Annotated in this window: 48 protein-coding genes, 2 tRNA genes and 2 other annotated features (1 of these 52 running past the window's edge); of the genes, 6 read left to right on the top strand and 44 right to left on the bottom strand. The window is 33.4% G+C overall.

Annotated features, from left to right (window positions below):
- Positions 1-320: 320 nt before the first annotated feature.
- The 15 genes from msrA to pcrA form a co-directional block, all read right to left on the bottom strand.
- The gene (gene msrA, locus GMA06_RS01085) at positions 321-845 is read right to left on the bottom strand and encodes a peptide-methionine (S)-S-oxide reductase MsrA (protein ID WP_163561417.1); all 525 of its coding nucleotides are present in this window, start codon (positions 843-845) and stop codon (positions 321-323) included.
- Positions 846-856: 11 nt separating this feature from the next.
- Positions 857-2,140 (bottom strand): serine--tRNA ligase, encoded by a 1,284-nt coding sequence (gene serS, locus GMA06_RS01080; protein WP_163546590.1) that lies wholly within the window; start codon positions 2,138-2,140, stop codon positions 857-859.
- Between the two features lie 75 nt (positions 2,141-2,215).
- Positions 2,216-2,444 (bottom strand) — a binding site (T-box leader).
- A gap of 60 nt (positions 2,445-2,504) precedes the next feature.
- Entirely contained in the window at positions 2,505-2,759 is a 255-nt protein-coding gene (locus GMA06_RS01075; protein WP_163561416.1) for a post-transcriptional regulator, read from the bottom strand.
- A gap of 2 nt (positions 2,760-2,761) precedes the next feature.
- Positions 2,762-3,088, bottom strand: coding sequence for a preprotein translocase subunit YajC (yajC, locus tag GMA06_RS01070; RefSeq protein WP_163546592.1), 327 nt, complete (start codon positions 3,086-3,088; stop codon positions 2,762-2,764).
- A 12-nt stretch (positions 3,089-3,100) separates the two neighbouring features.
- Positions 3,101-4,246, bottom strand: a complete 1,146-nt coding sequence (tgt, locus tag GMA06_RS01065; protein WP_163546593.1) for a tRNA guanosine(34) transglycosylase Tgt — start codon at positions 4,244-4,246, stop codon at positions 3,101-3,103.
- A gap of 1 nt (position 4,247) precedes the next feature.
- Positions 4,248-5,678: an Asp-tRNA(Asn)/Glu-tRNA(Gln) amidotransferase subunit GatB gene (gene gatB / locus GMA06_RS01060; RefSeq protein ID WP_163561415.1), complete on the bottom strand. Its 1,431-nt coding sequence runs from the start codon at positions 5,676-5,678 to the stop codon at positions 4,248-4,250.
- 12 nt (positions 5,679-5,690) lie between these two features.
- A complete protein-coding gene (gatA, locus tag GMA06_RS01055; protein ID WP_163561414.1) occupies positions 5,691-7,139 on the bottom strand; it encodes an Asp-tRNA(Asn)/Glu-tRNA(Gln) amidotransferase subunit GatA in 1,449 nt (482 codons plus the stop codon).
- Positions 7,139-7,441, bottom strand: coding sequence for an Asp-tRNA(Asn)/Glu-tRNA(Gln) amidotransferase subunit GatC (gatC, locus tag GMA06_RS01050; protein WP_163561413.1), 303 nt, complete (start codon positions 7,439-7,441; stop codon positions 7,139-7,141). Before gatC ends, gatA begins: the two co-directional genes overlap by 1 nt.
- Positions 7,442-7,581: 140 nt before the next feature.
- Entirely contained in the window at positions 7,582-8,259 is a 678-nt protein-coding gene (locus GMA06_RS01045; RefSeq protein ID WP_163561412.1) for a hypothetical protein, read from the bottom strand.
- A 12-nt stretch (positions 8,260-8,271) separates the two neighbouring features.
- Positions 8,272-8,940: a hypothetical protein gene (locus tag GMA06_RS01040; protein ID WP_163561411.1), complete on the bottom strand. Its 669-nt coding sequence runs from the start codon at positions 8,938-8,940 to the stop codon at positions 8,272-8,274.
- Between the two features lies 1 nt (position 8,941).
- Positions 8,942-9,799 carry an ABC transporter ATP-binding protein gene (locus GMA06_RS01035; protein ID WP_163561410.1) on the bottom strand — a complete coding sequence of 286 codons (858 nt, stop codon included), beginning with the start codon at positions 9,797-9,799 and terminating at the stop codon, positions 8,942-8,944.
- The gene (locus GMA06_RS01030) at positions 9,792-10,163 is read right to left on the bottom strand and encodes a GntR family transcriptional regulator (protein WP_163561409.1); all 372 of its coding nucleotides are present in this window, start codon (positions 10,161-10,163) and stop codon (positions 9,792-9,794) included. The genes GMA06_RS01035 and GMA06_RS01030 overlap by 8 nt, the downstream gene beginning before the upstream one ends.
- A gap of 158 nt (positions 10,164-10,321) precedes the next feature.
- Positions 10,322-11,377 (bottom strand): CamS family sex pheromone protein, encoded by a 1,056-nt coding sequence (locus GMA06_RS01025; protein ID WP_163561408.1) that lies wholly within the window; start codon positions 11,375-11,377, stop codon positions 10,322-10,324.
- A 3-nt stretch (positions 11,378-11,380) separates the two neighbouring features.
- Complete coding sequence (gene ligA, locus GMA06_RS01020; RefSeq protein ID WP_163561407.1) at positions 11,381-13,393, bottom strand: NAD-dependent DNA ligase LigA; 2,013 nt, start codon at positions 13,391-13,393, stop codon at positions 11,381-11,383.
- Positions 13,394-13,437: 44 nt separating this feature from the next.
- The gene (gene pcrA / locus GMA06_RS01015) at positions 13,438-15,633 is read right to left on the bottom strand and encodes a DNA helicase PcrA (RefSeq protein WP_163561406.1); all 2,196 of its coding nucleotides are present in this window, start codon (positions 15,631-15,633) and stop codon (positions 13,438-13,440) included.
- A gap of 176 nt (positions 15,634-15,809) precedes the next feature.
- Between pcrA and GMA06_RS01010 the strand changes: the two genes are divergently transcribed.
- Positions 15,810-17,363, top strand: a complete 1,554-nt coding sequence (locus tag GMA06_RS01010) for an ABC-F family ATP-binding cassette domain-containing protein (RefSeq protein WP_163561405.1) — start codon at positions 15,810-15,812, stop codon at positions 17,361-17,363.
- Positions 17,364-17,414: 51 nt separating this feature from the next.
- Here the strand turns inward: GMA06_RS01010 and GMA06_RS01005 are convergent, their stop codons facing one another.
- The 3 genes from GMA06_RS01005 to GMA06_RS00995 are packed head-to-tail and all read right to left on the bottom strand — an operon-like array spanning position 17,415 to position 19,541.
- On the bottom strand, positions 17,415-17,774 hold the full coding sequence (locus tag GMA06_RS01005) for a DUF1304 domain-containing protein (protein WP_163561404.1): 360 nt from the start codon (positions 17,772-17,774) through the stop codon (positions 17,415-17,417).
- A gap of 1 nt (position 17,775) precedes the next feature.
- Positions 17,776-18,207: a MarR family transcriptional regulator gene (locus GMA06_RS01000; protein WP_163561403.1), complete on the bottom strand. Its 432-nt coding sequence runs from the start codon at positions 18,205-18,207 to the stop codon at positions 17,776-17,778.
- A gap of 59 nt (positions 18,208-18,266) precedes the next feature.
- Positions 18,267-19,541 carry a serine hydrolase gene (locus GMA06_RS00995; RefSeq protein ID WP_163561402.1) on the bottom strand — a complete coding sequence of 425 codons (1,275 nt, stop codon included), beginning with the start codon at positions 19,539-19,541 and terminating at the stop codon, positions 18,267-18,269.
- Between the two features lie 96 nt (positions 19,542-19,637).
- Positions 19,638-19,838: a binding site (T-box leader), on the top strand.
- A 44-nt stretch (positions 19,839-19,882) separates the two neighbouring features.
- Here GMA06_RS00995 and tyrS point away from each other — a divergent pair.
- The 3 genes from tyrS to GMA06_RS00980 all read left to right on the top strand — a co-directional run bounded on the left by tyrS (position 19,883) and on the right by GMA06_RS00980 (position 22,584).
- The gene (gene tyrS, locus GMA06_RS00990; RefSeq protein ID WP_163546608.1) at positions 19,883-21,151 is read left to right on the top strand and encodes a tyrosine--tRNA ligase; all 1,269 of its coding nucleotides are present in this window, start codon (positions 19,883-19,885) and stop codon (positions 21,149-21,151) included.
- A gap of 219 nt (positions 21,152-21,370) precedes the next feature.
- Positions 21,371-22,138 carry a threonine/serine exporter family protein gene (locus GMA06_RS00985; RefSeq protein WP_163546609.1) on the top strand — a complete coding sequence of 256 codons (768 nt, stop codon included), beginning with the start codon at positions 21,371-21,373 and terminating at the stop codon, positions 22,136-22,138.
- Positions 22,135-22,584: a threonine/serine exporter family protein gene (locus GMA06_RS00980; protein WP_163561401.1), complete on the top strand. Its 450-nt coding sequence runs from the start codon at positions 22,135-22,137 to the stop codon at positions 22,582-22,584. Before GMA06_RS00985 ends, GMA06_RS00980 begins: the two co-directional genes overlap by 4 nt.
- Positions 22,585-22,665: 81 nt before the next feature.
- Here the strand turns inward: GMA06_RS00980 and GMA06_RS00975 are convergent, their stop codons facing one another.
- The 4 genes from GMA06_RS00975 to GMA06_RS00960 form a co-directional block, all read right to left on the bottom strand.
- Positions 22,666-23,667, bottom strand: coding sequence for a sugar transferase (locus GMA06_RS00975; protein ID WP_163561400.1), 1,002 nt, complete (start codon positions 23,665-23,667; stop codon positions 22,666-22,668).
- A 123-nt stretch (positions 23,668-23,790) separates the two neighbouring features.
- On the bottom strand, positions 23,791-26,319 hold the full coding sequence (locus tag GMA06_RS00970; protein WP_163561399.1) for an accessory Sec-dependent serine-rich glycoprotein adhesin: 2,529 nt from the start codon (positions 26,317-26,319) through the stop codon (positions 23,791-23,793).
- Positions 26,320-26,537: 218 nt separating this feature from the next.
- Positions 26,538-28,109, bottom strand: a complete 1,572-nt coding sequence (locus tag GMA06_RS00965; protein WP_163561398.1) for a peptide chain release factor 3 — start codon at positions 28,107-28,109, stop codon at positions 26,538-26,540.
- Positions 28,110-28,149: 40 nt separating this feature from the next.
- Positions 28,150-28,953 carry a GNAT family N-acetyltransferase gene (locus tag GMA06_RS00960; RefSeq protein ID WP_163561397.1) on the bottom strand — a complete coding sequence of 268 codons (804 nt, stop codon included), beginning with the start codon at positions 28,951-28,953 and terminating at the stop codon, positions 28,150-28,152.
- A gap of 85 nt (positions 28,954-29,038) precedes the next feature.
- Between GMA06_RS00960 and GMA06_RS00955 the strand changes: the two genes are divergently transcribed.
- Positions 29,039-29,335 (top strand): DUF1827 family protein, encoded by a 297-nt coding sequence (locus GMA06_RS00955; protein ID WP_163546110.1) that lies wholly within the window; start codon positions 29,039-29,041, stop codon positions 29,333-29,335.
- An 81-nt stretch (positions 29,336-29,416) separates the two neighbouring features.
- Here GMA06_RS00955 and GMA06_RS00950 read toward each other — a convergent pair whose 3' ends face one another.
- The 14 genes from GMA06_RS00950 to GMA06_RS00885 form a co-directional block, all read right to left on the bottom strand.
- The gene (locus GMA06_RS00950) at positions 29,417-30,433 is read right to left on the bottom strand and encodes a 2-hydroxyacid dehydrogenase (RefSeq protein WP_163546111.1); all 1,017 of its coding nucleotides are present in this window, start codon (positions 30,431-30,433) and stop codon (positions 29,417-29,419) included.
- A 133-nt stretch (positions 30,434-30,566) separates the two neighbouring features.
- Positions 30,567-31,649: an AEC family transporter gene (locus tag GMA06_RS00945; protein ID WP_163546112.1), complete on the bottom strand. Its 1,083-nt coding sequence runs from the start codon at positions 31,647-31,649 to the stop codon at positions 30,567-30,569.
- Positions 31,650-31,874: 225 nt separating this feature from the next.
- A complete protein-coding gene (locus tag GMA06_RS00940) occupies positions 31,875-32,552 on the bottom strand; it encodes a response regulator (RefSeq protein WP_163561396.1) in 678 nt (225 codons plus the stop codon).
- A gap of 2 nt (positions 32,553-32,554) precedes the next feature.
- Positions 32,555-34,156: an ATP-binding protein gene (locus tag GMA06_RS00935; protein WP_163561395.1), complete on the bottom strand. Its 1,602-nt coding sequence runs from the start codon at positions 34,154-34,156 to the stop codon at positions 32,555-32,557.
- 104 nt (positions 34,157-34,260) lie between these two features.
- Entirely contained in the window at positions 34,261-34,998 is a 738-nt protein-coding gene (locus GMA06_RS00930) for a M15 family metallopeptidase (protein WP_240328814.1), read from the bottom strand.
- Positions 34,991-36,352, bottom strand: a complete 1,362-nt coding sequence (glmM, locus tag GMA06_RS00925) for a phosphoglucosamine mutase (RefSeq protein WP_163561394.1) — start codon at positions 36,350-36,352, stop codon at positions 34,991-34,993. The genes GMA06_RS00930 and glmM overlap by 8 nt, the downstream gene beginning before the upstream one ends.
- 31 nt (positions 36,353-36,383) lie before the next feature.
- A complete protein-coding gene (locus GMA06_RS00920) occupies positions 36,384-37,334 on the bottom strand; it encodes a CdaR family protein (RefSeq protein WP_163561393.1) in 951 nt (316 codons plus the stop codon).
- 1 nt (position 37,335) lies between these two features.
- Positions 37,336-38,178, bottom strand: coding sequence for a diadenylate cyclase CdaA (cdaA, locus tag GMA06_RS00915; protein WP_205422897.1), 843 nt, complete (start codon positions 38,176-38,178; stop codon positions 37,336-37,338).
- A gap of 476 nt (positions 38,179-38,654) precedes the next feature.
- A tRNA-Gln gene (locus tag GMA06_RS00910) sits at positions 38,655-38,726 on the bottom strand.
- 20 nt (positions 38,727-38,746) lie between these two features.
- Positions 38,747-38,827: transfer RNA gene (locus tag GMA06_RS00905), tRNA-Tyr, on the bottom strand.
- A gap of 174 nt (positions 38,828-39,001) precedes the next feature.
- On the bottom strand, positions 39,002-39,346 hold the full coding sequence (locus tag GMA06_RS00900; RefSeq protein ID WP_163561392.1) for a glycine cleavage system protein H: 345 nt from the start codon (positions 39,344-39,346) through the stop codon (positions 39,002-39,004).
- A gap of 9 nt (positions 39,347-39,355) precedes the next feature.
- Positions 39,356-39,709: a Spx/MgsR family RNA polymerase-binding regulatory protein gene (locus GMA06_RS00895; protein WP_163546119.1), complete on the bottom strand. Its 354-nt coding sequence runs from the start codon at positions 39,707-39,709 to the stop codon at positions 39,356-39,358.
- Positions 39,710-39,736: 27 nt separating this feature from the next.
- Entirely contained in the window at positions 39,737-41,581 is a 1,845-nt protein-coding gene (mutL, locus tag GMA06_RS00890; RefSeq protein WP_163561391.1) for a DNA mismatch repair endonuclease MutL, read from the bottom strand.
- A 15-nt stretch (positions 41,582-41,596) separates the two neighbouring features.
- The gene (locus GMA06_RS00885; RefSeq protein WP_163561390.1) at positions 41,597-42,031 is read right to left on the bottom strand and encodes an 8-oxo-dGTP diphosphatase; all 435 of its coding nucleotides are present in this window, start codon (positions 42,029-42,031) and stop codon (positions 41,597-41,599) included.
- 107 nt (positions 42,032-42,138) lie between these two features.
- Here GMA06_RS00885 and GMA06_RS00880 point away from each other — a divergent pair, with 107 nt between their 5' ends.
- A complete protein-coding gene (locus GMA06_RS00880; protein WP_163561389.1) occupies positions 42,139-43,032 on the top strand; it encodes a haloacid dehalogenase-like hydrolase in 894 nt (297 codons plus the stop codon).
- Positions 43,033-43,156: 124 nt separating this feature from the next.
- On the opposite strand, the gene GMA06_RS00875 is transcribed toward GMA06_RS00880, so the two are convergent.
- From GMA06_RS00875 to mfd, 8 genes are all read right to left on the bottom strand, one after another.
- On the bottom strand, positions 43,157-43,801 hold the full coding sequence (locus GMA06_RS00875; RefSeq protein WP_163561419.1) for an ABC transporter ATP-binding protein: 645 nt from the start codon (positions 43,799-43,801) through the stop codon (positions 43,157-43,159).
- Between the two features lie 10 nt (positions 43,802-43,811).
- On the bottom strand, positions 43,812-45,896 hold the full coding sequence (locus tag GMA06_RS00870; RefSeq protein WP_163561388.1) for a hypothetical protein: 2,085 nt from the start codon (positions 45,894-45,896) through the stop codon (positions 43,812-43,814).
- Positions 45,897-46,162: 266 nt separating this feature from the next.
- Complete coding sequence (adhE, locus tag GMA06_RS00865) at positions 46,163-48,790, bottom strand: bifunctional acetaldehyde-CoA/alcohol dehydrogenase (protein ID WP_163561387.1); 2,628 nt, start codon at positions 48,788-48,790, stop codon at positions 46,163-46,165.
- Positions 48,791-49,033: 243 nt separating this feature from the next.
- Positions 49,034-50,428, bottom strand: a complete 1,395-nt coding sequence (locus GMA06_RS00860; RefSeq protein WP_163561386.1) for a cation:dicarboxylase symporter family transporter — start codon at positions 50,426-50,428, stop codon at positions 49,034-49,036.
- 56 nt (positions 50,429-50,484) lie between these two features.
- Entirely contained in the window at positions 50,485-50,871 is a 387-nt protein-coding gene (locus tag GMA06_RS00855) for a MarR family transcriptional regulator (RefSeq protein ID WP_163546126.1), read from the bottom strand.
- Between the two features lie 148 nt (positions 50,872-51,019).
- Positions 51,020-51,292, bottom strand: a complete 273-nt coding sequence (locus GMA06_RS00850; RefSeq protein ID WP_163561385.1) for an RNA-binding S4 domain-containing protein — start codon at positions 51,290-51,292, stop codon at positions 51,020-51,022.
- The gene (locus tag GMA06_RS00845; protein WP_163561384.1) at positions 51,289-52,350 is read right to left on the bottom strand and encodes a MazG nucleotide pyrophosphohydrolase domain-containing protein; all 1,062 of its coding nucleotides are present in this window, start codon (positions 52,348-52,350) and stop codon (positions 51,289-51,291) included. Before GMA06_RS00845 ends, GMA06_RS00850 begins: the two co-directional genes overlap by 4 nt.
- A 132-nt stretch (positions 52,351-52,482) precedes the next feature.
- Positions 52,483-53,494: the final stretch of a transcription-repair coupling factor gene (gene mfd / locus GMA06_RS00840; protein WP_163561383.1), read on the bottom strand. The gene runs 2,444 nt beyond the window's last position; only the last 1,012 of its 3,456 coding nucleotides appear in the window; the start codon falls outside the window, past its right edge; the stop codon is at positions 52,483-52,485.

The following is a 53,494-nucleotide window of genomic DNA, read 5'->3' as shown; positions in this document are numbered from 1 at the left end:
GGCTGTGTCGACTGTTTCCAGTCGTTTTGTCGTCCCTTGCGACGACTTATACATCATACCAACACACCTTTTTTTTGTCAACACCTTTTTCAAACTTTTTTTCTTTTTTTTCAAACTTTTTTATTTCCCCCGTCAGATCAACGTTTTTGGCACTTATCTCTTTTCTGTTACCATTAACCACTTGTGATTTGTAAGTGAAAAATACATACTTTAAACTGCTATAATTTATATTTTGTTCTTTATAAACAGATATTTTTCAATAAAAATTTACCTTTTTTATCTTTTTACTCCTAATGTAAAAAGAAAAAGTAGACGTACATCTACTTTTTCCAATGTGCTTCTATAAAATCTTCTCGCCCGGATTCTTCATGAGATTGTTTGTAGCGTTCAGGTGATTTTTTATAAAAATCTTGATGATACTCTTCTGCTAAATAAAAGTTTTTAAACGGTTCGATTGCCGTTACAATCGGTTTGTCAAAGCGTCCACTTTCTTCTAGTTGTTTTTTGGAAAGTTCAGCCAATTCTTTTTGATCTTGTGTGTGATAAAAAATAACCGGTCTGTAAGAACTTCCTCTATCAACAAATTGTCCAAAGGCATCCGTTGGATCTGTTAGTTGCCAATAAATGTCTAATAATGTTTCATAAGGCATGATGTCGGCATCAAACTCTATTTGCACAACTTCCGCATGCCCGGTCAGCTGATGTTTAACATCTTCATATTTTGGGTTTTCAACATCTCCACCAGCATATCCTGATACTACTGATATAACGCCTGCTCTTGTGTCAAAAGGTTCTACCATACACCAAAAGCATCCCCCACCAAATGTTGCAATTTGTTTATTCATTATGTACTCCTTTATATTTTTTCGATTTTTTCAATACCACCCATGTATTGCACAAGTGCTTTTGGTACTGTAACACTACCGTCTTCATTTTGGTAATTTTCTAAAATAGCAGCTACAGTACGTCCAACGGCTAGACCAGAGCCATTTAATGTGTGAGCGTAATCTACTTTCCCTGTTTCTTCGTTTCTAAAGCGAATTTTAGCACGACGTGCTTGGAAATCACCACAGTTTGAGCATGAACTAATCTCACGGTATGTGTCTTGCGCAGGAATCCATACTTCTAAGTCGTATGTTTTAGCCGCTGAGAATCCCATGTCGCCTGTGCATAATGCTAATACACGGTATGGTAATTCTAAACCTTTTAAAATAGCTTCTGCATCAACTGTCATTTTTTCTAATTCATCGTATGATGTATCTGGATGAGAGAATTTAACCATTTCAACTTTATGGAATTGGTGCAAGCGAATCAATCCTCTTGTATCACGTCCCGCACTTCCTGCTTCTGAACGGAATGATGGGCTTAACGCCGTGAAGTACACTGGTAATTGTGTTTCTTTTAAAATTTCATCACGATAATAATTTGTTAAAGGTACTTCTGCTGTTGGAATCAATGTCAAATCACGTTCATCTGTTAACTGGAACACATCTTCTTTAAACTTAGGAAATTGTCCTGTCCCAAACATTGATGCTGCATTCACAATGTAAGGTGTTACCATTTCTGTGTATCCTTGTTCATAAATATGCATGTCTAACATATAGTTGTAGCACGCACGTTCTAATCGAGCACCCAGCCCTTTATAGAATACAAATCGACTACCTGATACTTTTGCTCCTCTTTCAAAGTCTAAAATACCTAAATTTTCTGCAACTTCCCAGTGGGCTTTTGGTTCAAAACCAAATGTTTTCGGTGTTCCCCAGCGACGTACTTCCACATTATCTTGTTCATCAGCTCCTACAGGCACACTACTATGAGGCATGTTTGGAATACGTACGAGCATATCTGTTAATTCTTCTTCGATGACAGCTAATCGTTCATCAATCGTTTTGATTTTCTCTCCAACTTCTTTCATTTCAGCGATTTTATCATCAGCATTTTCTTTGTTACGTTTTAGTTGTGCAATCAATTCTGATACTTCATTACGATGTTTTTTTAAATCTTCTGTTTGGACAATCAGTTCGCGACGTTCTTCGTCTAAGGCAATCAATGTATCAAAAATTTGTTCTTCGACACCTCTTGTTTTCCCTAGCTCTTTAAAAGTGGTCACATCTTCTCTAATTTGTTTAATATCTAACATATTTTTTCTTCCTTTCTTTTTCGTTTTTGTTGTTTTGATTAAAATGCAAAAAATCCATTTCGTCCGTTGTCTTAGACAAGGGACGAAATGGATTGATTTCGCGGTACCACCCAGTTTCAAAGTAGTCATATCTACTTTGCACTCAACGGGATTTAACGGTCCCAAGCGAAACAATTTAGTCATATATAAATATGTTTTCAAAGTTTTGTTTTGATGTGTGGATTCACTATATCTCTTTACTAGTTCACAACAACCACTAGCTTTCTGAAAAAGATTCTATAATTACTAGTCACATCACATTTGATTTATTTGTTCTTATTATATAAAACCGTCATTGTATTTTCAATATTTTTTAATGATTTTTTTAAAATAATTCTGAAAAATCAATATCCTCTAAAGTGGTAGATTGATTCGTTTGAATTTGCATTGTTCTAAAATCAAAATATTGGTTCGGTGTTAAACGTACAATGACATTCACTTGTTCTGTATAAAAATTTGGTGTTTTTCTTTTCCAAGCAAACTCAAAAAAGAACGATGCAATGTCAGTAGACGTCACTTGGTCATATCCTAAACAGTGAAATTGTTTAGCTTTTAGTTGAAACCACTCTTCTAATATCATGTTTACTCTGCCGTTGTTTCTTCTTCAACTTCAACATCATCACGTGGTTGTAAGTCTTCTACTGAAACAGTTGAGGTTGAAACAACACGTCCGATCGCACGGCGTTCAAATGTTAAATACACACCTTCACAATCAAGAACGACTGTATCGTCGTTTAATTCTTCTACAACTCCATGTAAACCACCGATTGTGACAATTTCAGTTCCTTTTTGAATTGAATTCATCATTTCTTGCATTGCTTGCATACGTTTTTTTTGTGTTCTTGACATGAAAAACATCATACCACCAACAATAATAATCATTGGTAAAAAATTTAATAATCCTTCCATTTTTATGCTCCTTTAGAAATTTTTAGGGTTTTCTACATTTAGTCCATACTCTTCAAAAAATGCTTGCTTAAATTCAAGCAAATTATCGTCCATGATGGCTTGTCTTACTTGTTTCATCAAATTTAACAAGAAATACAAATTATGATAACTTGTTAGGCGTAATCCAAATGTTTCATCTGCTTTAAACAAATGACGGACGTACGCTCTTGTGTAGTTTCTACATGTGTAACATTGGCATTTTTCGTCAATCGGTCTGAAATCACGTTCGTAAACAGCGTTTTTGACAACTAGGCGTCCTTTACTTGTCATGCATGTTCCATTTCTTGCGATACGTGTTGGTAATACGCAGTCGAACATGTCTACACCACGAATGACACCGTCAATCAATGCGTCGGGAGAACCAACACCCATTAAGTAACGTGGTTTATTTTCAGGCATGACGGGTGTTAAGTAATCTAACACATCATTCATTTCTTGCTTTGATTCACCTACGGATAAACCGCCGATGGAATATCCGGGAAAATCAAGTCCTATCATGTCTTTTGCATGTTGTAAACGTAAATCTTTATAACCGGCACCTTGCAAAATACCAAACAATCCTTGTCTATCTGGATTAGCATGGGCTTTCAGTCCACGTTCAGCCCATCTTGTTGTACGGTTAATCGATTTTTCAACATAGTCATGACTTTCATAAAATGGTGGGCATTCATCAAAACTCATCATAATATCTGGACCAAGTTTATTTTGAATATTGATTGCTTTTTCTGGCGATAAAAACATTTTAGAACCGTTTAAATGATTTCTAAAGTGTACACCTTCTTCTGTGATTTTTCTCATATCACTTAGTGAGAACACTTGGAAACCACCTGAATCGGTTAAAATACCTTGATTCCAGTTCATGAATTTGTGTAAACCACCTGCTTGTTCAACAATATCTTCTCCTGGTCTTAACCATAGATGATATGTGTTGCTTAGAATGATGCCAGCACCCATTTCTTTTAGTTCTTCTGGTGCTATACTTTTCACAGTCGCTAATGTCCCAACAGGCATGAACATGGGTGTTGGAAACGTCCCGTGAGGTGTAATGATTTCTCCTAATCTAGCACCTGTATGTTTTTCTTTTTTTATTAAACGATATTTAATCGCTGGTTCACTCATTTTATCTCTTTCCTAACTCTTCTAATAATAATGTATTCACAATAGTCGGATTCGCTTTTCCTTTTGTTTGTTTCATAATTTGTCCAACAAGGAAGCCAACCGCTCTATCTTTACCATTTTTGAAGTCTTCAATAGATTGCGCATTGTTATCTAAAATACTTTGAATAACAGGACGCAATACTGATGGATCACTTAATTGTACTAAGCCATTTTGTTCCACAACTTCTTTGGCATTACCACCTTTTTCTGCAAGTAATTTAAAGACAGTTTTTCCTAATTTAGAAGAAATTGTACCATCTTCAATTAACTGAATCATTCCAGCTAAGTTTTGAGGAGTTAGTTGAATAGTTGACAATTCTAGTTTAGCAGTATTTAAATAAGCTGAAACATCTCCCATTAACCAGTTAGATGCTTGTTTTGGATCTGCACCTTCTTGCACAGTTGCTTCAAAGAAGTCTGACATTTCTTTTGTTAAAGTTAAGACCATTGCGTCATATTCAGGTAATCCATATTCAGCAACATATCTTTGACGTCGTTTTGCAGGCATTTCTGGGATGCTTTGGCGTACCGTTTCCACCCATTCATCTGAAATAGATAGATGTGGTAAATCTGGTTCTGGGAAGTAACGATAATCACTCGCTCCCTCTTTAACACGCATAAGCACCGTTTCTCCTGTTGCTTCATCGTAACGTCTTGTTTCTTGTTGAATAACACCACCAGAACGCAATACTTTTGCTTGACGTTTTTCTTCAAAAATTAGTCCTTTACGTACATTATTGAACGAATTTAAGTTTTTCAATTCTGTCTTTGTTCCAAACTCTTTTTGTCCGTAAGGTCGAATGGAAATATTCGCATCACATCTCATAGATCCTTCTTCCATTTTTACATCAGAAACACCGGTGTATAAAATAATTTGTCTTAATGCTTCTAAATAAGCATAAGCTTCTTCTGGTGAACGTAGATCAGCTTCAGATACAATTTCCACCAATGGAACACCTTGACGATTTAAGTCTACGTACGAATAGCCGTCTGTACCATGCGTGTTTTTCCCTGCATCCTCTTCTAAGTGCAAACGTTCAATACGGATTTTTTTCTTTTCACCTTTTACATCAATCTCAATCCAACCATCATGTCCTATTGGATAGTCGAACTGTGAAATTTGATAAGCCTTTGGATTATCTGGATAAAAATAGTTTTTACGGTCAAATTTTGTTTCTTGAGATATTTGGCAATTTAATGCTAGTGCAGCACGCATACCAAATTCTACTGCTTGTTTATTCAATGTTGGTAAAACACCTGGGTATCCCCAGTCAACCACATTTGTATTTGTATTCGGTTCTGCTCCAAAATGAGCCGGTGTTGGAGAGAACATTTTAGAATCTGTTTTTAATTCAACATGAACTTCAAGTCCAATTACTGTTTCAAAATTCATTTTTTACTCTCCTTATAGTACTGGTTTTTGTTTATAGTATTGTGTTTCTGTTTCAAATGCTTGTGCCACTTGATACAATGTTACTTCATCATAGTAACGACCAATTAACTGCATACCAATTGGTAATCCATTTTTATCAAAACCTGCTGGCATAGATAAAGCTGGAACACCCGCTAAGTTTACTGGTACAGTTAATAAATCTGCCATGTACATAGCGATAGGATCATCTAAATGCTCTCCAATACCAAAGGCTGTTGTCGTTGTTGTTGGTCCTAAGATAACATCGTATTTTTCAAAAACATCTTCAAAGTCTTGTTTAATCAATGTTCTAATCTGACCTGCTTTTTTAAAGTAAGCATCGTAATAACCAGAACTTAATGAAAATGTTCCTAACATAATACGACGTTTTACTTCTGTTCCAAAACCTTCCGAACGGCTGTTGACATAAACATCTTCTAAATTAGATACATTTTCAGAACGATACCCATAGCGAATACCGTCAAAACGTTGTAAATTAGATGATGCTTCAGATGAAGCAATAATATAATATGCTGGAATACCATATTTAGAATGCGGTAAACTCACTTCTTCTACAATGGCACCTAATTGTCTATATATATCCGCCGCTTTTAAAATACTTTCACGAATTTCTTTGCTAATACCCTCTTGTAAATATTCTGTTGGTAAAGCAATGCGTAATCCTTTAACACTTGTTGTTAATTTTTCAGAAAAATCCGGAACAGATAAAGCAGACGATGTAGAATCATGTTTATCTACTCCACTAATCGTTTGTAAAACAAGTGCATTGTCTTTAACCGTATGCGTCATTGGACCAATTTGATCTAAACTTGATGCAAATGCAATTAAACCATAGCGAGATACACGTCCATATGTTGGTTTCATTCCGATCAAGTTCGTGAATGCTGCTGGTTGACGGATACTCCCTCCTGTATCAGACCCTAGAGATGCTGGTACTTCTAAAGAGGCAACCGCCGCTGCAGAACCACCAGAAGAACCACCAGGAATTTTAGTTAAATCATATGGATTTTTTGTTTTGGCAAAGTACGATGTTTCTGTACTTCCACCCATGGCAAATTCATCCATATTTAATTTTCCGATTGTCACAGCACCCGCATGATTTAATTTTTCCATAACTGTCGCATTATAAATTGGTACAAAATCTTCTAGCATACGACTTGCTGCCGTTGTTTTTAAACCTTTTGTAACGATATTATCTTTAATACCAATTGGTAAGCCTTGCAAGGTAAAGTTATCTTTATCATACCCTTTTTCATCACTTTGTTTTGCTTGCTCTAAGGCTTGTTCTTTGTTTAACGCTAAAAATGCCTCAACTTTTCCGTCCACTTGTGCAATTCTATCGAAAGCACGTTCTGTCAATTCGACAGATGTGATCTCTTTATTGGCTAGAGCTGTATGCATCTCATATAATGTTTCAAACATTATGCGTCACCTCCACCTTCTATCATTGCAGGTACTTTAATGAACCCATCTGCACCATGTGGAACATTTTCAAACAACTCTGTTCTATCGGTTCCTTGTTCTGCAATATCTTCTCTAAATACATTTACAACGGGATACCCATGTGTTGTAACAGGTACACCTGTTGTATCGACTTCGTTTAATTGTTCAACCATGTCAATGATATTACTTAATTTTTCAGTAAATCCTACTATTTCATTCTCTTTAAAAGACAATTTTGCTAGCTTGGCAACATGGTACACATCTTTTTCTGTAATCGCCATTAAATTCTTCCTTTCGATAGTTATACAAAATATAGTATACCATAAGTATTTTAGAAACACGAAACCAAAATACTTTATTTATCGTAAAATATGAGAAAATCCTCACAAAGAGAGGAGATTACTCTCTTTGTGAGGATTTTTTATCTGATAAGTAGTTTTCGATTGATTATATAATAAATAGCTATTAACAAAGCATTCATACCGACTAAAAACACAGTCATATGAATAGCATTCATCACACCGTGTTGTATATCAAATAATATTATCATCCATTTTAACAACACTTCATGATAGTTCACTTCAGAACCAATAAAACCTATACCAAAACTAATGATAAGCAATGTATAAAATAAATAGTTACCGAATTTCACATATAAACTTCCCATTAAAATAGACACCATGGCAATTAAAAATGCTTCAAAAACTAAAATGACAACACCGCTAAATATGTACGTATGATGATAAACGGCACCATCTACATATATACGGATACCTAAGTTTTTTAAAAGGAAGCCACTCACAACGACTAGTATAGACATGGTCATAATCATGGCTATTGCCACTAATAGCGTTGAGAAAAAGAGTTGTTTTCTTGTATATTGATTTCTCAACAAAAACTCAAAATAAGTTGCTACATTGTATCCTATAAAAAAAATACCTATTCCTAAAATACTCACAATATCTATTGTGAAATCTTGTAAGTAGTATCCTACTAAAAAATAAGAAATTAAAGCGAGCGCACTTAATATACTCGATATTATTAGACTTATCTTTAATAGTTTAAGGAACTGAAAGAGGAATAATTGCTGTAGTTTCATACTTATTCTCCTTTATTTCATCACTATTTTTTTATTGATAGCTGCATTTATAAACATAAAACACGCAATCAATCCAAATACAATTTCGACAAGATTAAATGCATGAAAGGCTCCATTTTGAAAACCTGTTAAGCGAATGACTAAAATTACGATTGATTCTTTAAAAAAATACATGAGAATTTCGAGACTAACCGGTAAAGTAAACCACAGTATAACCGCTATTATCACAACTATTTTTTTATTGAATTTTAAATAGAGAAGCCCGATTAGCATACCAATTTGTGTCATCAAAATACCTAAACCAATATAAAATACTTTATCCAAAAAACCAAAAGTATTATAAAAAGAAAGAGCACTTTCATACGGACTAAGTTTATGTAAAGAAAACGCCAGTTGTTCAAAAATCAAATTTTGTGCATACATCATACAAGCCATGATACAAAATGTCGTACAAAAACTAATGTAGATTTGTTTTCGAGTGAATTGATTTGTTAAGAAAAAGGAATAATATTTTATCATTGTAGCACTTGCTATCAGTAATACCGTAATAGAAGTAGTACTCACTGATTTTAATGGAAAAGGAAAAGCAACAATTAACAATGTGAATAAATAAACAAATATGACACTCATTCCATAGAATATTTGTTTTAAAAGAAACTTGCTTGGTGCATGATATACCATCTTAAACAACTCCTTTATCTGTTAATTTCACAAATATTTTTTGTAAGTTAATTGCTGAAACAGTTAGTGTTTCAGGTAAATCATCTTCTACTGTACCTAATATATAAGCAACACTCAATGCTCCTATTGTGTCAATGTCTAAAACATTTTTACCAGCTGCATACTGTTGAACATCTTGTGTGTTTCCAGATATACTATATCCTCGTTCTAATAATGTATCGACATCTTCATCAAGGAGCACTCTTCCTTTATCAATAATAACAACGTGCTCTACCACATGTGCAATTTCTTCAATTAAATGTGTAGCAATAATAATGGTATGTGGTCTATCTTCATATCCTTGTAATAAAAGTTTATAAAATAATTCACGGTGATTGGCGTCTAATCCTAAAATAGGCTCATCATAAATAACATACGGCACATGATTGTTCATAGCTAAGACTAATTTCAAAATCGTTTGGTAACCTGTAGAAAGTTTAGAAGCTTTTTTCTTGAGAGGTAGTCCAAATAATTCTGCATGTTTTAAAGCTTTTTCTTTATCAAAATTAAGATGAAACTGCTGTGTCCAATGTAAAATTTCTTTGACTTTCATATCTTTGGGAAAAGTTGCCTCAGCACTCATGATATAAACATCTTTTAAAACATTCGCATTTTCTGTTAGCACTTCATTGTCGAGTAGTACAGTTCCCTCATCTGCAAATAATTGATTTGTAATAATTTTCATTAGTGTAGATTTACCAGCACCATTTCTACCTAATAAAGCATAAATTTTATCTTCTTGAAAAGTCATACTGACATTCTCTAATACAATAGATTTACCAAAATGTTTTTTTATATTTTTTACTTGAATACTATTCATGAGCAAATCCCTCCTTAATGACTGCAACAACTTCTTCTTGTGTCATGTTTAATTTTTTTGCTTCTTCGATAAACTGTTTTAATAATTTTTCTTTAAATATATCTTTTCTTTTTTCACGAATTTTGTCTTGAGCACCTATTTTTACAAACATTCCCATTCCCCTTTTTTTATACAATATGTCTTCTTCAACAAGTTTATTCATGCCTTTTAATACGGTATGTGGATTGATAGACAAAGATACCGACAATTCTGTAGTTGAGGGAACTTGTTGTTCTTCTTTTATGACACCCGTAAAAATTAAATTTTCTAACTGTTCTGCTATTTGCAAAAAAATTGGAATATTACTCGTTGGATTGATTTGCATATTGGACTCCTTTCTTTTTATTTATCACCCGTTCATTAGTTAGTCACTTAACTAACTAACCGTTTAACTAATTGTAGAATAGAAACTATAGTATGTCAATAGAAAAACAGTGGTTGACCCAATTATGATTTTTTGGGTCAACCACTGTAAAAGATTTATTAGTGCAACACAACGGAATGAAATACTGTTTCGCCTTGTTTTTTATGAATAACGGCTTCTGTTCCACGAACAGATTCGACTTTGATTTTAACGTTGAGATTACTTGCGCTATATGCATTTGCTTTTTCAACTAAAAATTGTGTTAAAGCAATCATTTCAGACTGTCCATAAAATTGTGTTGTCACGGTTATATTCAATTCACTCATTGTGCCGTCAATAAATGTTGCTTCCCCTACAATCCCATTTAAGTTAGGGAAGAAGCTTTCAACAGATTTTTTAAAAGTAGAGAAAACACTGACATCATCTGTTTTATCATTATCTAAGGGAAATAGACGTTTTTCAACATTTACTGGTTTCCATTCAGATAAAGACACACCTGATTTAGATACGGCATAAGATAAGTACGAACCTCGTGAGGCGCCGTTATCAATAGATTGTTTGAATAAACCAATAAGGATAGGGATATTTCCCATGCCTTCTTTCGTTCTAATACGTTCAACAATTTTTGTTGCTGCTTCTTTTCCTAATTCTAATAAATTATTGTCCGATAATAGTGTATCGTTTACTTGCGGATTTAAGGCAATACCAATACTAACACCATTTAACTCATATCCATTATCTACTAAAAGCATATAATCCTGTTCTAAAATAGTTGAGATAGCTTTAGGTGTGTTAGATTTATTTAATCCATCTGGATTTTCTCCATTTTGAACTTGTAACCATTTTTGGATATCTTGATTTGGTAGGTATTGACCTTCTAAAAAATAATATTGATTCGCAGGAAATTGTATTTTAGATAAGTCAGTCAATCCTACTTCAAATTCAGCAATATTGACTGGTGTTAATAATGTCAATGATGCTCCTCTTGTTTTTGATGTCGGATATTTCCCGTCTAATAATATCATTTTATAGTCATTAGCATTATCACTATTATTTGTCACAACAACATTTCCTTCATCGGAGACTTTTTGTGTTTGAGGTGTACTGTTATTTTTAGCACATCCAACAAGGACAAAAAGAAACGCAATTAGCAGTGCTCTTTTATAAAATTTCACTCATTATCCACCTATACTTTCTATATGTTCTTCAATTAAACGATGTAAATCATCTTCACTCCATACTAAAATATTTAGCGCTTTTGCTTTTTCTAACTTACTACCGGCATCTTCTCCTGCAATGACAATATCTGTTTTAGCAGATACACTTCCTGTCACTTTTCCACCTAATTTAACAATGTACTCAGACGCCTGTGTTCTTGTGAAACGTTCTAATTTCCCTGTTAAAACAACTGTTTTATCTGTTAGGACACTTTGTGCAACATCTGACTTTTGAATACCTGTATACGTCATATTCACATGTGCTTTTTCTAGTTTCTCTAATAATACATGCACTTCTGGAAGTTTAAAATATGTCACAACGCTTTCTGCAATAACCATACCTATGCCATCAATCGCAACTAATTCTTCGATGGTGGCTTGTCGCAAAGCTTGTATACTCCCAAAAGCACTTGATAATTGTTGTGCTTGTTTACTACCAACATGACGAATACCTAATCCAAATAATAATTTTTCCATTGAGTGATGACGACTATTGTCGATAGACGTTAATAAATTAGTTGCTGTTTTTTCTTGTACTTTATCCAATTCTAATAATTGTTCAAGTGTCAAATAGTATAAGTCTGCAACATCTTCAATCAAATGTGCATCAAATATTTTTGCACTGATTTTTGTACCCATACCTAATATTGCCATGGCTTGTCGTGAAACGAAGTGGGAAACACCTTCTTTAATTTGAGCAGCACAGTGTGGATTGATACAACGCAAAGCTACTTCATCTTGTAAATGAACAAGTTGACTTTGACATTCTGGACAATGTGTAGGTATATCGTATACCACTGATTGTTTCGGTCTTTTTTCTAATAGTACGGTTTTAATTTCAGGTATAATATCGCCTGCTTTATGTAAGATAACAGTATCCCCTAGACGAATATCTTTTTCTTTCAATAAGTCAACATTATGCAAACTGGCACGTTGCACAGTTGAACCTGCAACAAAAACAGGTTCCATAATGGCTGTTGGCGTCACAACGCCTGTTCTGCCGACAGTCCATTGAATATCGAGTATTTTTGTTTGCACTTCTTCTGCCGGAAATTTATAGGCAATCGCCCATTTTGGAGCTTTTACTGTATAACCTATTTCTTCTCGTTGTTGGAAATCATTGACTTTAATGACAATACCATCAATATCATACGGTAAATTTTGTCGTTCTTGGCTAATCGTTTCTATGTATGACCAAACATCATCAATCGAACGATATATTTTTGTTTCTGGATTAATTTTTAAACCAACTTGTTTTAATGCTTGTAACAATTGTTCTTGTGTGTCAATACTAGGAATATCTCCACCATATAGGAATACATCTAATTGCCTTTTTGCCGTAATGGCACTGTCCAACTGTCTAAGACTTCCCGCTGCTGCATTGCGTGGATTGGCAAAAATTGGCTCTCCTAATAATTCACGTTGTTCATTTAAAGAAACAAATGCACTTTTAGGCATAAAACATTCTCCACGTGCCTCTAATGTGATATTTTCTTGCAACTTTAAAGGAATAGATGAAATGGTTTTTAAATTTTGCGTAATGTCTTCGCCAATGCGCCCATCTCCTCTTGTTGCTCCCGTCACGAATTTTCCATTAACATATTTTAACGAGATAGCTAAACCATCAATTTTCAACTCACAAGTGTAGGCAACTTCTTGATGAATACTATCTTTTATACGTTTGTCAAATTGTATTAAGTCTTCTTTACTAAAAGCATTTGACAAGCTTAACATCGGTGTATCATGCTCTATTTTTTGAAAACCTTGTAAAATCACACCTCCTACTTTTTGTGTAGGGGAGTCTTCTGTTATAAATTCTGGATTCTCTTTTTCTAACGCCACTAATTCTTTGTATAAAGCATCATAATCAGAGTCACTTATTGTTGGATTATCTAAAACATAATATTGATAATTATGTTTTTGTATCACCGTCCGTAGCTCTTCAATACGTTTTTTTGCTATTTGATTAGCCATTGTATACTCCTCGTCTTATAAAATTATCAAAGTAAAAGATAAATTTAGATTTTTTCAACTGGTGCAAATGCTGCTAACAGTGTCTTAATGCCTTGGTTTTCAAATGCAATATCTATTGTTGTATCTACATCTTTACCACTAATTCGCACAACTCTACCAATACCCCATTTTGTATGTTTTACTTTATCACCAACACTAAATTGTCGGTTCTCTTGCGTCACAACTTTCTTTTGTACAAAAGGTACTTTAAATGGTTTTGTTATCGTTGTTTGTGGTGTTATATTTTCAGGTACATCAACATACACATCGCTAATCTCTTCTAAAAAGCGTGAAGCTCTATTTCGTTTAACATCACCATATAGCAATCTAGAACTGGCATGTGTCAGAAATAATTTTTTCTCTGCCCGAGTCATCCCAACATACATCAAGCGTCTTTCTTCCTCTATATCTTCTTCAAACACACTTCTACTTGAAGGAAAAATAGTTTCTTCCATACCCACTATAAACACAACTGGAAATTCTAATCCTTTGGCTGCATGTAGTGTCATCAATGTGACATAATGCTCATTTGTTTCATCTTCTTCAAGCGTTCCGTCCAAAGCAAAATCGGACAAGAAACGCGTTAATGGAGAAATTACTTCTTCTATATCTTCTAAATTTTCTGTTTGTAATTGTTCATCAAATGTTTTGGTAACAGACTTAAATTCTTGAATATTTTCTAGTCTTGCTTGAGCTTCTAATGTCCCTTCCATTTCAAGACATTCAGTATATCCTGATTTTTCTAGTAACATATCTAATAATTGTGTTATCGTCGATTCTTCCAATGCTATTTGGCATTTTTTAATAAGCGCTACAAAAGATAAAATCCCATTTTTTGCCTTTGTTCCTAAACCAGTTTCTTCTAAGTGCTCTGTTGCTTCAAAAAGAGAATAATTACGTTCTCTTGCAAAACTAGCTAATTTTTCCAAGCTTGTTTTTCCAACACTACGCTTAGGTACATTCACAACTCTCTCAAAACTCAAATCGTCTTTTGGATTATCAATCAAACGTAAATACGCTAAAATATCTTTGATTTCTAATCTATCATAGAATCGTAATCCCCCGTAAATTTTATAAGGTATAGCGTATTGCATAAATGCTTCTTCAAGAGAACGAGATTGTGCATTGGTACGATATAATACAGCTATATCATTATATTTTGATACATACACTTTTTCTGTTTGTAATTGCTTAATTTTTTGAGCAACATAACTCGCTTCATCTTTTTCTGAAAAGGCATTGTAAAGTGTAATCGTATCTCCTGTATCATTTTGTGTCCATAATGTTTTAGCGACACGCTCTTGATTATTATCTATTACATTATTCGCTGCATTTAAAATGGTTTTAGTGGAACGATAATTTTGTTCCAGTAAAACTGTTTTTGCATTTGGAAAGTCTTTTTCAAAATTTAAAATATTGCTCATGTCAGCACCACGCCAACCATAAATACTTTGATCGGCATCCCCAACGACACAAATATTTTTAAAATAACGGCTTAATTGTCTAACTAATGTATACTGTGTTTTATTCGTATCTTGATACTCGTCAACATGAATATAGTGGAATTTTTGTTGATAATAGCTCAATACATCAGGATATTGTTCAAATAATTCCACAGTTTTCATAATTAGGTCATCAAAATCAAACAACTGATTTTTCATCAGCAAGTTTTGATAATCTTGATAACAGTCTGCAATAACATCCTCAAACCACGTAGATGCTTCCTCTTTCATACTTTCGGGTGTTAATAATTGGTTTTTTGCATCACTAATAACAGAAAGTAATACTTTTTCATTTACCTTTTTTGGATCGTATCCTCTTTCTTTGATAACACGCTTCATCAATGTTTTTTGTTCACTTGTATCGGCAATAGAAAATTGACGAGAATAACCAATCAGTTCTGCTTCTCGTCTTAAAATACGTACGCACATGGAGTGAAATGTCGATACCCACATATCACGGGTCACATGACCTACTAATAACTCTAATCTCTCTTTCATTTCTTTTGCGGCTTTATTTGTGAATGTAATGGCTAAAATATTCCACGGATTGACATGCTTTTCTTCCACCAAATAGGCAATACGATGTGTTAAAACACGTGTTTTTCCGCTACCAGCACCCGCCATAATCAGTAATGGTCCTTCTGTATGTTGAACAGCTTCTTTTTGACGTTCGTTCATTTTTTCAAGTAATTTACTCATCTATCTATCCTTTGTCATAAGACTATATTCTTCTAAAAAGTATACCAAAATTCATAGGGTAATACTAGTAAACACGTCGATGTCTAATAGAAAAATAGATTTCTTAGTATTTTTTCTTGCGAGAGTTTTTTCATTTTTATATAATACGCATATTGAGTAAAGAAAAGGAGTTATCCATGAGTATATTAAACGTTGAACATTTAACACATGGTTTTGGGGATCGTGCTATTTTTGATGATGTATCATTTCGATTATTAAAAGGGGAACATATTGGTCTAATAGGTGCGAATGGAGAAGGAAAATCTACATTTATGAATATTATCACGGGAAAATTACAACCCGATGAAGGAAAAGTCGAATGGTCAAAGCGTGTACGTGTTGGTTATTTAGACCAGCATACTGTTTTAGAACAGGGAATGAGTATTCGTCAAGTACTACAAAGCGCATTTGAACACTTGTATGACATTGAAACAAGAATAAACGACATCTATATGGAAATGGCAAATGAGAATGCTGACATGGATAGCTTAATGGAAGAAGTAGGTGAACTTCAAGAGTTACTAGAGCATCATGATTTTTATATTATTGATGCAAAAGTTGAAGAAGTTGCTCGTGCTCTTGGCATTAGTGCATTCGGTTTAGACTCTGATGTAACAGAACTAAGTGGTGGTCAACGTACAAAAATTTTGCTGGCAAAATTACTTTTGGAAAAACCTGATATTTTATTATTAGACGAGCCTACAAACTATTTAGATGCCGAGCATATTGAATGGCTCCGTAGATATTTACAAGAATACGAAAATGCGTTTATTTTAATTTCTCATGATATTCCATTTTTAAATAGTGTTATCAATTTAATTTATCACATGGACAACCAGTCTTTAACACGTTATATCGGAGATTATGATAAATTCCAAGAAGTATATGCTATGAAAAAAGCACAAATTGAGGCAGCCTATAATCGTCAACAAAAAGAAATTGCAGACTTAAAAGATTTTGTTGCACGTAATAAAGCACGCGTATCGACACGTAACATGGCTATGTCGCGTCAAAAAAAATTAGATAAAATGGATAAAATCGAACTAGTTCAAGAAAAACCAAAACCGTCTTTTCATTTCCTACCCGCTAGAACTCCTGGACGTTTTATTTTTCAAGCAGAAAATCTTGTTATCGGCTACGATACACCTTTAACACAGCCTTTAAACTTAACAATGGAACGTGGACAAAAAATTGCAATTATTGGTTCAAATGGTATCGGGAAAACAACTTTGTTAAAAAGTTTGTTAGGGCTTATCCAAACTCTTGAGGGGAAAGTTGAAAAAGGAGAATTTTTAGAGATAGGTTACTTTGAACAAGAAATGTCTGGAGATTTATCTAAAACATGCCTAAATGAGATATGGGACACATTCCCTTATTTAAATCAAGCTGAAGTGAGAGCTGCTCTTGCAAAATGTGGCTTAACAACAAAACACATCGAAAGTCAAGTACGTGTTTTAAGTGGGGGAGAACAAGCAAAAGTGCGCTTATGTAAACTACAAAATCAAGAAAGTAATGTACTCATTTTAGATGAACCAACCAATCACTTAGATGTAGATGCTAAAGAAGAATTAAAACGAGCATTAAAAGAATATAAAGGAAGTATTTTAATGGTGTGTCATGAACCAGAGTTTTACGAAGGACTTATCACAGATATTTGGGACTTTTCAAAATACTCCGTAAAACGTGGGTAATTGTATATCAAAAGAGATAAATCTGTTATCGATTTATCTCTTTTGATGTATTTAAAAGAATAAACTTAATAAAGCAAGTATAGGTAGTCCGCCTTGCTTTAATATAATGGATTTTTGTGAAGTAAATCCTCCATAAAGGGCACATATAAAGATATACACAAGAATAATGGCACTGATTTCAATAGCATTTTCAGAAAATAAAGTAGCGTATAATAAAACGACTCCAAGTAATCCGTTATAAATACCTTGATTTTTAAACAATGTCTTAACTGTACTTCCTTTTAATTCCTCCTGTGAAATATTGAATACACGAGATGTATTTTTAGAATCTGTCACAATCGTTTCTAAATACATAATATAAAAACATTCTAGGGCCGTTAAAACAACTAAAATGATTGATAAAATAGACATGCTATTCCTCCGTTATAGTATTTAAGCTATCATCAAGTTTCCTTAATAAATCTACTGTTTGATGAAGATCAGATTGTGTAAAACTTTCATCAATAGCTTTTTGTAATAGAGTTTGATGCTCATGACATTTTTCAATGCTTTTTCTTGCTTTATCTGTTAAATACACTAAAACTTCTCGGTTATTTTCAGGATTTCTTTTTCTAGTGACATAACCTTTTTCCTCTAACACTTTCAAATGTCGTGTAACGGCGGCTGAATCAATTTGTAAATGTTCTTGAAGTCTATTTTGTGAACAACCATTATTTTGGCTAATTTCCATAATCATTTCGTATCTTGTCAAACTAAAACCTGTTACGTGTTCAAATAATTGCGTTATTTTTTGATCGAGTAATTTAATTTGATAAAACAACTGACTCATTTCTCTTAATGACATCACATCACCTCTTTTATGTAGTTTACCAAACAATAATTGATTTGTCAATTATTGATTTATCAAAGGAATTTCTTTATGATTATAACAACAACTAAAATAAGTACTAAAATACTTACGAATAAAATAAATAGTATATCGAGTGGTTGCTCGATAATCTCTTGCACAAAACCTACTTGTTTCATTGGAAAACGGATTGGTTCACCAATATATCCTAACGGAGCATCATAGACGACTGTATTCTCCTTTAAATAAATATTTCCTAGCCTATCTTTTTTGACAAATACACTAAACGATTTATCCAATTCTATTTTTGTATTGTGAATGGTGTGTGTTCCTACTGGTAATAATTCTGTTTCTTCATAGTCACGATACACGTGGCTTGCTAGAGCATTTGCTATTTTGTGCCGTGCATATTTATCTTCTTCATTATCCCACTTTCCTACACCTAATACGACTTCAATCAATCGTTTGTTTCCACGTTTAACTGTTTGAATATAATTTAATTGTGCTCCCGGACTAGAACCTGTTTTTAAGCCGTCTACACCTTCAAAAAAAGTTCCTCCTTGTTGTAATGACACATTTGTATTTGTTAACAACTCTGCATAAGGTGTTTTCTCATTAACGATAACTTCATAATACTTCGTATATTCTAAAATCTCTTCATGCTCTTGCAATAAAGAAAAACATAAACGTGCTAAATCTTGCGCCGTAGATTGACTAGGCATTGATTCATCGTAATGCGGGGTATGAATAAAGCCTTGAAAATCGTGTGTAATAGCTCCAGTAGGATTTGTAAAAGAAGTCTTTACCATACCTAATTTTTTTGCTTTTTGATTCATTTGATCAATGAACAATGATATATCATTATTTGTGACAGCTTTTGCTAGCATAATCGTAGCAACATTAGAGGAACTCATTAAAGACATGAATAGTAAATCTTCAATACTATATGCTCGATTTTTGACGATTGTTGTATTACTTAATAAATAAATTTGACTTATTTTTTCATCTTCTTCTGTTGCATAAAGAATGGTGTCTTTTGTGAATTGTCCACTCTTCATTGCATCTAACACTAAATAAACGGTCATCAATTTAGCTAAACTCGCTGTTTCCCAAATTTTTTCAGAATTTTCTTCAAACAAAATTTGTCCCGTATCTGCATCTACAACAAGTGCAGATACGGGTACTTGTTGCGATGTCAGACCTTCTTGTTTAACAATATCTACCAAAGAAATCTGTTGATGTGCCAATGTGATTGAAAGCGAAGAAATGATATAAATAACGCAAGTACATACTAAAAATAATTTAAAAAATATCCTTTTTTTACTAGACATATAACCCTCCTACAACTGTATTATATACTTAATACAGTTGTAGAGCAAGAATTTTTCTTGACACACTTTTATCGCTTTGTTATAATCGTGTCAATATTATAAGCGATGAAAAAGATAGTAGTTTATTGATCGTGTCTTGAAGAGAGTTAGCGTTGGGTGAAAGCTAATACAATCAATAAGTGAAGTACACTTTGGAGCTACTTGTGTGAACAAGCGTTTAACAAGCGATAATTGTACGAGTGATTTGTTTTATAAACAAATAATTTGGGTGGTAACACGGTATTAATCGTCCCTAGTCCTTTGGATTAGGGACGTTTATTTATGTTTTAGGAGGTTTTTATATGTCAATTATTCAAGATTTAGCATGGAGAGGTGCTATCAATCAACAAACAGATGAGAAAGGTTTAGAAGAGCTTACGAATAAACAAAAAATTGCTGTTTATTGCGGTGTCGATCCGACAGGTGATAGCATGCATATTGGTCACTTAATTCCATTTATGATTTTACGTCGCTTTCAATTAGCAGGACATCAACCCGTTATTTTAATTGGTGGTGCAACTGGTTCTATTGGTGATCCTAGTGGTCGTACGAGCGAACGTCAGTTACAGTCTATGGAAACTGTACAAAAAAATGTTGAAAAATTAACAGCTCAAATGAAAAAATTATTTGTAACATCTGATGAAGATAAATCAGCTGTTAAGTTCGTTAATAATCATGATTGGACAAAAGATTTATCATTACTAGATTTTTTACGTGATTTCGGTAAACATTTTAATGTGAATACAATGCTTTCTAAAGATATTGTGGCAAGTCGTTTAGAAACTGGGATTTCATTTACTGAATTTTCGTACCAAATTTTACAATCTATGGACTTTTTACATCTATTTGAACATGAGAATGTCCAACTACAAATTGGTGGTGCAGATCAATGGGGAAATATTACAGCAGGACTTGAATTGATTCGTAAGAAAAAAGGTCATGAAGCTCAAGCATATGGATTAACTATTCCTTTAATGTTAAAATCTGACGGTACTAAATTTGGAAAAACAGCTGGTGGTGCTGTATGGTTAGATCCCGAAAAAACAACTCCTTATGAATTTTATCAATTTTGGTTAAATCAAGATGACCGTGATGTTATCAAATATTTAAAATACTTCACTTTCCTGTCTAAAGAAGAAATTGAAACATTGGAACATTGTGTTGAAACAGAACCTCATAAAAGAGAAGCTCAAAAACGTTTGGCTGAAGAAGTCACACTCTTCGTTCATGGAGAGCAAGCTTTAAAAGACGCCTTAAAAATTTCACAAGCTCTATTTTCTGGAGATATTAAAACATTAAATGCTTCAGAAATTGAACAAGGTTTTAAAAATATGCCTACATTTGAAACGACTACACCTAATGCTAATTTTGCAGAGTGGTTAGTTGATATTGGTATCGAACCTAGTCGTCGTCAATCACGTGAAGATATTAAAAATGGTGCGATTACCTTGAATGGTGAAAAAATAACCGATATTGACTTTACTATTACAGGTGAATATTCTTTTGAAGAAAAATTTATTATTATTCGTCGTGGTAAAAAGCATTACTTCTTAATAAAATTAGTGAAATAAAGATTATAGAACTACCCTCAAAATAATTTAAACGAGATGAACTGATTGATTCCACAAACAATCAGTTCATCTCGTTATTTTCAATTTCTCTACAAGCGTATATAATCCTTATTCTGTATGATATATACTCTTCATTTAACTGATCTTTATCTTTGTTCTTCATTGACGACATGTGTGAACCACTTTATAATAAAGAAAAAAACTAGAGAGGCTTGCATCGTGGACTATAAAAAAATTGCAGATATAGCATTATTAGCTGGAAAAATCATGTTAGAGAGCAATGCTGAAACATATCGTGTTGAAGAAACAGTCGAACATATTTTAAAACTGTCGTTATTAGAACATACTGAAGCATTTGTTCTACCTACTGGCATTATGATTACATTAGATGATACAAGTATTAAGGCTATTTCATTGATACATAGGGTGAAAACAAGAACAACTGATTTAAGGAAAATCCATAAAGTAAACGATATTTCTAGAAATTTATGCGCAAATAGATTATCAATCGAGGATGCTTATGAACAATTAACAACACTTGATGAACAAGAATATAGTCAGTTATCAATAGATATTGCGACATTGATTTTAGCCATTGGATTTACTATTATGTTAGGTGGAAATATATATGACAGTACTGTAACATTATTAAATGCAATTTTTCTTGTTCTTATTTTTAGAGTGGGGCGTTTTTTAAAATCTACAACTTTTTTCTCAAACGTGATTGCCTCTATTATTGCCGCAATTATTGGGACTATTTTCGTGAAACAATTTCCTCATCATTTGTCATTAGACGCCATCATGGTAGGTAGTATCATGCCAATGGTACCAGGAACAATTATTACAAATGCCATTCGAGATACATTCCACGGTGATTATTTATCTGGCTTTGCAAGATGTGCAGAAGCTGTCATCATTGCTCTTTCTATTGCGTTAGGAGTAGCCGTAGGGCTTATTTTATCAGGAGGAGGGAACTTAATTTCATGATGTCGTTAATTGTTGCAATTATATCGTCCTTTGTTGCTGTATATGCGGGAGCTATCATGATTAATGCTCCTAAAAAATTTCTTATCCCTGCAGGAATAGGTGGACTTATTTGTTGGATTGCATATTTTTTATTACTCCCAATAACTGGTATGCTAGCCAACTTCTATGCCAGTTTACTCGTTGCACTATACAGTCAACTCATGGCTCGTGTTTACAAAACACCTGTAACAATGTTTTTTATTCCAGGTTTTTTACCAATAGTACCTGGACTAGCTATTTTTAGATGTGTTTATTTTTACATCAGTGGAAATGCTATAAAATTTAATCAATATTTATCAGAAACCATTCAAATTGCGACGTTAATTGCTTTAGCTATTTTTATTATTGATGCATTATTCAAATCAAATAAACGTATTGCTAGTCTATATAAAAACCAAAAAAAATAGGCTCTTCGTCAAATCTTATTGGTGGGACTCTACTTCCGCTAATAAGATTGATTATAGAACCAAAAATAACCGTATGCACGGTTATTTTTTTTGAACAGCATGAATTGCATCAACAAATATTTTTTTTGTAAAATAGCCATTTTGTAATAAATAGCTAAATTGTTCAACATTCGTCACTAATTCTTGATAACGTTGCTCCGTCATTTCCGAAAGAACATGATTTAATTCTTCTAGGGAATCCACAATAATCCCCAATCCATTCTCTTCGATAAGTTGTTGATTAGAAATACCTTTTCTAGCAATAATCGGGATCCCAGCAGATAAATATGTGCTTATTTTATATGATACATTCATTGTCATATATTGACTCCAAAAGTTATTTTCAGACCATACTAAACCAAACCCACCTTCAGATAAAGCTAATAATAGTTGATCCCGATTATGCCATCCTCTAAATTGAACATTAACACCCTCTTTTAATTCGGCATCAGAGCCATATAACCGCAAAACATAGTCTAAATGCCAGTTATTACAAAACTCAAACTTACGTGCTTGTCCTGCAAAATGAACAATTTTCTTAAAACTAGGTTTATTCAATGTTAAATGGTGTGTAAAATCCCATATTTGTTGGAAAATAACACGTTCATTTTTTAATCCAGCTTCTTTTAAACGTTCGTACATTTTAGCAGTTGGTAAAATCAATGCATCGGCTAAATTGAATAATTCTATTGTTTCATCCATTAAATAATAATTGCCGTCAAACATCAATGGAATGACATCATGAACAAAAATAATCAATTTTAAGCGATTATATAATTTTAATTTATAAATCAATTTTTTATCAAATTCCATACCATTCCAAGTTGGAAATTGGACGAATACGATATCTTGATGAGAAATACCTGCCACAATCCCATCCAATCGTTTGCTTAATTCTGATTCTGAATCAACAGAAACAGGATAAGCATAAATAGATAATTCATTAAACCCCATATCTCTTGCAACCGATGCTATCATTTGTTGTGCATTTTGAGCAGTACTAATACTGGCATGCCCGTGCAAACTTGTTATATGAACTCTCATATTTTATCTCCTTCTCATTATCTTCTGTATATTATCATAAAAATACTGTAACACATTTTTCAGATAATGTCTTATATTTACTTAAAAAGAGAGTAGGCCTACCTACTCTCTTTTATGACATTTTTAATCTAAAGGTTCCTCTGCTTCTCTTTTCTTTTTAGCAGCGATTAAACCTGCACCACCAAGTAACATACCTACACCTAATAATCCAGCACTTTGATCTTTTTGTCCCGTATGAGGTAATACTTGTTGTACTTTATCAGCCATTTCTGACATAGTTGTAGTACCACTATTATCTAACATACTTGAAGCACCATCTGCATTCTCTGGAGTTTCTGATCCGACTAAAATCAATAGAGGTTTATCTGAAATACCTGGAATAATATCTGTGTTATGGTTATTACCCCCTGATATTTCACTCATTGACAGACTTTCACTTGTGCTTAGTGACTGACTTGTTGACAAGCTTTCACTTGTACTTAATGACTGACTTGTTGATAGGCTTTCGCTTGTGCTCAATGACTCACTTGTTGACAAGCTTTCACTTGTACTTAGTGACTCACTTGTTGATAAGCTTTCACTTGTACTTAATGATTGGCTTGTTGACAAGCTTTCACTTGTGCTTAGTGATTGACTTGTTGACAAGCTTTCGCTTGTACTTAAGGATTGACTTGTCGATAAGCTTTCACTTGTACTTAAGGATTGGCTTGTTGACAAGCTTTCACTTGTACTTAAGGATTGACTTGTCGATAAGCTTTCACTTGTACTTAAGGATTGGCTTGTTGACAAGCTTTCACTTGTGCTTAGTGACTCACTCGTTGATAAGCTTTCACTTGTGCTTAGTGACTCACTTGTTGATAAGCTTTCACTTGTACTTAAGGATTGGCTTGTTGACAAGCTTTCACTTGTGCTTAGTGATTGACTTGTTGACAAGCTTTCGCTTGTACTTAAGGATTGACTTGTCGATAAGCTTTCACTTGTACTTAATGATTGGCTTGTTGACAAGCTTTCACTTGTACTTAAGGATTGACTTGTCGATAAGCTTTCACTTGTACTTAAGGATTGGCTTGTTGACAAGCTTTCACTTGTGCTTAGTGACTGACTTGTTGACAAGCTTTCACTTGTACTTAAGGATTGGCTTGTCGATAAGCTTTCACTTGTGCTTAATGACTGACTTGTTGATAAGCTTTCACTTGTACTTAGTGACTGACTTGTTGACAAGCTTTCACTTGTACTTAAGGATTGGCTTGTTGACAAGCTTTCACTTGTGCTTAGTGATTGACTTGTCGATAAGCTTTCACTTGTACTTAAGGATTGGCTTGTCGATAAGCTTTCACTTGTGCTTAGTGATTGACTTGTTGACAAGCTTTCGCTTGTACTTAAGGATTGACTTGTCGATAAGCTTTCACTTGTACTTAAGGATTGGCTTGTTGACAAGCTTTCGCTTGTACTTAGTGATTGACTTGTTGACAAGCTTTCACTTGTACTTAAGGATTGACTTGTCGATAAGCTTTCACTTGTGCTTAATGACTGACTTGTCGATAAGCTTTCACTTGTACTTAAGGATTGGCTTGTCGATAAGCTTTCACTTGTGCTTAGTGATTGACTTGTTGACAAGCTTTCGCTTGTACTTAAGGATTGACTTGTCGATAAGCTTTCACTTGTACTTAAGGATTGGCTTGTTGACAAGCTTTCGCTTGTACTTAGTGATTGACTTGTTGACAAGCTTTCGCTTGTGCTCAATGATTGGCTTGTTGACAAGCTTTCACTTGTACTTAAGGATTGACTTGTCGATAAGCTTTCACTTGTGCTTAATGACTGACTTGTCGATAAGCTTTCACTTGTACTTAAGGATTGGCTTGTTGACAAGCTTTCGCTTGTGCTTAGTGATTGACTTGTTGACAAGCTTTCACTTGTGCTTAATGACTGACTTGTTGACAAGCTTTCGCTTGTGCTTAATGACTGACTTGTTGACAAGCTTTCGCTTGTGCTTAATGATAAGCTTTTACTATCGACAGTTTCACCTGTTCTAAATGATGTTCCAGCAGGGATTGGTTGCCCTTGAAGTGCAGAACGAAACATGGCAGGACGAATGTCTACTAATTCATTATTGACAGTTTCCGTTAATGTTGTATCTTTCTCATTTAAGAGTACTTCTGAGTGAGCTATCACTTCAGAATCAGATGTACTTAGTGATTCTGAGGTACTTTGAGATAATGATACACTTTCAGAATCAGACAATGATGCATCTTTTTCAGAAGATGCACTATCTTCCGTATTCTTTTCTGTTGTTAATACAACTTTCTCTTTATTCGCAATAACATTTTCTGTTTCAGCTACTTTTTCGATATAAGTTGTATCATCTTGGGCATATGCTTGTGTTGATGTCACAATGGCAGTTCCACCAAGTAAAGCACCAGCTGTAGTTAGCCCTTTTAATAAATTGGCATTTGTTTTTTGTGTGTCTAATTCATCAATTTCTAAGGACGTAGTATCCATTAGTACTTCTGCTTTGGCACCACGAAACAGCCTAAACAACCCTATTTTTGATAGAGCAATTCGAATCCAATTTTTGCCTGATTTATGCAATGCAAAACGCGTGACACGGTCTGTTTCAACAAATTCTCCATCATAAATTTTCTTTTTTTTCATAAACGACTTGTCGTATCCTTTCTTACTATATAGAATCTTTATTTTCACTTACCTTTTATTCGTAAAATAAACATTAACCGAATTATACCATACCCCCCCCGAATGAAAATAGTTTTTCAATAAAAAAAGCACTTTTCAAAAAAAAATAATACGGAATTTCTCTTTTTATTGCTAAAAATGACAAAAAAGTACACAAATCAATGTGTACTTTCTTGTTATTATAATAATGTCATCAATTCAATATCTGGATATTTATCTATAAACCAACGTTCTGCAAAACTATTTTCAAATAAAAATACTGGATTTCCAAATCTATCCCTTGCTAGTAAATTCCGACTCGATGACATATTTGGATCTAAGTCTTCCTCTTTAATCCATCTTGCAATTTTATTTCCCATTGGTGTCATGACTACTTCGGAATTATATTCGTTTAATAAGCGATATTGGAACACTTCAAATTGTAATTGCCCAACTGCTCCTAAAATATAATCTTCTGTATGATAAGTTTTGTATAATTGAATAGCCCCCTCTTGAACGAGTTGTTCAACGCCTTTATGGAATGATTTCTGTTTCATAACATTTTTAGCTGTTACTTTCATAAAAATCTCTGGTGTAAATTGTGGTAAGGCTTCAAATTGCACTGCCTTTTTACCTGTATAAATGGTATCTCCAATTTGGAAATTTCCTGTATCGTATAGACCAATAATATCACCTGCAACAGCTGTTTGGACTGTTTCTCTAGAGTCTGCCATAAATTGTGTTGTATGCGATAGTTTCATTTTTTTATTGGTACGATTCACCACAACATCCATTCCTGGTGTAAATTCCCCTGAACAAATACGTACGAATGCTATTCTATCGCGGTGAGCAGGATTCATATTCGCTTGGATTTTAAAAATAAATCCTGTAAATTCAGGTGTATTTGGCTCAACAGCATCTCCTGTCTCCGTTTTTGTTGGTTGAGGTTCTGGTGCAAAGTCAACATATGCATCTAAGAATGTTTGAACGCCAAAACCTGTTAAGGCTGATCCAAAAAATACAGGTGTTAATTCACCTTGTTCGATAGCTTCCTTAGAAAAGGCATTTCCTGCTTCATCTAATAATAAAATATCCTCTAATGTTTGATCATAAATAGATGATGTTTTGAATGCATAGTCACCGTCAACTTCACCACTATCATTCAGTGGTAAATAATCATTGCCTCCATTTTCTTCTGGATGAGTAAGCTCGACACGTTTATTGTAGCGGTCATACAATCCTAAAAAGTTTTTCCCCATTCCCATTGGCCAGTTCATTGGATAGGCGTGTATGTCTAAGACATCTTCTAATTCAGCAACTAATTCTAATGGTTCACGCCCGTCACGGTCTAATTTATTGATAAATGTAAAAATCGGAATACCTCTCATACGGCAAACTTTAAATAGTTTTTTTGTTTGTGGTTCAATCCCTTTAGCCGAATCAATAACCATAACGGCGCTGTCCACAGCCATTAACGTACGGTACGTATCTTCCGAAAAATCTTCATGCCCTGGTGTATCGACAATATTAACGCGTTTTCCGTCATAATCCACTTGCATGACAGAACTTGTCACAGAAATACCACGTTGCTTTTCAATCTCCATCCAGTCAGACTTAGCAAATTTTCCTGTTTTCTTTCCTTTAACTGTTCCGGCTTGACGAATCGCTCCACCGTATAGTAGTAATTGTTCAGTAATCGTCGTTTTCCCTGCATCTGGATGCGATATAATGGCAAATGTGCGACGTTTTTGTATTTCACTCGTTAAACTCATTTTCTTCTCCTATTTCTTCTATTCACTCAAATCTTTTCTATTATACTTTATTTTTAGTATTTTTTAAATATGCATCATAGCTCGGTTGCGTGGAATATCCGACAAATTGTTGCAATAATAAAGCACGCATATCAGTACTATCTATTTCAACAAATAGTACATCGAATGTTTGTTGGTATGTGTATAAGACAGTTTCAATAAAATCAAGCATATCTGGTTTGCTTAATGTTCCGCCTATATAACAAATGGCAATGGTTTTTTCATCTACCTGTTCAGCAATCACATAGGCTGATGTGTCAAGAGTATAATAACAGTAGTGGGTCGTTACATCTTTAAGAAATACATCGTACCAGTCTTGTTTCGTTATTAGATTGCTCATAGGACTTACTTGCTCATGATTTTTACTATAATCTATGTAAAGTTGTTCTAATAAAATAGCAGGAATGGCAGAACCACATGATACAATATCAACCTTTGGACTTAAACATAACAAGGCTAGCGATGTGTCATATTCAAAACATTGCCGTCTGCGTTTAAATCCATTTTTTTGTAAAAACGAAACAGCAACATCTTCATCAGAATACACCGAACATTTTAATGTTTGTGAAGAATACTTTTCCAAACGCTTCAATAATGATGTACCAACACCTTTTCTTCTATGTGCATTTTCAACAAAGATAAATATCTCATCACAATAAGGATGATAGGGATTACGTCCTATAACCCCTGTCCCAATCACTTTTTCTTGTTCTTTAGCTGTAACAGCATATAAAAGATGTTCTTGTTGAAAAGGAACAAAGGATAAAATTGTTTGATGCCTTAAATTTTCAAAAAAATCATACATTTTTCCACCCGATTTCACAAAAAACCTTTATATTTTCACATTTTAGTATATAATAGAATTATATAAAATAAAAGAGGTGTTTTTTATGAGGCTTGTTAACATTACCAATAGTCATCCTCAACTTGTCAATGAACAATTAGCACATACCGATGCACAATTGGTTGAAATTTATTCACTTGGTCAAACAACTGTTATTTATACAGAAGCAAAAAAACACAATAATCTTGTGATTATCAATAAACAACGAAAAATTAAAGAATCTGAAATTGATTTTGTTTTAAATAAATTATTCAAAACGACAAAAGATGACAAGCGTCTTGAAGTGTTAACTTGCTCTTATTTTATTGAAATTTCTTTGGATAAAACAATTAGCGCTCATTAAAAAGAGCTCCTAAAAATAGATAAAAATAGAAAAACCATTCTTGCATTTGTAAGAATGGTTTTTCTGTTTTTGCTTTTTTGATTATTTTGCTTCAGGTAATTGAACAGCGTTTACTGTTTCACCTTTTGTTAACACATCATTTAAGTTATCAAAACTGATTTCAATCATATTTGATAATGCTTCGTCTGTGTTTGAACCAACGTGTGGTGTTACTAACACACGTGGATACATATCAACTAACTCACGAACTGTTTCATCTGGAATATCGCTTCCGTTTTCAAATGATTTGAAGAAGAATCGTGCTTCATCGGCGAATACGTCCGTTCCAAATCCGTCTAATTTACCAGATTTCAAAGCTTCTAAAATCGCTTTGTTGTCTTGTAATTCGCCACGGGCTGTATTGATTAAAATAGCACCGTCTTTCATTTTTGAAATAAATTCTGCATTTACCATATTGTCGTTTTGTCCTGGGAAATATGGCACATGAATACTTACAATATCACATTGGTTTAATAATTCATCTAATTCAACAAATTTAACCACTTGTTTTGCAGCATCACTTTGGAATACATCGTATCCATAAACGTCTGCACCCAAGCCTTTAAATAATGATGCTTCTGTTAAACCAATTTTACCTGTTCCGATAATACCCACTTTACAGTTACGGATTTCTTTACTGAACATTGTACTATCCACACGGAAATCATAGTTTGATGTTTTATTAACAGTATGTGACACATGACGCAATAATGACATAGCTAATGTTAAAGCTAATTCTGCAATAGCATTTGGTGAATAACCTGGTACACGTGCAACTTTTAATCCTAAATCTGCAGCTGCTTGCAAATCAATATGGTTAAATCCAACAGTACGTGTAAATACGTATTTAATACCATAACTTGCAAATTTTTCTAAGTTTGCACGGTTACCTAAACAGTTTCCACGTAAAATCACAGCATCCATACCTTTTGCCTCTTCTGCATTGTTTGCTGTTAATAAGTCTTCAACTAATACTAAATCATAGTTGTATTTATTTAATTTTTCAAAATAAGGTACTTCGTTTGGACGTACGCCATAACATACTACTTTAAATGCCATAATTATTCTCCTTTAATTTCAAATCGTTAATAATGCGAATTTTTTAATCCCTCGCATTGTCTATTATATCATTTTGTGATTGAAAAAAAAGTATTTCAAAAGCAAGAGCTTCAAAATACTTTTTTCACATACTTTATTTAAATAAACCTGTTGAACCAATAAGTTGTACAATAACAATCCAGATTGGTGTTAATACAACAGCTCCTAATGTTGCTAATAAAGAAGCGTTTGAAGCTAATACCGCATCTTTATCAAAGCTAATTGCATAAGCTGCTGCTACTGTTGCTGGTGGTGTTGCCATCATGACAACAACTGTACCTAAAGCTGTCAAGTCAACTGGTAGAATACCTGTCATTGTTAATACAGCTAAAATAGCAACGTTAAGTGCAGGAATAATCATCAATTTAACAAGAGTGTAGTACCATGTTGGTTTGTCTGCTAAAGCTTCTTTGAAGTCTACTGAACCTAAAGTTGAACCGATAGCCAACCATGCTAGTGGAGAACATAAACCTGCTAAATATGTTAAAATTTGTTTAAATTGTGGCAATGTGTGGTCAAAACGTAAGAATGCGTAGTTTTTCATAACCATTTCGCCTGTTTTTGCATCTTTCACAGCCACTGCTACTTGTGGTAAATACGCTTGGAATAACCAAATGAATAAACCTAAGAATGTCGCAATAACGATTGGATTTAAGAACATTGTTTTAATGTTTTTGCTTGTCATTTTCAAGCCACTCATTTTAATGTATCCATAAGAATACAAGAAAATACGATAACCAATGTTAAAAATTGATGCATATAATGTTCCAGTTGGACCATAAATCGCTGTAACAATAGGGATACCAAAGAATGTTGTTGAACCAAAAATTGATAACACACGCATTGTATCTTGTTGATCACCTTTAAATTTCGCAAATAATGGTTTTGATACAACAATCAATAGAATATAAACTAAAATACCCCAAATCAAAATGTTGATACCTTGTGTTAATTTCTTTTGATCAATATCTGCTAAAAATGAGTTAAAAGCTAATGCTGGTAATGATACTGTTAGTACAACATTTGTTAACACTTTACCTGTATTTTCAGAGAAAAGATTTCTTTTACGACAGTAGTAACCTAATAAAATAATTGCAATACTTGAAATGATAGCTGTATTGATTTTTTCTGTCGCTAATGTTTTGACGAATATATCAATAATATTTCCGTTTTCCATAATAAACTCCTTTATCATAATATATCTAGTATGTACGTTTTTTCACATAATACTGACAAGAACTACTATACCCATTTGTGAAAGAATATTCAATTATAAAAAAGTATTTAAACTTATGTAAGTTATGTAAATGAAAATGTGATTTATTAAAAAACAACCATTTACAACAGCTTATAAACAACATTATATCAATGTTTTTGCTAACAGCGGGACACCTAACACAATTTATAGATTTTCTAATATATCCATGTTTTTTATTGTGTAAATAGATACCGGTCTGCCTAAGGTTAAATAATTAACATCTTCTAATAAAGCCTCTACGTCTACTAAATAGTTCAAATATTTTTTTATGGTAATTCTAGAAATATCCAATTCATCTGCAATTTCTTGTGTCGTAAATCCACTTTGATGTGTCAGAATTTGAGCAATGACTTTTGCTAATGTAATTTTTGCTAATCCTTTTGGAAGAGAATCTAATGTTATTGTTTCTTTTTCAAAATTAAAGTATTTATCAATATTGTCTTGACTAATTTTTTCCTTAGATAACAAACCACAGTACACTTTTGCCTTTTCAATCGCTTGTGAAAACCGTTCAAACACAAAGGGCTTTACTAAATAATCGACAATGCCACTAGAAAGTGCTGTTTTTACAGTCATACTATCATTAGCTGCTGTAATCATGATGACTGCTAACCCTTTACAATGTTCTAAAAAAGACACCCCTTGTCCATCTGGTAAATAATTATCTAATAAAACAATATCGAATAGATAGTTTTCTAATTCCCGTTTCGCTTCTTTTAATGTTTTCACATGTTTGACATCATATTTTTCATCTAATCGTTTCACATATTCTTGATGAATCATCGCTACCATTGGGTCATCTTCAATAATCAATATACGCATGCTTATTCCTCCGTTATTGGTAACTCAATATTTATTCGTGTTCCTTTATCTACTTGACTAATCACATCAATCGTTCCACCATATTTTTGAACAATTGTTGCGACAGCTTCTAACCCATATCCTCTATTTGCCCCTTTTGTTGAATAACCCCTTTCAAAAATAATCTGTTTTAATGTCTCCGGAATACCTACTCCAGTATCTGTGACGGTACATAATACAACACGCTCGTCATCATTAGCCATCAAATAAACTTCAATCGTTTTTGTTGGGGTTGATTGTACAGCTTCCATAGCATTATCAATAAGAACACCTAAAATAATTGTTAAATCATGATATAAAGTATCTCTTCCTGCTTTTTGCTCAATCGCTGAATCAGAGTCAATCGTAAACGTAATATGTTGTTGACTTGCTTCTCTTGATTTACCAAGCAATAAACCAGTAATAGCAGGTACTTTTATTGTGTCTGATATATGCCCTATTTGTGCATGATAATCTTGTTTTAAATAGCTAATGTAGCTTTCAACTTCATCAAATAATCCTAAATCAATCAAGCCTTGCAAAACATGCATTTGATTCATAAAATGATGATTTTGAGCTCTTAGGCTATCATTATATTTTTCTGTTCCACTTAATTCTGTAATGAGTTGTTGCATATCAGATTGGTCCCTTAATGTGACAACAGCTCCATATAATTTTCTATGTAAATAAATAGGATTGCTATTCATTAAAAATTCTGTATCATTCACAATCATTTGCATATCGTGTTTAACTAGCTCTTTTTCTAAAGCATTTTTAAAAAATAAGTCGTATAAATCTTCTGGTAATGTTTTTCCTACTTCTAAAGACACTTTTATATTGGCTTTTTTTAATAATGCATTGGCACTACTATTGGCAAAAATAATACGTTTATCCAGCCCTATTCCTATAATCCCTTCGGTAACATGCTCTGAAATAAGTTCTTTTTCAATAACCGATTGAGCAATTTCTTCGGGTTCTAAATTTAACAACACTTTTTTTAACCATTTTGCAAAGAGTACTGCCAAAATCACCGCAACAAATAATCCTATACAAAGTGCTGTTAATAATTGAAGTTGTGCTTTCCAAATTTGAGCGGACACAGTTTTCTTAGTATAGCCTACACAAACAACACCAATAATTGTACCGTCGTCATCATAAATAGACGTAAAAAATCGAATACCTTCTCCCAGCGTTCCTTTTTGTTCGCTATAATGATCACCAAGTGTTAATGTTGCACTAGCATCTTCAACATTTGAAAAAACACCTCCAACTAAATCAGAGGTCGGATGCGAATAACGAATGAAATCAATATCCATGACAACAATAAAATCAACTTGAGTTAATTTCATCACATCTAAAGCATATTCTTGAACAAATATATCTTGTTTTCTTGATTTAATAATATCTTTTATTTTATCATTTTTTGAAACTAATTTTGCTGTTGATTTGATTTCTTCGGCAATGACATCATTTTCGCGTGTATAAATGTATTCACGCATAAACAAGGAGGTCATAAATAAAGAAACTGCCACAACAGAAACCATGAGTACAATCAATTTTGGGAGAATACCTATTTTTTTCATCATGCTTCATTCCTTACATCATTCACTTGATATTATATCTTTATTTACAAAAAGCCTTGTATCTATTATAGGCGACATCGTCTATATAGAACAAGACTTTTTATTGATTATTCGTAATTCCCACCTGACACATTCAAGTATTCTTCTAAAGACTTACCTGATTCGTAAATTTCACCAGCTTGCTCTCCCACGTAACGAATATGCCAAGGTTCAGCTTGGTACCCTGTGAATGCTTCTTTTCCTTTTTGAAATCGAATAATGAAACCATATTCATGTGCATGGGTTGCTAACCACTCAACCGCTTGTGTATCATCTGGAGAGTCACCTAGTAATTGTCCGCTACCATTTAAAATATCGAATGCCAACCCTGATTGATGTTCACTATATCCCGGACGTGCAGAATAGGTGTCTGCCATTTCTACACCATCACGTTTTACATAATTACCATATACTTCTTGTTGATATTCATAACTTCTAAAACCACTATATTGGTCAGAAATAGAAAATCCTTGAGCTTTCATATCCGCTTTTAAACGTTCTAATGCTGCTTTTGCTTGTGGATCTTCACCTTTATTATACGTGCTAGGTAATGGGTGCTTTTTATTCACGACTAAAATGCCATTCACAATTGTTACACCTTGTTCTTGGGCAACTGTTGTTGTCGTATTCGATACATTTGTACTAGATGCTTTTGTCGTTTCAGACATACTTTGGCTTGATTGCTCCATTTTAACACTTGGTTTTTGCCATAAAAACCATATTGCTATAACGCCACTTAAGATTACTAAAACACTGATAGACATCATTATTGGTAATTTACTTTTTCTTGCATGTCGTCTACTCATTTGACAATCCAATCTCTCTTTCTACCACTTCTGCAATACGGTGCACATAGTCATCACAAAGCTCCTGCGTTGGTGCCTCTGCCATAATACGTAATAAAGGTTCAGTCCCCGACGGACGTACTAAAATGCGTCCCTCTCCATTCATTTCTGACTCAACTTGTTCTACAATTTCTTTAATGGCTGGTACAGACATCGCTTCATGTTTATTTGATACACGAATATTGACTAATAATTGTGGATATGTTGCAACTTCCGATGCTAATTCAGATAAAGTTTTACCAGTTTGTTTCATGACATTTAATAATTGGACACCCGTTAAAATACCATCTCCAGTCGTATTTAAATCTAAGAAGACAATATGCCCAGATTGTTCGCCACCTAAATTATAGTCGTTGGCACGCATTGCTTCAACGACATATCTATCGCCAACGGCTGTTTTTACTGTGTTCATACCAGCTTCTTCAATAGCTTTATGGAAACCTAAATTACTCATGACTGTTGATACAACGGTATTTTGTTTTAATAAGCCTCTTTCATATAAAAACTTACCACAAATAAACATAATTTTATCTCCATCAACAATTTGTCCCAACTCATCTACGGCAATCAAACGGTCACCATCTCCGTCAAATGCTAACCCAACATCTGCTTGATTATCCAAGACGAATTGTTGTAAAGCTTGTGGATGTGTAGAACCAACATGATTATTTATATTAATACCATTTGGTTTATTTCCCATGACAAAGAATTCTGTTTCTAAATCAGCAAATAAATTAGCTACTAAAGGTGTTGTTGCTCCATTTGCAGCATCCAAACAAACACGTAAACCAGATAAATCTCCTTCAATAGTTGACGCAACAAATTGTGTATACTTCATACTACCTTCTAGATATTGCTCTACGGTACCTAATCCGTCTGCACTTGGTCTAGGCAATGTGTCTTCTTGCTTATCTAGTAACGCTTCAATTTCAAGTTCTTGTTCATCTGATAATTTAAAACCGTCTGAACCAAAAAACTTAATACCATTATCTTCTGCTGGATTATGAGAAGCAGAAATCATCACACCTGCAGCAACGTTTTGCACACGTGTTAAATATGCTACAGCAGGTGTTGAAATGACACCTAATTGCAATACTTCAATACCTACTGATAATAAACCAGAAATCAGTGCTTGTTCTAACATTTGCCCTGAAATACGAGGATCTCTTCCTACTAATACACGTGGGTGTGTTTCTTGTGAAGCATGCTGTAATAAAACATATCCTCCACATCTTCCTAATTTAAAGGCTAATTCAGGTGTCAACTCACTGTTTGCTAAACCTCTAACACCATCTGTCCCAAAATATTTACCCATTTTCTTCTCCTTATGTTTCATTTTGTATAGACTATTGTTTTTCTACTTTTATCGTTGCTGTAATCGGCTGAGGATTACTAATTGTTACACCAATAGGCACTAATACTGTTGCTTCTAATGTTTTTGTTTCTGTTAAGTCACTAACATTTATAGTCGCAGAAATTCTCGTAATGTCTTTTAATTTATCGGCTGTTCCTAATAACGTCAACTCAGACACATTTTGACTTTCAACGGTATACGTATAGCCTTCTCTTTGTCCTGCCAGTGTGATATCAACTGGTACTGTTTGTCCTTTTTTATAAATTGGTACAGTAATTGACACATTTTTATCAACTTTTACATCTAAAATATTGCCATTTTTATCTTTAACAACAACAGACACATTATCTTGTGTAAATGTCTCTGTTTTTGTAGATGATACTGTAATCGTTGCTGTCACCGTATCTATTTTCAAAATCGTATCTTCACTTCCTGTAATGAATACAGTAGACGGCGATACTTCAACAGCTCCCATCACATAGCCATCCGACACAATACTTTTATCGACCAAAGGCGTTACCGGAAATGTTTTTGTCATACGTTTACTCACAATAATATTTGATTCATAGGGTTGAATAGTCCCAATAACACCATTCGGTAAATCTGTTAATTTATACCGAATAGTTGTACTCCCGTTTTCCACAGTGGCTAAATCTTCCGTTTCAACATTAATCGTTTGATTACTTAATTGAGAAAGAATATTTCGTGGACCTTCTAAAGAAACGACAACATGTTCCGGTAATCCAGAGATATATTTACTATTTGAAGAATCTTTAATACGAATTGGTACATTTGTAATAATTTTTTGTGTTGTGACACTCGCTGAACTATCAATATTTGTCGTTAAAGCATCATGTCTTGAATAAATAAAGCTAGCTAAAAGAACAGATAGTAAAAAAGAAACGAATACCACAATATATTTATTTTTCAACCATTTTTCCATACTAGTGTTCTCCCCCTTTTAAAAATTCCATTATTTTTTTAAGGAAGTGCCCTTTTGCACTAGCTATGCCAATTTGTTCATGATTCAAATGACTTTCTAAAATACGTCGTAATTCTTCTTTTGTCAAGTTCCGATGAATATCTTGATGATGTGTAACACTAATATGTCCCGTTTCTTCAGAAACAATAAGTGTTAGAGCATCACTCACTTCACTTAAGCCAATAGCTGCACGATGCCTTGTCCCTAATTCTTGTGGAATATTTGGATTTTCAGATAGTGGTAGCACACAACTTGCCGCAACAATTCGATTTTCTTTAATAATAACTGCTCCGTCGTGTAGTGGTGTATTTGGAATAAATAGATTGATTAACAGTTGACTAGAAATATGTGCATCTACGCTGACACCAGATTGAATATACGGATGTAATGAACTTTGTTTCTCAATACTAATTAACGCACCAATGCTCCGCTTAGCTAAATATTGTGTTGCTTCTTCTAGTGCATCAATCACATACAGCGTTTCTGACTGTGCATCTTGTTTTTTCTTTTTGAAAAAATTGTTTTGCCCCAGTTGTTCTAATGCTCGTCTGATTTCCGGTTGGAAAATAATCACAACTGTAATCACACCCCATGTAATGACTTGATCAATAATCCAACTCATCATCAAAAGATGTAATAAATTACTTACAAACTTAATTAAAACAATGACTAACACACCTTTTAAAACATTGATTGTTCGTGTGTTTTTAGAAAATGTAATTAACAAATAAATCAAATACGTCACAATAACAACATCAATGACATAAGATAAATTACTTAAAGATAATAAATTATTTATATCCACACTCGCCACTCCTTGAAAAATATCATATACAGTATACCACATTTTAACCCAATCGTTGTAGAAATATTCATATTCAAGCTTTTAAACACTTATGACCAAGCTATTTTTATACAAATAAACCTACAAAAAACCACTATGGTGCAGCACCACAAATTCGTGGTGTTGCACCATATTCACGATACACTCTGCTTTTATTTTTAACGAAAAACAAAATCATACGGATAATTTCTATTTACCAACACTATTTACTGTAAAACCCATCATTTAACAAAGAACCACATTTTCCTAGTACATCATAAAAAACAACGAGTACCATTCACTACCTATATGCTCACTATTTCTCTGTACCAAAATGATTCGGCATAAAGCCTACAAACGAAAAGGTGTTGGTGACTTCCTTTTGGAAGCCACCAACACCAAATACTATAAGCCAAAATAAACACAAAAAAAGACCTGTACGATTGCACAAGTCAAAACTGGGGTAGCTGGATTCGAACCAACGAATGACGGAGTCAAAGTCCGTTGCCTTACCGCTTGGCTATACCCCAATCATTATTGTATTGAAAAATGGGGAGAGGCAGATTCGAACTGCCGAACCCTAAGGAGCGGATTTACAGTCCGCCGCGTTTAGCCACTTCGCTATCTCCCCGTTGCTCTCAAACACAATACTCGAATATTCTATACTATTTTTTTATACTTGGCAATACCTTTTTTTAAATTCATTTATTTTTAATAATAAATCTACTTTTGTCTTTATGTTTATCAATGAAGAACATTAGTATACCTTCTCGCATAAATTAAACGGTATCTTTATTTCGTCTTTTTAAGATAAACCACTGGTATCTTTTAAAGATTGATATGCTTCATCATCAACCTGATCAATATACGCAATCCAATTATCATCTTTTGATTGACTATTTAATAATTCTGGATGTTTTTCTAGTGCTTCATGCCATTTTAAAACATGTGCATTTAATGGCCCTGTCAATTCTGTCACAGCCTTAGATGCTTCAACACCCATAAAAGATTCTTCCGTACTAATGGTATCTTTACTTAAAAATTCTAAAAATGCGATGTCACCCAAATCATCTTGTCCTTTTTCAGATAAGCCAAACCAATAGTGTGTGTCTATTTTTTCTACCCAAAAACCATTTTCACTATATTTCATCTTAAAGTCCTACTTTCCCCATGCTTCTTCTAACGTTACTTCTTTTGCACCAAACGAGAACAAAGCCCCCTCAATAATAACTGGGCGTTTAATCAACATACCGTCACTGACTAATAAATCAATTACTTCATCAATTGATAAAGTATCTAATTTGTCTTTTAATCCAAGCGCTTTATATTTTTCACCTGATGTATTTAATACTTTTTTAACAGGCATTCCTTTTTCTTTTAACACATACTCAAAAAACGCTCTATCCGGAGTTTCTTCTTTAATATTGTGTGTATGATACGTATACCCTTGGCTGTCCAACCATTTCAATGCACGTTTTGCCGTTGAACATGTTAAATGTGTGTAAACTTCCATTTTTTCTCCTCTTTTCTTCTCTATCTCTTATCTATCTTGAATACGTTTAAACATTTTTTCTAAATCGGTATGACTTAAATGAATTAATACTGGTCTACCGTGCGGACAATTGTACGGATTGTCACATTTAGCTAAATCGACTAACAACGCTCTCGCTTGTTCCTCATTTAAATAATAATTTGCTTTTATTGATTTTTTACAACTCATCATAATCGCTGTATCTTCTCTAAACTTAGCAATAGATACGTTCCCTTTTTCCAATAACATCGCAATCAAGTCCCGAATGGTATCTTCAAGTTGCTCTTCTTTTATCCACATTGGATGCTCTTCTAAAATAAAACTTGTTTGCCCAAAAGGTTGGAGCGTAATACCAACTTCTTCTAATACCAACTGTTTTTCTTTAATCATTAAATAATCATTCATTGGGTAATTTAACACTAACGGCATTAACATACCTTGCTTTTCTTGTCCCAATTCACCAATTTTTTCACGGTAATACTCATATTTAATACGCTCTTGTGCTGCATGTTGATCAATCATATACAGACCATCTTGATTTTCAGCAAACAAATACGTCCCATGCATCTGCCCAAAATAATGCAATTCTGGAAAACGATTCTTACTCTCTAACGTTTTATAAGACGCTTGTGTTTCCTCAACCATTTCTATATGAGTGGATTGAGAATTATCGACAAAAACGGGTAATTCGTCTTTTCCATTTTTTGAAATAGAAATACTATCATCTTGTACGTTGTCGTATGATACATAAGGTATTTCTTGAACATCATCTACCGGTTTTTGCGTTTCTAGCATGAGTGGTGCAATATCAATATCCGTTTGCTCACTATCTTGTACAAATCGTTTTGGTATACTTGACGGAATACGTACTGTATCATTCATCACTTGACTAATAGCTTGCTTAATTAATAGCCCTAGCTCTTTTTCTTTACTAATTCTCACTTGTTGTTTCGTCGGGTGAACATTAACATCAACCAAAGCATAATCCATTGTAATATCTATAACAGAAATAGGGAATCTGCCTATCATTAATTTGGACTCATATCCTTCAATAATGGCATTGGAAATGGCATAATTTTTAATATATCTTCCATTGACAAAAATAGACATATAATTCCGATTAGATCGAGTGACTTCTGGTAAAGTCGTATACCCTTTGACTTTAAAGTCCAAATCTTCTGCTTCAAAATATTTCATTTGTCTAGCTATTGTTGGACTATATACACCTGCAATCGTTTGTTGTAACTGTCCATTTCCAATCGTTTTTAACATTTGGTTCCCGTCACTTATCAATGTAAACGCAATATGTGGGTGACTAAGTGCTAAGCGATTGATTAAATCAGCAATATGTGCTGTTTCCCGTTGTAGTGTTGCTACAAATTTTAATCGTGCTGGTGTATTAAAAAATAATTGTTCAACAGTAATACTTGTTCCTTTTCTGGAAGATGAGTACGTATGTTCAATGACTTCTCCTGCTTTTAACACCAAATGTGTCCCTGAATGTTCACCTGTTGACGTATCCAACGTAATATACGACACAGAAGCAATACTTGGTAAAGCTTCTCCTCTGAAGCCTAATGTTTTAATACGAAATAAGTCCTCTTTTGTATAAAGTTTACTTGTTGCGTGCCGTTTAAACGCTAGTAAAGCATCTTCTTGTTCGATACCATCACCATTATCAATCACTTGTATCTTAGACAAACCACCTTCAGAAATATGCACGTCAATTTTTGTACTATTGGCATCAATGGCATTTTCAATCAATTCCTTAACAACTGATGAGGGACGTTCGACAACTTCTCCCGCTGCAATCTGATTTGTGAGTAAAACAGATAATTCTTGAATTTTGCCCATTATCTCACCTACTTTCTAATATAGTATATGTTCTCCATTCAATGTATAGTGGCACTCTGTTTTTTCCGATAAAAACAAAGGTAGCATATCTAAAAAACCTCTCGGCGTGTTTTCTAGTGTTAAATGCTCTAAATTCATCCAAGATACTTGTCCTTCTTGTTCATTTTGAACCAATTCACCTGAAAAAGAACTTGTTTTATAGCATAAAACAACTTGTAAATTTCCTTTTTTATCAACATAGTCTTTGACACCACATAATACGACATCAGAAATATCTAATCCTGTTTCTTCTTTGACTTCTCTGACGACAGAATCGTGCATACTTTCAAACGGTTCCACGTGGCCTCCTGGAAACGCTAATCCAGTCCACGTTTTTACTCGATTTTGCACCAATACTTGTTTCGTATGTGTATCTTGAATCATACACATATTTGTCAATATAACATTCATCACAGCACCTCTTCTTATGCTATTAAGCATACCAAAAAAGACAAAAAAAGTCATACATCTCGCTTTTTTTATGGTAAAATATACACATATTATGAGGAGGCGGATACATGAAACGTTTAATTAGTTGTTATGCAAGTGATTTAAAAAATATTTCTAAAGAAGACTTAAAAATAGCCATATCTTCAAGCGAAGGAAGAACCATTTTAGCTGAAACGGTTGTAACCGCTGCACCTTTATTAGAAGGCGTCAGCAATACCGAAGTAATGGCAACTTTCGGTGCAGATTTAATTGTTTTAAACGAATTCGATGTCTACACACAATTTATAAATGGATTTTATCCTTGTGAAAATCCTATTGCAGAAATCAAGAAATTAACAGGTCGACCTATCGGAATTAACTTAGAACCCGTGGATGAAACATTAGATGTTTTGGACGAGAAAATCGTTATTGCGAAAGGGCGTAAAGCAAGCATTGATACGTTCAAAAAAGCAAATGAATTGGGTGTTGATTTTATTATGTTAACAGGAAATCCTTCAACTGCTGTTTCAATGGAAGCTATTAAAAAAGCTATTGTACTTGCCAAAGACCATTTTAACGGTTTGATTTTCGCAGGAAAAATGCATGGTGCAGGATTATCGGAAAACATTATTGATGTAGATATGCTAACAGCATTTATTCATGCTGGAGCAGACGGTATTTTAATTCCAAGTGTTTCAACAGTTCCATTTGTCACAGAATCATTGGCATTTGCCGCAAGTCAAGAAATCAAAAAACTAGGTGGCTTGGTTATGTCCACCATTGGAACTAGTCAGGAAAGTGCCGACGAACAAACGATACGTTCATTCGGTTTAAGCAACAAACGTATTGGAGCAGATATTCATCATATTGGCGATGGAGGATATGGTCGTATGCCATTGCCAGAGAACATTATGGCTTTAAGCATCGCTGTACGCGGTAAGCGTCATACTTACTTCAAAATGGCACAATCCGTTGTGAGATAATCACAGAATCATTGAAAAATGAAAAAATGGTGTTTTGACATTTTAAGGTGTCAAAACACCATTTTTATCCTCCTTTTACACGACAAAATAAATATATCAATACTACCTCTTGTGTAGTATTTAGTTAATACGGCAAAGAATCTAATGTAATCACTCTATCACAGGCTTTAGCAACCACCGAATCGTGCGTGACAATAATCACTGTTTTACCTAAATGATTTAGTTCTCTTAAAATAGTTAACACATCATCTCTATTTTCATCATCCAACGAGCCAGTAGGTTCATCGGCTAAAATAATCGTACTTGGTTTAATCATTGCCCTAGCAATCGCAACCCTTTGCTGTTCTCCACCAGAAATTTCAAAAATTTTCAAAGATTCATAATCTAGTAATCCAACTTTTTCTAAAGCTTCATGAATAATTTTTTTCTTTTCGTTTAAAGATAGTTTCACATATTTTAATGCCATCATCAAATTATGTTCTACTGTTAAGTAATCTACTAAAGCAAAATTTTGGAACAAATAAGAAATTTGTTCACGTATAATTTGAGTAGCCTGTTTCGTATTTGGTTTTGGTGCTTTGTTCCCATTCAAAAAATAGGTGCCTGAATCTATCTCCTCAATCAATCCTATCATATTTAGTAATGTTGTCTTTCCAGAACCACTTTTCCCAATAATAGCAACCATTTCTCCTTTTTGTATCTTTAAAGAAAATGAATCAAAAATTGTTTTATGTTTAAATGTCTTTGTTAAATGATTTAATTTTATCAATGTTGTCATGTTATTCCTCTCCTTTCAACGCTAAAGTTAATGCTTTTCCCTCGCCTTTTTTAATCAATGATAAAATCATCAATATATCTAATAAAACCAATACACTATAAACGAGTAAAGTAACAACGCTAAACGATAATAATATCAATTCAACAAAAGCAAATATATATATCAAGCCAAAATATATAAATTCTAATTTATATCTATCTATGAGTGTATATCCTAAAAGCCTAGATACTAAAATCTCTTTTTTCTTAGACATTAAAATAATAAGAAGAATAAAATAAGATGCTAAACTACTGACAACTATTGCTAAAAACGACCCTATTACCCAAACAAAAACAGAAGAACTAGAGATAGCCAATCTATCAGAAAAACCTGTTGTTAAAACATTGGCGAACTCGATTTGATTTAATTCAAGATGATGATGTTTAATTGCCTCTTGAATAGCTTGTTTATTTTTTTCATTGTCTAAAACTCTAATAGGATTACTAATAGCACTGTTCCCTAAAAATATACTCTCTTTATTCACATATTTATCTTGTAAACAAATCAAGATAGGATTCATCACAAAACCATTGTTATACCTTTCCATTTCAATATTTTCTGAAAAAATTGGCTTTTTATTTTCTGGATAGTATATTATTTGAACTGGTAAATCTTTTAATTGTAAATGAAGAAGAGATAATACTTTTTCTTCTTTTTGTTTTAGTATTTCTGGTACTAAAACACTAATACGTTGAGTAGTAAAAATATTTTCCTCATTTTCTATCGAAAAAGGTAGCCGCTTCATATAATGTTCATTGATTGTTCCTATATTTACGTATTCCCCTGTTTGATTGTCTAATTTTATACGACCCATTCTGATATATTCCGCATTAGCTGTTTTCTCTAATTCAACAAATAACTGACCTAGTTTCTCTCCTAATGTGTCATTCCCTTGTAATCTATCTTGAAATTCTGATGAAACAAAAGTATAGTTTGATAATGTCATGTATTGCTGTTGTTGTTCATACACCTGTCTAATTTGAATATCATGATAAAGTTGTTTTATATGAGAAACCATTGATGGCAATAATGCTATTAAACCTATAAAAACAAAAAACTTCAAAAGATAACTAAATCGGATAGACAATTTAAAATGCAAGAAATTTTTCAATAAACGTGAAATACTTATTTTTCTGATTAAGATAAATGATACTCCCGAAAGACACATACAACTAAACAATAAACAAAATTGCCAGCATAATAATGCTATAAAATGTTTGAAACTGCTATTTGGAATAAGTATAATTGCTATGGTTGATACCGTAAAAATATTCACAATAGAAAATAACACTACTCTTTTATTTAGCTCTAACCAAATATGAATTGATTTCACACCAAGAAGTTTCATCATTCCAATTTCACGTAAACGAGAAATCGGATAGAAAACACTAACTAAACTAAATATCGCAAAAGCAATGACTAATAAAAAGGCTCCAATAATAAATAATGTCCCCTCATCATATCCTTTTTCATACAAAGGTTTCAACAAGCTATCTTTTGATACACCGAATACGTTGGCTAATTCCTGATAAATCATTTCTTTATCCGCTACTTTGCCTATAAATTGATACTCACCATCACTAGAAATCAATTTATGTTGTTGATAAAGATTATCTAGTGTTAATAGTTGCAATTTATCATCATTAAACAAGTCCCGAATGATTCCAATTTGATTTGACATATTTGTATCATAAGTAGCGATAATTTGATTGTTTTTGATTACTTTTTCACCGGACAACATATCAATATCTAATGCATTGAAATAGTCTTCACGAAAAACCCCTGATTTATACATCATATCCACATTATTTTCAAATACTATATCTGTTCTTAAAAAACTCACTTTATATGTCTGTGACAATTCTTCTAGTTTCTTTATCATTTCTTCAACATCGACTGATGAGTGATAGACGTGAAAAGCATTTGCATCTACTCCATTAAATTGTTCATCCATTTTTCTATGGTCCATTGTTTGTTGGTGGAGCATAAACATTACACATAAAAAGATAGACATAACAAACAATAAGCTAGTTAGTATCTTCTTCATTTTTATTCCTCCTTTTAAACCGACTTGTTATCATAGCAAAAGTATTTTAATGTTATCCAATATGTTATATGTATATATTAACATTATATGTTAAATGTTGTAAAACGTTTATATAACAATCTATCATAAGATATAAGCCTACATCGTGTTAATCGTTTTCCCTACAATCACGTTATATTTGTTCTATTTAAAATAATGTCATAACAGCAATAACTAAAAAAGATAGTGACCTTTTAAACGGGTCACTATCTTTTTCTAGTTTAACACTATTTTATTCTTCCTGGTCTTTCGTCATAACCAAAGTAAGCATCTTCTAAAATTTCTTGCATATCAGATACCATAGCTAAACGTGGGTTTGCAGGTGTACATTGATCTTCATAAGCTAATAGCGCAATTTCTTTGGTATGAGCTTGCCATTCTTTATGGTCAACGCCTTGTCCTTTAAAGCTCATGTTAATACCAATTTTTTCACCTAATTCATAAACGGCTTTTGCATAAGATGCAACACCTTCTTCTGGTGTACTACATGGCAATCCTAACATACGAGCAATGTCTTGATACTTCACATCAGCTTTGTAGTAATTGTATTTTGGCCATGTTGATGTTTTAGCAGGGCGTGTACCATTGTAACGAATAACATACGGTAATAAGATAGCATTTGTACGTCCATGAACAGTATGGAATCGTCCACCAATTTTATGTGCCATAGAATGTGAAATACCTAGGAATGCATTTGCAAACGCCATACCAGCAATCGTTGAAGCGTTATGCATTTTTTCACGTGATTCAAAATCAGCATTTTTCACAGAGCTTTCTAAACTTTCAAAAACAAGTTTAATCGCTTGTAGCGCCAATCCGTCTGTATAGTCATTCGCAACTGTTGATACATAAGCTTCTGTTGCATGTGTTAAAACGTCCATACCTGTATCTGCTGTAACATGTGCTGGCACTGTCATCACTAACGCTGGGTCGACAATTGCAATGGTTGGTGTTAATGAATAATCTGCAATTGGGTATTTACGATTATTTTGCTTGTCAGAAATAACAGCAAATGGTGTCACTTCAGAACCTGTACCAGATGTGGTTGGAATACCTACGTATTTTGCTTTTTTACCTAATTCAGGGAAACGGAATGCACGTTTTCTAATATCCATGAATTTTTGAACTAAATCTCTAAAATCAATGTCTGGTTGTTCATAGAACATCCACATAATTTTTGCTGCATCCATTGGTGAACCACCACCCAAGGCAATAATCGTATCTGGTTGGAATTGTTTCATCAATTCAGCACCTTTTTCAACTGTTGTAATGTCTGGATCTGGTTCAACATCAGCAAAAATTTGATACGTTACTTTATTACGACGCAAGTTTAATTGTTCAATCACTCTATCTAAGAACCCTAATTCTACCATAGCATGATCGGTTACAATCATCACACGTTCAACATCTTTCATTTTTTGTAAATATTGAATTGAATCTCTTTCAAAATAAATTTTAGAAGGTACTTTAAACCATTGCATATTATTACGACGTCTCCCTACTTTTTTAATATTAAGCAAGTTCACAGCACTAACATTGTCCCCCACAGAGTTATGTCCATAAGATCCACATCCTAATGTTAATGATGGTAAAAATGCATTGTAAACATCTCCAATACCTCCAAAAGTCGATGGAGCATTCCAAATGACACGAATTGCTTTGACACGTTTTCCAAAATTTTTCGCTAACGCTTCATCTTTTGTATGAATAGCTGCCGAATGTCCTAACCCATGAAATTCTACCATTTGTTCTGCTTTTGTCAGACCATCTTCTTGATTTTCTGATTTTAAAACAGCTAAAATTGGGGATAATTTTTCACGAGTTAATGGTTCTTTTTCACCAACTTCTAAACATTCTGCCGCAAGAATATTTGTGTTTTCTGGCACTGTAAATCCTGCTTGTTCTGCTATCCAAGTTGCTGGTTTACCAACGATATTTGCATTCAATTTAGCCCCAGCACAATTTTTACTATTTGCTTTTACACCAAAACAAAATTCTTCTAATAATGCTTTTTCTTTCTTATTGACAAAATATGTATGATACGATTTCAATTCGTTTACCATGTCTTGATAAATTTCTTTATCAATTATCACAGCTTGTTCAGAAGCACACACCATTCCATTATCGAATGATTTACTCATTACAATATCATGTGCTGCTTGTTTAACATCTGCTGTTTTTTCGACATAGGCTGGTACATTCCCAGCTCCCACACCTAATGCTGGTTTACCACAAGAGTACGCTGCTTTTACCATGGCATTTCCGCCTGTTGCTAAAATCGTTGAAATACCTTCATGGTTCATCAGTGTGTTTGTTGCTTCAACTGACGGTGATTCAATCCATTGTACACATTCTTTTGGTGCCCCAGCTAAAACGGCTGCTTCTTTCACAATACGCGCTGCATGAGCTGAACTTTGTTGTGCAGAAGGATGAAAAGCAAAAATAATTGGATTTCTTGTTTTTAATGCTATCAATGCTTTAAAAATAGTTGTTGATGTCGGATTTGTTGTAGGTGTAATCCCACAAATAACACCAACTGGATCAGCAATCGCTGTAATCCCTGTCACTTCATCTTCATCAATAATACCAACTGTTTTTAAATGACGCATATTATTCACAACATGCTCACATGCAAATAAATTTTTAGTTGCTTTGTCTTCAAAAACACCTCTACCGGTTTCTTCAACAGCATGCATCGCAAGAATACCATGTTGATCCAATGCCGCAACAGATGCTTTTGCAACAATGTAATCAACTTCTTCTTGGTTTAGCTTTTTAAATTGTTCTAGTGCTTCTAACCCCTTTTTCACAAGTGTATCAATTTCTGAATAAATCGTTGTTTCGTGTTTTTCCATAAACAAAACTCCTTATATTTTTTATTTGTTAATACATTCACATGATACAATGTTTTTCATGAAAAATCAATACTAAATTTCAAAAAAAGTCTATAATAAAAGCTATTATAATTGTATACGCTTCCGTTTTTTATTGTGAATATTTTAACAAAAATAGAGAAAAATACCGATTTTTCCTTTTATATCACGGTATTTATATACTAAAAAGGTAGCGAATAATACTATCATTCGCTACCTAAAATATTATTTATGATATGTTTCTAAATCTATTTTATTTTCCCATTTATCAACAATAACACTACTCAATAATGCACCTGTTACATTAAGCATCGTTCTTCCCATGTCTACAATTGGGTCAATGCCAAAAACTGCTCCGATTTGGTTCATATAACTACCCAAACCTAATCCATTCAACGTTACTGTTGCAGCAACTGTTGCCGTTCCTGGAACACCCGCAATTCCAACAGATCCGATTGTCACAACTAAAATAAGTGTAACAATAAATGATACGTCAAGAGTTTGCCCTGTTGCCTTTGCAAGTAACACACCTAGCATCGCTGGAAATACACCTGCACAGCCATTCATTCCAATCGTTGTTCCTAGTGTTGCAATAAAACGAGCATTTTGTTTAGAAACACCCATTTGCTCTTCTAATGTATTTAGTGTATACGGTAATGTACCAACACTTGAACGAGAAGAAAATGCAAATACCATAGTACTAAATGCTTTTTTATAAAATGTGATAGGATTTAATCCATTTACAGCTAGTATAATAGCGTAAATGCCTAACATGATAAATACAGCGATATATAAACCTACAATAAAACTAAATGTACTTGAAATAACGGATACCCCATTACGAATAATCGTACTAGATACTAATGCAACAATACCATACGGCATCCATTTCAATACTGTTTTTAACATACTGTTCACAATTTCTTTCAATGCCATTAATACTGACACTGCTGGTTGAATAACTTCTGGATTTTTTTGGTTTAAGAAACGAATGGCACCCGCAACTAATGTTCCTACGATAACAACGGATACAATTTGACTATTCGTTGTCATCACACTAAAAATATTATTTGGAATTAAATCTAAGAAAAATTGAGGGAAACTTTGCGATGCAATAGTTTGCATTCTATCTGCTGTTGATTTTGTCAATTCTCCTGCAAAACCAGATGCACTTAATTGTAATAACTCTACCACACCTACTGCAACAAGTGCTGAAATAGCCGTTGTTCCAAGTAGCATCGTGAATGCTTTGATAGATAATGATTTAATATTTTCTCCTTTTACTTGTGTCACAATGTCTACAATAGATAAAAATACAATCGGTACAGCAAGTAATTGAATAAGTTTTAACACACCACTACCTAGCAATGAAAACCATACAGTAATTTCTTTTTGTGCAAACTGTGTATAATGAACACCTTGCGTACTTCCGAATAAATCAATACCCAATCCTAAAACAAGACCTAAAACTAAAGCAATTAACATACGTGTTGAAAAAGAAACTTTTTTCTTTTGTAACACTTTTAAAAAATATAAGCTCCCTAATAATACAAAAATACTTACTAATGTGATACCCTGGCTAATTTTTAAAAAATTAGTAAAAAATGCAATGTTTTCCATATCCATACTCCTTTTTAAATGTATGCTCATACATATACATAAATATAGGCAATCGCCTATTTTGTATCAGAAAATTGTTCCTCTAAAATTGATGTCACCGTTTCTATTGTCTTTATTAGTTTATGTTGTCCTTTTTCTGTTAAACAAATATAAACAGAACGTTTATCTTTTTCACACTCACAACGCTTAATGTACGCACAACATGCACTACTTTCCATTCGTCCAATCATTCTTGACATGGCACTTTGACTTAAGCCTACGAGTTGTTGCAGCTGTTGTAAGATCATTTTATGCTCTTCTTGTTCATTTAAAAAGTATAGTACATAAAATTCTTTCAAAGACAGTTTTTGTTTTTCTGCTAATTCTTTCTCAAGAATTGCTTCCACTTCTTTTTGTTTTTTTGTAAATGCAAACCATTGGAGTAAACAGTCATCTTTTTCCATAAATACCACCTCATTATACAAACAATTATCTAAATGTATGCTCATGCATTTAAATTAACATAAAAAAAGAAAGCTGTCAACCTCAAACAGCTCTCTTTGAATCTATTTCTAGTTATAGAATCGTATCCGCATTTTTCAAAGAAATCTTTTAAAATAAGGGTTCTTTTTCTTTATAGACTTCTTGAATAACTGTATACATATCTGTCGCTTCGTCTTTTTTTGTTGTTTCAACGATTTTATCAATACGTACCGTCAATGTTTTTGTTCCAAATTCCAATACTAATTCATCGCCTACTTTTACTGTACTACTAGATTTTGCAACATTACCATTTAAAAAAATACGTCCCTTATCCGCTACTTCTTTAGCAACAGTTCGTCTTTTAATAATACGGGATACTTTTAAAAATTTGTCTAATCTCATTTATTTTCATCCTTTTCTTTTTGTTTTATTTTTTGCCATAAAGCATCTAATTCTTCTACACTCTCTACCTTTACACCGTCAAAAACATGAGGATGACGTCGTCTAATTTTACGATTTAATGTATCCAATACATCTTCTAAATTAAAGAAACCATCGTATTCAGCAACACTTGTTTGAAACAATACTTGCCATAACACATCACCTAATTCTTCAATAAGATTATCAATATCATCTTGTTCGACTGCCATTATAACTTCATTCACTTCTTCTTGCAAATACGGTAATAATGTTTCATGCGTTTGTTCTTTTAACCAAATATCATGTTTAGCAATATCATCCATATATGCTTGTAATGTTTGGAATGATTTGGTTGCTGCATCTCTTTCTAATGCAGGAACAAATAATGTCGTTAAATTGTAGACACCTTTTAATCTATCTATTTCGTACAAAGGAAGCCACTCTACTTTTTCCGTTGACGTTCCTGCTCCATGAACCAATGCCACTTGGTAATCATCAGGATATCTTTCCATTAAGGCTAGTTTTACATCACTTGCGACATATTCATTAAATACTTGCATAATCATAATGGATTGTGTCAATACTAAATCATCCACTTTAAATCCAAGTGCATCGACTAATTGAAAACCATCAATCATATCTACTTGAACAGCTTGAAGTAAGTCATCAATAAAACTTTTGCCACCTAATATTGTGACTTCAATTTCTTTATCTTGTAACAATGTCTGTACAACTTTCTCTGCCACCATAGGATGCCCCGGAACAGCATATAAAATATGTTCGTTCTCTTTTGCCAGTTGTTTTAAAGTCATCACAATTTTTTCGTATGTTTCTTCAAAAGTATCTGTATGTTCATATATATCATCAAAACTTTCATATAAAAGCCCTTGTTGTTCTAAAGTGTTAATCACTGGATGCTCTTTTGTTCGCAAATAAACGATCTGTTTGTCATCAATCGCTTTTTGAATGACCTTATAAACACCTACGGTCATTTGTTCCAAATCGCCTCCACCTAGACCTATAATATCTATTTTCAACATAAAACACTCCTTATCACATTATCTTCACTATTATAGCATATTTTACACCATAAAAAGACAGTGAATGACTAATGCCATTCACTACCAAAACAATATTGATTTCTCTTTATCAGCACAATAAGATGTAGAACTTTAGATTTCTAAATATTTTTGTAATATTTCTAACCATAAATATATTTCTAAGCCTGTAATATCAAAAACAACGGATAATTGTTGATTATCTTGATTGATTTGGGCTTTTAGGGTCACTTTTCCTAGTTGTTCAAATAATGTTGGTGCACTTAACATTCTTGATTTTTCTTTAGAATATGTCACAAACACTTTATTCCCAACACGTTTGATTTTATCCACATCTTGTTTTTCAGCATAATATTTCAATAATCCAATATTTACCAAATCAGAAACTTCTTGAGGATAATCACCAAAACGATCAATCAAATCATCTTGGATTTGACGATAATCCTCTAGACTGTCAATTGTACGAATACGTTTATATAAATCAATTTTTTGTCGTTCGTCTTCAACATAATTGGTTGGAATATATGCTGTTATTCCTAAATCAATCTCAACATTCTTCACAACTTTTGCTTTTCCAGTACGTTTGACTTCAACAGCTTCTTTTAACATTTCTGTAAATAAGTCAAACCCTACAGAATCAATAAAGCCACTTTGTTGTTGCCCTAATAAATTCCCTGCTCCACGAATGGACAAATCTCGCATGGCAATTTTAAATCCTGCACCTAGTTGCGTAAATTCTTTAATAGCTTCTAAACGTTTTTCACTTGTTTCTGTTAACATTTTGTGTGGCTGATACATAAAGTATGCATAAGCAATGCGATTGGTACGTCCTACACGCCCACGTAATTGATAGAGTTGCGACAATCCCATTCTATCAGCATCCTCTATAAAGAGCGTATTTACATTAGGTAAATCAACACCCGTTTCAATAATTGTTGTTGTGACTAATACATCATATTCTCCTTGCATAAACGATAATAATGTGTTTTCTAAATCCACTTCACTTAATTGACCGTGTGCAATCGCAATACGTGCATCTGGTACGAGCATACGAATGTGCTCTGCTTTTTCTTGAATAGACTCTACTCGATTATACAAATAAAACACTTGCCCATTACGTGCCAAT

It is taken from the genome of Granulicatella sp. zg-84, assembly GCF_010892375.1.
Taxonomy (GTDB): domain Bacteria; phylum Bacillota; class Bacilli; order Lactobacillales; family Aerococcaceae; genus WM01.
The sequence above is the reverse complement of the archived record's forward strand: the minus strand, read 5'-3'. Positions and strand labels throughout refer to the sequence as shown.

Bases quoted from the DNA above. Each gene is read 5' to 3' on its own strand.
- GMA06_RS00870 (WP_163561388.1), bottom strand. From the start codon at position 45,896: ATGAAGAAGATACTAACTAGCTTATTGTTTGTTATGTCTATCTTTTTA.
- GMA06_RS00995 (WP_163561402.1), bottom strand. From the start codon at position 19,541: ATGTCTAGTAAAAAAAGGATATTTTTTAAATTATTTTTAGTATGTACT.
- GMA06_RS01040 (WP_163561411.1), bottom strand. From the start codon at position 8,940: ATGGTATATCATGCACCAAGCAAGTTTCTTTTAAAACAAATATTCTAT.
- GMA06_RS01075 (WP_163561416.1), bottom strand. From the start codon at position 2,759: ATGATATTAGAAGAGTGGTTTCAACTAAAAGCTAAACAATTTCACTGT.
- gatA (WP_163561414.1), bottom strand. From the start codon at position 7,139: ATGTTTGAAACATTATATGAGATGCATACAGCTCTAGCCAATAAAGAG.
- GMA06_RS00955 (WP_163546110.1), top strand. From the start codon at position 29,039: ATGAGGCTTGTTAACATTACCAATAGTCATCCTCAACTTGTCAATGAA.
- GMA06_RS00920 (WP_163561393.1), bottom strand. From the start codon at position 37,334: ATGGAAAAATGGTTGAAAAATAAATATATTGTGGTATTCGTTTCTTTT.
- GMA06_RS00945 (WP_163546112.1), bottom strand. From the start codon at position 31,649: ATGGAAAACGGAAATATTATTGATATATTCGTCAAAACATTAGCGACA.
- tgt (WP_163546593.1), bottom strand. From the start codon at position 4,246: ATGAGTGAACCAGCGATTAAATATCGTTTAATAAAAAAAGAAAAACAT.
- GMA06_RS00880 (WP_163561389.1), top strand. From the start codon at position 42,139: ATGAAACGTTTAATTAGTTGTTATGCAAGTGATTTAAAAAATATTTCT.
- GMA06_RS00895 (WP_163546119.1), bottom strand. From the start codon at position 39,709: ATGGAAGTTTACACACATTTAACATGTTCAACGGCAAAACGTGCATTG.
- pcrA (WP_163561406.1), bottom strand. From the start codon at position 15,633: ATGAGTAAATTACTTGAAAAAATGAACGAACGTCAAAAAGAAGCTGTT.
- gatB (WP_163561415.1), bottom strand. From the start codon at position 5,678: ATGAATTTTGAAACAGTAATTGGACTTGAAGTTCATGTTGAATTAAAA.
- tyrS (WP_163546608.1), top strand. From the start codon at position 19,883: ATGTCAATTATTCAAGATTTAGCATGGAGAGGTGCTATCAATCAACAA.
- mutL (WP_163561391.1), bottom strand. From the start codon at position 41,581: ATGGGCAAAATTCAAGAATTATCTGTTTTACTCACAAATCAGATTGCA.
- GMA06_RS00900 (WP_163561392.1), bottom strand. From the start codon at position 39,346: ATGAAATATAGTGAAAATGGTTTTTGGGTAGAAAAAATAGACACACAC.
- GMA06_RS00855 (WP_163546126.1), bottom strand. From the start codon at position 50,871: ATGGAAAAAGATGACTGTTTACTCCAATGGTTTGCATTTACAAAAAAA.
- GMA06_RS00965 (WP_163561398.1), bottom strand. From the start codon at position 28,109: ATGAGTTTAACGAGTGAAATACAAAAACGTCGCACATTTGCCATTATA.
- GMA06_RS01035 (WP_163561410.1), bottom strand. From the start codon at position 9,799: ATGAATAGTATTCAAGTAAAAAATATAAAAAAACATTTTGGTAAATCT.
- gatC (WP_163561413.1), bottom strand. From the start codon at position 7,441: ATGGCGATTACAGAAAAAGATGTGTACCATGTTGCCAAGCTAGCAAAA.
- GMA06_RS00885 (WP_163561390.1), bottom strand. From the start codon at position 42,031: ATGAATGTTATATTGACAAATATGTGTATGATTCAAGATACACATACG.
- GMA06_RS01000 (WP_163561403.1), bottom strand. From the start codon at position 18,207: ATGTCATTAAGAGAAATGAGTCAGTTGTTTTATCAAATTAAATTACTC.
- GMA06_RS00930 (WP_240328814.1), bottom strand. From the start codon at position 34,998: ATGAGTAGACGACATGCAAGAAAAAGTAAATTACCAATAATGATGTCT.
- GMA06_RS01030 (WP_163561409.1), bottom strand. From the start codon at position 10,163: ATGCAAATCAATCCAACGAGTAATATTCCAATTTTTTTGCAAATAGCA.
- serS (WP_163546590.1), bottom strand. From the start codon at position 2,140: ATGTTAGATATTAAACAAATTAGAGAAGATGTGACCACTTTTAAAGAG.
- GMA06_RS00980 (WP_163561401.1), top strand. From the start codon at position 22,135: ATGATGTCGTTAATTGTTGCAATTATATCGTCCTTTGTTGCTGTATAT.
- GMA06_RS00970 (WP_163561399.1), bottom strand. From the start codon at position 26,319: ATGAAAAAAAAGAAAATTTATGATGGAGAATTTGTTGAAACAGACCGT.
- adhE (WP_163561387.1), bottom strand. From the start codon at position 48,790: ATGGAAAAACACGAAACAACGATTTATTCAGAAATTGATACACTTGTG.
- GMA06_RS01005 (WP_163561404.1), bottom strand. From the start codon at position 17,774: ATGTCTATTTTATCAATCATTTTAGTTGTTTTAACGGCCCTAGAATGT.
- GMA06_RS00960 (WP_163561397.1), bottom strand. From the start codon at position 28,953: ATGTATGATTTTTTTGAAAATTTAAGGCATCAAACAATTTTATCCTTT.
- GMA06_RS01010 (WP_163561405.1), top strand. From the start codon at position 15,810: ATGAGTATATTAAACGTTGAACATTTAACACATGGTTTTGGGGATCGT.
- msrA (WP_163561417.1), bottom strand. From the start codon at position 845: ATGAATAAACAAATTGCAACATTTGGTGGGGGATGCTTTTGGTGTATG.
- GMA06_RS00940 (WP_163561396.1), bottom strand. From the start codon at position 32,552: ATGCGTATATTGATTATTGAAGATGACCCAATGGTAGCGATGATTCAT.
- GMA06_RS00845 (WP_163561384.1), bottom strand. From the start codon at position 52,350: ATGTTGAAAATAGATATTATAGGTCTAGGTGGAGGCGATTTGGAACAA.
- GMA06_RS00975 (WP_163561400.1), bottom strand. From the start codon at position 23,667: ATGAGAGTTCATATAACAAGTTTGCACGGGCATGCCAGTATTAGTACT.
- ligA (WP_163561407.1), bottom strand. From the start codon at position 13,393: ATGGCTAATCAAATAGCAAAAAAACGTATTGAAGAGCTACGGACGGTG.
- GMA06_RS01045 (WP_163561412.1), bottom strand. From the start codon at position 8,259: ATGAAACTACAGCAATTATTCCTCTTTCAGTTCCTTAAACTATTAAAG.
- GMA06_RS00935 (WP_163561395.1), bottom strand. From the start codon at position 34,156: ATGATGAAAAAAATAGGTATTCTCCCAAAATTGATTGTACTCATGGTT.
- GMA06_RS00860 (WP_163561386.1), bottom strand. From the start codon at position 50,428: ATGGAAAACATTGCATTTTTTACTAATTTTTTAAAAATTAGCCAGGGT.
- yajC (WP_163546592.1), bottom strand. From the start codon at position 3,088: ATGGAAGGATTATTAAATTTTTTACCAATGATTATTATTGTTGGTGGT.
- GMA06_RS00850 (WP_163561385.1), bottom strand. From the start codon at position 51,292: ATGAGATTAGACAAATTTTTAAAAGTATCCCGTATTATTAAAAGACGA.
- GMA06_RS00950 (WP_163546111.1), bottom strand. From the start codon at position 30,433: ATGGCATTTAAAGTAGTATGTTATGGCGTACGTCCAAACGAAGTACCT.
- glmM (WP_163561394.1), bottom strand. From the start codon at position 36,352: ATGGGTAAATATTTTGGGACAGATGGTGTTAGAGGTTTAGCAAACAGT.